The 42,500-nt window shown below is 40.7% G+C and carries 40 protein-coding genes, 1 tRNA gene and 1 other RNA gene (1 of these 42 running past the window's edge); 20 read left to right on the top strand and 22 right to left on the bottom strand.

The window, feature by feature from the left end:
* The 7 genes from CIT02_RS12040 to CIT02_RS12010 form a co-directional block, all read right to left on the bottom strand.
* On the bottom strand, window positions 1-20 hold the 5' portion of the coding sequence (locus CIT02_RS12040; protein WP_292612824.1) for a Zn-ribbon domain-containing protein. It extends 286 nt beyond the left edge of the window; 20 of the gene's 306 nt are visible here — the first part of the coding sequence; it begins with the start codon at window positions 18-20; the stop codon falls past the left edge of the window.
* Window positions 4-387 carry a DUF2073 domain-containing protein gene (locus tag CIT02_RS12035; protein ID WP_048084618.1) on the bottom strand — a complete coding sequence of 128 codons (384 nt, stop codon included), beginning with the start codon at window positions 385-387 and terminating at the stop codon, window positions 4-6. The genes CIT02_RS12040 and CIT02_RS12035 overlap by 17 nt, the downstream gene beginning before the upstream one ends.
* An 11-nt stretch (window positions 388-398) precedes the next feature.
* On the bottom strand, window positions 399-1,043 hold the full coding sequence (locus CIT02_RS12030; protein ID WP_048072042.1) for an Era-like GTP-binding protein: 645 nt from the start codon (window positions 1,041-1,043) through the stop codon (window positions 399-401).
* A 4-nt stretch (window positions 1,044-1,047) separates the two neighbouring features.
* Window positions 1,048-1,740 (bottom strand): metal-dependent hydrolase, encoded by a 693-nt coding sequence (locus CIT02_RS12025; RefSeq protein WP_292612821.1) that lies wholly within the window; start codon window positions 1,738-1,740, stop codon window positions 1,048-1,050.
* Complete coding sequence (locus CIT02_RS12020) at window positions 1,737-2,975, bottom strand: hypothetical protein (protein WP_292612819.1); 1,239 nt, start codon at window positions 2,973-2,975, stop codon at window positions 1,737-1,739. Before CIT02_RS12020 ends, CIT02_RS12025 begins: the two co-directional genes overlap by 4 nt.
* 198 nt (window positions 2,976-3,173) lie before the next feature.
* Window positions 3,174-4,319 carry a UDP-N-acetylglucosamine--N-acetylmuramyl-(pentapeptide) pyrophosphoryl-undecaprenol N-acetylglucosamine transferase gene (locus CIT02_RS12015; protein WP_292612817.1) on the bottom strand — a complete coding sequence of 382 codons (1,146 nt, stop codon included), beginning with the start codon at window positions 4,317-4,319 and terminating at the stop codon, window positions 3,174-3,176.
* A gap of 257 nt (window positions 4,320-4,576) precedes the next feature.
* Window positions 4,577-5,140 carry a hypothetical protein gene (locus CIT02_RS12010; protein WP_292612815.1) on the bottom strand — a complete coding sequence of 188 codons (564 nt, stop codon included), beginning with the start codon at window positions 5,138-5,140 and terminating at the stop codon, window positions 4,577-4,579.
* A gap of 211 nt (window positions 5,141-5,351) precedes the next feature.
* Here CIT02_RS12010 and CIT02_RS12005 point away from each other — a divergent pair, with 211 nt between their 5' ends.
* Both CIT02_RS12005 and CIT02_RS12000 read left to right on the top strand, forming a co-directional pair.
* On the top strand, window positions 5,352-5,528 hold the full coding sequence (locus tag CIT02_RS12005; RefSeq protein WP_277897486.1) for a class III signal peptide-containing protein: 177 nt from the start codon (window positions 5,352-5,354) through the stop codon (window positions 5,526-5,528).
* A gap of 308 nt (window positions 5,529-5,836) precedes the next feature.
* Window positions 5,837-6,019: a class III signal peptide-containing protein gene (locus tag CIT02_RS12000; protein WP_292612812.1), complete on the top strand. Its 183-nt coding sequence runs from the start codon at window positions 5,837-5,839 to the stop codon at window positions 6,017-6,019.
* Window positions 6,020-6,078: 59 nt separating this feature from the next.
* On the opposite strand, the gene CIT02_RS11995 is transcribed toward CIT02_RS12000, so the two are convergent.
* From CIT02_RS11995 to CIT02_RS11985, 3 genes are read right to left on the bottom strand one after another with little or no spacing between them, the layout of a single operon-like run.
* Window positions 6,079-8,328 carry an STT3 domain-containing protein gene (locus tag CIT02_RS11995; protein ID WP_292612810.1) on the bottom strand — a complete coding sequence of 750 codons (2,250 nt, stop codon included), beginning with the start codon at window positions 8,326-8,328 and terminating at the stop codon, window positions 6,079-6,081.
* Between the two features lie 2 nt (window positions 8,329-8,330).
* On the bottom strand, window positions 8,331-9,899 hold the full coding sequence (locus tag CIT02_RS11990; RefSeq protein WP_292612807.1) for a glycosyltransferase family 39 protein: 1,569 nt from the start codon (window positions 9,897-9,899) through the stop codon (window positions 8,331-8,333).
* Between the two features lie 12 nt (window positions 9,900-9,911).
* Entirely contained in the window at window positions 9,912-11,270 is a 1,359-nt protein-coding gene (locus CIT02_RS11985; protein ID WP_292612805.1) for a hypothetical protein, read from the bottom strand.
* A gap of 176 nt (window positions 11,271-11,446) precedes the next feature.
* Here CIT02_RS11985 and CIT02_RS11980 point away from each other — a divergent pair, with 176 nt between their 5' ends.
* The 7 genes from CIT02_RS11980 (at window position 11,447) to CIT02_RS11950 (ending at window position 19,245) form a co-directional block, all read left to right on the top strand.
* On the top strand, window positions 11,447-12,094 hold the full coding sequence (locus tag CIT02_RS11980) for an acyltransferase (protein ID WP_277897481.1): 648 nt from the start codon (window positions 11,447-11,449) through the stop codon (window positions 12,092-12,094).
* 128 nt (window positions 12,095-12,222) lie between these two features.
* The gene (locus tag CIT02_RS11975; RefSeq protein ID WP_292612801.1) at window positions 12,223-13,152 is read left to right on the top strand and encodes a glycosyltransferase family 2 protein; all 930 of its coding nucleotides are present in this window, start codon (window positions 12,223-12,225) and stop codon (window positions 13,150-13,152) included.
* A gap of 21 nt (window positions 13,153-13,173) precedes the next feature.
* The gene (locus CIT02_RS11970) at window positions 13,174-14,484 is read left to right on the top strand and encodes a hypothetical protein (protein WP_292612799.1); all 1,311 of its coding nucleotides are present in this window, start codon (window positions 13,174-13,176) and stop codon (window positions 14,482-14,484) included.
* An 8-nt stretch (window positions 14,485-14,492) separates the two neighbouring features.
* The gene (locus tag CIT02_RS11965; protein ID WP_292612797.1) at window positions 14,493-15,518 is read left to right on the top strand and encodes a glycosyltransferase family 2 protein; all 1,026 of its coding nucleotides are present in this window, start codon (window positions 14,493-14,495) and stop codon (window positions 15,516-15,518) included.
* Between the two features lie 344 nt (window positions 15,519-15,862).
* Window positions 15,863-17,125, top strand: a complete 1,263-nt coding sequence (locus CIT02_RS11960) for a glycosyltransferase (protein WP_292612795.1) — start codon at window positions 15,863-15,865, stop codon at window positions 17,123-17,125.
* A 3-nt stretch (window positions 17,126-17,128) separates the two neighbouring features.
* Window positions 17,129-17,935, top strand: a complete 807-nt coding sequence (locus CIT02_RS11955) for a bifunctional 2-polyprenyl-6-hydroxyphenol methylase/3-demethylubiquinol 3-O-methyltransferase UbiG (RefSeq protein WP_292612793.1) — start codon at window positions 17,129-17,131, stop codon at window positions 17,933-17,935.
* A 2-nt stretch (window positions 17,936-17,937) separates the two neighbouring features.
* Entirely contained in the window at window positions 17,938-19,245 is a 1,308-nt protein-coding gene (locus CIT02_RS11950) for a flippase (protein ID WP_292612791.1), read from the top strand.
* Between the two features lie 83 nt (window positions 19,246-19,328).
* Here the strand turns inward: CIT02_RS11950 and CIT02_RS11945 are convergent, their stop codons facing one another.
* Together CIT02_RS11945 and CIT02_RS11940 are read right to left on the bottom strand one after the other, a co-directional pair.
* Window positions 19,329-20,567 carry a glycosyltransferase gene (locus CIT02_RS11945; RefSeq protein ID WP_292612790.1) on the bottom strand — a complete coding sequence of 413 codons (1,239 nt, stop codon included), beginning with the start codon at window positions 20,565-20,567 and terminating at the stop codon, window positions 19,329-19,331.
* 71 nt (window positions 20,568-20,638) lie between these two features.
* Window positions 20,639-21,823, bottom strand: coding sequence for a glycosyltransferase family 4 protein (locus CIT02_RS11940; RefSeq protein WP_292612789.1), 1,185 nt, complete (start codon window positions 21,821-21,823; stop codon window positions 20,639-20,641).
* A gap of 104 nt (window positions 21,824-21,927) precedes the next feature.
* Here CIT02_RS11940 and CIT02_RS11935 point away from each other — a divergent pair, with 104 nt between their 5' ends.
* On the top strand, window positions 21,928-22,068 hold the full coding sequence (locus tag CIT02_RS11935) for a hypothetical protein (protein WP_292612787.1): 141 nt from the start codon (window positions 21,928-21,930) through the stop codon (window positions 22,066-22,068).
* Between the two features lie 9 nt (window positions 22,069-22,077).
* Here CIT02_RS11935 and CIT02_RS11930 read toward each other — a convergent pair whose 3' ends face one another.
* From CIT02_RS11930 to CIT02_RS11915, 4 genes are all read right to left on the bottom strand, one after another.
* Window positions 22,078-22,263: a hypothetical protein gene (locus CIT02_RS11930; RefSeq protein ID WP_292612785.1), complete on the bottom strand. Its 186-nt coding sequence runs from the start codon at window positions 22,261-22,263 to the stop codon at window positions 22,078-22,080.
* 120 nt (window positions 22,264-22,383) lie between these two features.
* Window positions 22,384-24,093 carry a glycosyltransferase family 39 protein gene (locus tag CIT02_RS11925; RefSeq protein WP_292612783.1) on the bottom strand — a complete coding sequence of 570 codons (1,710 nt, stop codon included), beginning with the start codon at window positions 24,091-24,093 and terminating at the stop codon, window positions 22,384-22,386.
* Between the two features lie 128 nt (window positions 24,094-24,221).
* Window positions 24,222-24,749, bottom strand: a complete 528-nt coding sequence (yjjX, locus tag CIT02_RS11920) for an inosine/xanthosine triphosphatase (protein ID WP_292612781.1) — start codon at window positions 24,747-24,749, stop codon at window positions 24,222-24,224.
* Window positions 24,750-25,217 carry a phosphopantetheine adenylyltransferase gene (locus CIT02_RS11915; protein ID WP_292612779.1) on the bottom strand — a complete coding sequence of 156 codons (468 nt, stop codon included), beginning with the start codon at window positions 25,215-25,217 and terminating at the stop codon, window positions 24,750-24,752. It abuts the gene before it with no gap.
* 133 nt (window positions 25,218-25,350) lie between these two features.
* Between CIT02_RS11915 and CIT02_RS11910 the strand changes: the two genes are divergently transcribed.
* Window positions 25,351-26,898: a radical SAM protein gene (locus tag CIT02_RS11910; protein WP_292612778.1), complete on the top strand. Its 1,548-nt coding sequence runs from the start codon at window positions 25,351-25,353 to the stop codon at window positions 26,896-26,898.
* Here the strand turns inward: CIT02_RS11910 and CIT02_RS11905 are convergent.
* The gene (locus CIT02_RS11905) at window positions 26,895-28,307 is read right to left on the bottom strand and encodes an amino acid permease (protein ID WP_287382172.1); all 1,413 of its coding nucleotides are present in this window, start codon (window positions 28,305-28,307) and stop codon (window positions 26,895-26,897) included. The two genes, CIT02_RS11910 and CIT02_RS11905, sit on opposite strands and share 4 nt — an antisense overlap.
* An 81-nt stretch (window positions 28,308-28,388) precedes the next feature.
* Between CIT02_RS11905 and gntC the strand changes: the two genes are divergently transcribed.
* The 6 genes from gntC to CIT02_RS11875 all read left to right on the top strand — a co-directional run bounded on the left by gntC (window position 28,389) and on the right by CIT02_RS11875 (window position 36,119).
* Complete coding sequence (gene gntC, locus CIT02_RS11900; protein WP_292612775.1) at window positions 28,389-29,501, top strand: guanitoxin biosynthesis PLP-dependent (S)-gamma-hydroxy-L-arginine cyclodehydratase GntC; 1,113 nt, start codon at window positions 28,389-28,391, stop codon at window positions 29,499-29,501.
* A 230-nt stretch (window positions 29,502-29,731) separates the two neighbouring features.
* Window positions 29,732-32,293, top strand: coding sequence for a cation-translocating P-type ATPase (locus CIT02_RS11895; RefSeq protein ID WP_292612772.1), 2,562 nt, complete (start codon window positions 29,732-29,734; stop codon window positions 32,291-32,293).
* 129 nt (window positions 32,294-32,422) lie between these two features.
* On the top strand, window positions 32,423-33,280 hold the full coding sequence (locus CIT02_RS11890; protein WP_292612770.1) for a 4Fe-4S dicluster domain-containing protein: 858 nt from the start codon (window positions 32,423-32,425) through the stop codon (window positions 33,278-33,280).
* Window positions 33,281-33,396: 116 nt separating this feature from the next.
* Window positions 33,397-34,575, top strand: a complete 1,179-nt coding sequence (locus CIT02_RS11885) for a PLP-dependent aminotransferase family protein (RefSeq protein WP_292612768.1) — start codon at window positions 33,397-33,399, stop codon at window positions 34,573-34,575.
* 129 nt (window positions 34,576-34,704) lie between these two features.
* Window positions 34,705-35,619 (top strand): DNA-3-methyladenine glycosylase, encoded by a 915-nt coding sequence (locus CIT02_RS11880; protein ID WP_292612766.1) that lies wholly within the window; start codon window positions 34,705-34,707, stop codon window positions 35,617-35,619.
* A gap of 20 nt (window positions 35,620-35,639) precedes the next feature.
* Window positions 35,640-36,119, top strand: a complete 480-nt coding sequence (locus CIT02_RS11875; RefSeq protein WP_292612764.1) for a VOC family protein — start codon at window positions 35,640-35,642, stop codon at window positions 36,117-36,119.
* Between the two features lie 119 nt (window positions 36,120-36,238).
* On the opposite strand, the gene CIT02_RS11870 is transcribed toward CIT02_RS11875, so the two are convergent.
* From CIT02_RS11870 to ffs, 3 genes are all read right to left on the bottom strand, one after another.
* On the bottom strand, window positions 36,239-37,063 hold the full coding sequence (locus tag CIT02_RS11870) for a prenyltransferase (protein ID WP_292612762.1): 825 nt from the start codon (window positions 37,061-37,063) through the stop codon (window positions 36,239-36,241).
* Window positions 37,064-37,375: 312 nt separating this feature from the next.
* Window positions 37,376-37,460 (bottom strand) — tRNA-Ser (locus CIT02_RS11865).
* Window positions 37,461-37,649: 189 nt separating this feature from the next.
* Window positions 37,650-37,965, bottom strand: an RNA gene (ffs, locus tag CIT02_RS11860) — signal recognition particle sRNA.
* Window positions 37,966-38,089: 124 nt separating this feature from the next.
* Between ffs and CIT02_RS11855 the strand changes: the two genes are divergently transcribed.
* The 3 genes from CIT02_RS11855 (at window position 38,090) to CIT02_RS11845 (ending at window position 41,008) form a co-directional block, all read left to right on the top strand.
* Entirely contained in the window at window positions 38,090-39,070 is a 981-nt protein-coding gene (locus CIT02_RS11855) for an inorganic phosphate transporter (RefSeq protein ID WP_292612760.1), read from the top strand.
* A 213-nt stretch (window positions 39,071-39,283) separates the two neighbouring features.
* Entirely contained in the window at window positions 39,284-40,507 is a 1,224-nt protein-coding gene (locus tag CIT02_RS11850) for an FprA family A-type flavoprotein (RefSeq protein WP_292612759.1), read from the top strand.
* A gap of 81 nt (window positions 40,508-40,588) precedes the next feature.
* On the top strand, window positions 40,589-41,008 hold the full coding sequence (locus tag CIT02_RS11845; protein ID WP_292612757.1) for a hypothetical protein: 420 nt from the start codon (window positions 40,589-40,591) through the stop codon (window positions 41,006-41,008).
* Window positions 41,009-41,150: 142 nt separating this feature from the next.
* Here CIT02_RS11845 and CIT02_RS11840 read toward each other — a convergent pair whose 3' ends face one another.
* Both CIT02_RS11840 and CIT02_RS11835 read right to left on the bottom strand, forming a co-directional pair.
* Entirely contained in the window at window positions 41,151-41,549 is a 399-nt protein-coding gene (locus CIT02_RS11840; RefSeq protein ID WP_292612755.1) for a CBS domain-containing protein, read from the bottom strand.
* The gene (locus CIT02_RS11835) at window positions 41,527-42,444 is read right to left on the bottom strand and encodes a 2-phosphoglycerate kinase (RefSeq protein WP_048072116.1); all 918 of its coding nucleotides are present in this window, start codon (window positions 42,442-42,444) and stop codon (window positions 41,527-41,529) included. Before CIT02_RS11835 ends, CIT02_RS11840 begins: the two co-directional genes overlap by 23 nt.
* Window positions 42,445-42,500 lie beyond the last annotated feature (56 nt).

The following is a 42,500-nucleotide window of genomic DNA, read 5'->3' as shown; positions in this document are numbered from 1 at the left end:
CATTTAATACAGCGATGCATCGCCACCACCGAGGCTTGCCACCATGGACAGGAAATTGGATTTCCGTTTCACTGTCTTCATTACGTTGGCCGGGCCAATAATGGTGATACCCACTGTTTTCTTCTTGGAGAGTCCGAAAAACGAGCTTTCATCCTTTTCCAGGGTGTAGATATCAATGCCCACAAAGTTTTCCACATCGATCTCGCGCATGGTGGTTTCAATGAGCTCTGCCTCTTCTTCGGGTTCCAGGCCGCCCTCAATTACGAGAAGTTCACCCTTTTTAACCTTTTCCACGATCATGGAGATTTTTTCGATGCTGCTCTGGTTTCTGAGAGCATCTGATGAGATGAAATCCATTTTGAGAGTGTTGGTATCAGCGTCATCCATTTATATCACCTTTAGTTGAACTTCTCCACCATGGCCTGGTACAGTTTATCGGTGTTTTCACCGTGCAGGGCGGAGATGGAAACCACTTTGTGCTGGGGGAACACCGAGGTTATTCTTTCTGGTTTGGACTCGGGTAGGTCCACCTTGTTGGCCACAATTACAAAGGGTATCTTACGGGCCTCCAGGTTACCGATTATGGTTATGTTGGCCTGGGTTAGGGGGTCCTTGGTGGAGTCCACCACCAGCAGCACACCAGTAACATCATCCAACCATTTTATGGCTTCTATTATGCCTTTAGTTGCTTCTTTAGCCCTTTCCTTAGCTTCCAGTTCAGATAGTCCGTACTGTAAGAAGTTTTTGTAATCAATTTTTGTGGCGATTCCCGGGGTGTCAATAATGTCAAAATCCAGTTCCACACCATCGTAATTGAGGGATACTCTTTCCTGTCGGTACACCCTCCGTGTTTCGTGTGGTATTTCTGAAACCAGACCCAATGGTTTTCCCAGCCAGTCTTTGGTCATTCTGTTGGCCAGTGTAGTTTTGCCGGAATTGGGATGTCCGTAAAATCCAATTTTGAGTTTTTTTTCCTTTCCAATTAGTTTGTTGAAGATGTCTGTGAAGAATTTTTTCCTGAATATGCGCATGATATCAACCATTAAATCACTCTTGGTATGTTTCACCGGGTTTAAGTACTGCTACTTTGGTTTCGGTGGATTTTTCTACTAGTTCCTGGAAGTGGTGGGCATCCTGTTCTATGGGTGGAAATGTGTTGTAGTGCATGGGTATTATGACTTCCGGTTCCAACCACTGGGCAGCAATGGAAGCCTCCCGTATTCCCATGGTGTAACGGTCACCTATGGGTATAAGGGCAATGTCTGGCTGGTAAATATCTTTTATAACTGTTTTCATATCCCCAAAAATACCGGTGTCTCCGGCGTGGTATATCTTCCGGCCGTTTTCCAGTTGCAGTATGTAGCCACAGGAACTTCCACCGGGCCGGGTATTATCTAAAAAGTCCATGTCTGCCGAGTGGATGGAGTTCACCATGGTGATCTTTATGCCTGCAGCTTCAATGGTTCCTCCCATGTTCATACCCGTGGTCTCCAGTCCCAGTTGGGTGAGGTAGAGGGAGTGTTCATGGTTACACACCACCAGGGCCTTGTTTTTTTGGGCCAGTTCAATGGTATCTCCAAAGTGATCGTTATGGCCGTGGGTAACGCATATCACATCGACTTCCAGGTCCTCTGGATCCAGGGGGCAGGAGGGATTATCACGCATGAAGGGATCAATTACCAGGTTGTGGTTATCAGTGGAAATGTAGAATGCGGAGTGGCCCAGCCACTGAATTTTCATTCTTTCAGCTCCAGATCGATGTCCTGGGAGATGCTCCAGGCATCTTCAAACATTCTTTCAATTTCGTTAATGGATTTTTTGTCTTTGTAGATAACTCCCACTTCGTAGCTTTCGTAGATGGGATCCGTGGATATGATAAGGCCGTTGGCATCATCAGCCACCACTGCTACAGTGTGCACGTGGGGCATGGTCCTTATCTGAACATCCTTTTCCTGGAGGAGTTTTATGAGCTCTACAGATGCATCGTCGTCCAGGCTTGCTTCCTGGATGATCATACGGCTTTCGGTGTCCATGAATTTCTTAAGGACACTCACATCGATGTTACGCACCCAGGGGTACATCATGAGGAGTTTGTTTTGGGCAGTAACTATGGTATCTTTCATGGCTTCCTGAACATCCTGGGCCTCGAAAGACCAGATTATGGATGGTTCTGTTGAATCTGTCTTTAATTTGTCGATGGTTCCCTTAAAAGAGTCAAGTCGTTCGTCGATGATGCTTTCAATATCCTTAGCATTCTGTATGTAGTTTTCCTTAAGTTTGTCCAGCCGGTTTTTAACAAACTGGTCATCCCTTCCAGTGCGGGATTGTAGTTCCTTGAGCCGGTCCTTGTCAGCAGTTTCCAGTACAGATTTAGGCGCATGTCGGGGTTTTTCCTCATCTTTTGCCGGTGCGGGTTTAGGAGGTGTAACTGTGCCATCCTTTTCAGCTGTTTTCTTCTTAACTGGAGCTATTTTCTTAGGGGCTGTTTTGGGTTGGGTGGCCAGATCTGGAGGCAAAGTAGTTGGTTTTTGGGTTTTTTCTGGTTCTTCCATCTTCTTTTTAGGTTTAATAGCTTTTCCCCTGGTTTCTGGTTCCTTTTTCAAGGGGATGGAAGATTCCGGTGCGGGTCCAAATCTAGGTTCATCTTTAGCACGGGGTTTAGGTTTAATAGCCCTTGGTCCTGAAGATGGAGCTGCTTTTGAAGGTTTTTTATCTTTAACAGGCATTTTTTTCGGTTTTGTTGGCGTCTTGCTTGGGGGTTTGGCTTTTTTAACCTTTTTTGGCCTTGGCATTGCTCCTTTGGAGAAATCTATCTTACTACCGAAGAATATCACTAAAATAAGTCCAAATACAGATGCAATTAACCCCAGAAAGAAAGCTATGGGGTTTGGTGGGACAGTAAAACCAAGATACATTAAATAAAAACCACCGCAAACCAAGAGAAGCCCAAAAACGCTGACAATTAAATTGATCATCCTAATACCTCCTAAACTTATTATGTTAGGGATTATTTATAAGTTATTAGTTTTATCACACACCAATCATTATCAATCTTTCAGTTTGGGTCTTAAAAAAATAAATCACCTAATTTAAATTGGGACTTTCCAATTATTAATATTTTCCGGAAATTCCCATAATATTACCGAGATTTATCATCCCAGTTGGAGGTTACTCTAGGACCGGGCCACACAATTCTGTATGATGTCCACCGCAGTGTCAGTTCCATTGTACCGGGAGAAAATATCCCTGGTTTTGCGAGCACTATTTTTTAAATCCTGATTCTCCAGGAGATAATTGATATTATCCGTTAGGCTATCAATACTCAATGTTCCCATCTTCTGCACCCGGGCCAACCCGTATTTCCTCATGTTCCGGGCATTCCTCTGTTGTTCGGGGTGATTTTCAATGGGAACCATTAGGCTGGGAATCCCCAGGGAAGCTATTTCCATGGAGGTAGTGTGTCCAGCCAGAGATACCAGGAAGTCAGATAACTTCATCCACTCCATTATATCCCCCAGGAATCTTTTGAATATTATGCCGGGTGAGGATTGGATATTCAGGTTAATGGTGGGCCCGGTTACCAGTATCATCTGGTCACAGTCCAGTTGGGGTGCTGCCCGGTATAACAGGTTTAACAGTTTGTTCCCAAATTCGGATCCCCCCACCGTGGCCATTACTATTTTATCATTCTTTTTAAACCCAAATCTCTGGCGGAGGTCCTCTTTACTCCCCATGGTTTGGGGATTCATTTTAAGGATGGGGCCGGTGAAGTGCACCCGGTCACGTATTGCGGAGGGAATTTCATAGGAATTTACCACATCCGGGACGATTATGGAAGTACACAGGCGGGATACATCCTTTATGAAACGTTGCAGTCCATTTTCCAGGTACTCCAGGGTGCGGTCTTTATGGGGATCTTCCTTGAGTTCTGGTGCCAGGTCATTGCTCACCATAACACAGGGAATGCCCAACACCTTGCAGGTAATGGGAACTGAATAATGAGAATCAGAGACCACCACATCCGGGTTGAAATCCTTGATTATACGGGATTCATGATAAATACTCTTTAAGAAAACGTAAGGTACATCTATGGACTTACGGGCAGTGTGTTTGAAGTCCAGTTCACCTGAACTCCCGTAGAACTTAATGGGAGGAAGTTCCATGACTTGGTAGTCACTGTACTCACTGAGCATCTGGTAACCTGAACCATAACTGGCGAAGAGAACTTCATCACCCATTTTTTCCAATTTCTGGGCTAAAGCCACTGAACGGGAAGTGTGTCCCATTCCAATGCCACACGGTATTAGGAGTACTCTCATTTTAATATCCTTGAAAAGTTTTTCACGGGGATTTTATAAAAAATTCAAACCTTAAGAAATAGTTAATTAATGGTCTTTTTAATATTTGCCTATTTCTATTAGGAATTTTTTCCTAGTGAATTGTTGACTGGAAAATAAATCATCACCAGAATAAAATTATCAGAAGGAGGATACATTGCAAGGAGTGATATTAATGAATCCACTGGTTGTGAATTCACGGGTAGAAAAAAAGAGTTTAATCTATTTTAATGGGTTAATTAATCCTGGGATTGTATAAAGGAAACAATGTTCTTAAAAAGTTCCAGGGAGTCTTTATTGTTGCTTAAACTCCAGGCTAATTTATTCCTAAGGGATCTTTTTGGTTCTTCACCCAGGGAGTTCATGTAGAAGATGGTGTGGTTGAATAGAGTGTCGGCACCGATCCTCAACTTAGTATCTCCCTCCTTTTGAACCTCATCGATTTTCCGGCGGAAAATTCTTTTAAGGCTTTTGGAAGCCCGGTAAACCTCTTCATGGTCATTGCTTTCCATCTGTTTGAGGATGGTTTCAATTTCCACGAAATCCGTGCGTGACACACCAAAAACGATACCTTCCGGCCTTATGGACTGTATCCTCTTCACTCCATTGTATATGGTGAAATCATAATCAGCGATGTAGATCTGCCCTTCGCGCAGGAGGGCCATTAATGATTCATTGAAGGTTTTGTCCGATGTTCCTATCCCATTTTTTGATCTAATAGTCTCTAAGATCTGCTTTTTGGATAGTTCATCCCCTTCTAATATGTCCAGGATTAAATTTCTCAGATTGTAATTTTTGGGCATGTTCACAAACCCTCTTTTTTATTGTGTGATAATATGCACAAAGAACTATATAAAAGATAATTATATGTGAATATTTAATATCATCATCAATCTATATAGTAATATAGATCGAAGATGAATATTGTTCCCTGCGAACAAAGAAAATATTTATATACAACTATCAACAGAGAAGAAGTATATAAATATGAAAACCCTTATTGGAGGTAAAAATATGAGCTTTTTAAAAGACGAAGGTGGACAAGGAGCAGCTGAATATATCTTACTGTTTGGTGGAGTTATCGTTATTGCAATCGCTGCATTACTGATCTACAGGGCATACTTCACTTCTAACTCCGGACTACAAGCATCTTCTGATGTTAACACCGTAAGAAACAGTATGAACCAGTAAAAATAGATTTTTTCTATTTTTTCTTTTCTTATTTTTTATAATATTCTGATGATTTTTTCTCTAAAATTACAATTTTATTTATAAATAAATATGTTGTCAATCCTACCCACTATTAACAGAAAAAGCTTTAGTAAGCGTTTATTACCTAATTAAAGTACATCTAATGTTTAAGGCCCACTGATTTTTAGAATAACTTGCAGTAAAAGATACAAGTGTAATGTTATATAATATAAGTAATATAATACATTACTAATTAGTTATAAATGATAGAAAATATTAGATTAAACATCTAAGTTAAGTGTGAGATCATGGACCCTAAAATTCTCGATAACGGAGGACAGATAAGCGCTGAAATGATCCTCCTCATAGGTGCTATACTGATAATAGTAATTCTTGCCGGAGGATACATTCTGGATATCTCCGGATCCATTGCCGGAAACATTACCAGTGTGGTTGACACTGCAAGAGACAACACCATAAACCGAATGTAAGATCCTCTTGCCCTAATACTACTTTTTAATCATATAATTATGTAATAATCTTCATTTAGTTAGACTGCCTGCCAAACTGTACTACTGTTATTTTTATATAGTGACCTGAAGGTGGGGGTATTCACACTCTCCAGCACCAGCTGGGTAAAAGTGGAATTTTCAAATCGCTTATCCATTGTCACCACTTCGGATTCATCAAATAATATTACCACACAGAGATTACTGTTGGGGTTAATGTAAGTCTTATTTACCACAGTACCATCAGATTGGATGAAGCAGTATGGTAACTCACCCTTATAAGTCACAGTTTTGTGGGTGGTATCAAATTGGAACCTGGTGTCACTGAACACGATGTTCCCCTCTTCATGATGGATATCGGCAAAAACATAGGTGAAATTTTCACCACCATTTTTATCAAAGTCCCAGCTACCAAAATTGAATACCCAGAAACCTTTGTTCACCATTTGGGTATAAGTCCATACCACATAAGGTCGGGGACTATTAGGATGAGTGTAGGAAATAATTGTTTCTGCCTGGGACAAACTAAGGTTATACTGGTTAACCAGTAAATCCAGGGCAACAGATTTATCGACACCCAGAATATTATTTAAGATTTCTGCAGTCCGGGTTGTATTATGAGTGTATTCATCAAGGGTTAAATAGCCCAAATCTCCACTGGTGGCTATCATTCTGAAGATACCTGCGGATAAATTTCCATCACTGGTGTAAAATGCCCGGTCAATCCAGTATTCCCTGGCAGTAGTAGGGGATTTAACTCCGTAGGCATAGGCACTATCCAGGTTGCGGTATTGAACTGTTTCAATGTAAGCCATTCTACCATCCAGGGCCACCGATCGATTGGCAATGGAGGTTATGATGTGTCCTGCGGGCCAGTTGGAAAATACCACAGTATCGTTAGAGGTATTGTGATTAATCCACTCCAGAGAATCCCACAGATTATCATCAGCTCCAGGGGGCATTTCCAGTGAGTCCATTACATTTGCCACCGCAGGGAATAACACCAGTAATATTACTAGCAAAGTAAAAAAGGAAGTTAAGTATTTTTTATCCCTGAACAGAGCAAGAACTCTATTAGAAGACTGATTTTGCCTGAGTAAACCCAGGTAATTCACACATAGGCCTACCATAATCCCGGTGCTAATGGTTAAGGGAGGTATCATGATCATGATAAACCTGGAACCTTTTATAAGGGCTAAAAATCCAGTTAATGCCCATAAAACCAGGAAAAGATAGATAAACCAGTCCATGTAGTTCAAATACTTTTTCTTGAGGTCTTCACTTAACAAAACCCTTAACACCCATACCAATCCAAAAATTCCACCGAATAATGCAATCCCCACACCGGAAACAACTCCGTCAAAGGTGGGATGGGATAATTCACTTACAGAAAGGTAGATGTCGGGCCAGGGGGACCACGGACTCTGGACTCCAGTTAATTTCAAAAATTCCAATGGCCCGTACATGAGTTTAAGGAGACTTAAAACCCCGGTAAATAATGTTAACAGGAGAAGGGTAACTGCTATAAATGTTAAAAATGTTGTTATGAATTGTTTCAGAGGTTTTTTCTGGAGATAACACCCTAAAATCCATAAAATGCTGAAAACAACCATTAAATAAAAATAATATTGCCAGCCATTCCAGGCAGTGGAAAAAAGGAACATGGAAAATCCGGCTAATGCCGAGAGAATTATGCTATTTCGAGGATTTTTATTGATGGAAGATTCCCAGAAGAGCCATACCACCAGTAGGGGGAATAAAATAATGAAAATATCTGTATCAAACCAGCCAGCCACGGTACGAAGGAAATAAAAAGGTGCTAAAACTGTTAAAACGCCGGCAACAAAGGCACCAGATTCATTGGTTAATCTGCGTGTGAAAAGATAGGCTACCACCCCTGCCAGTGGAGCCACAAATGCAGATATCCAGAAACAAACCACCAGCAAGGGGACACTGCTGAATAAATTAAGGAACTTGTAAACTAGGGCCGTGAGGTAAACAATCAAGGGAGGGTAGTCCAGGGGAACACCCGGAGAATAGGAATGAGTATCCCACTCGCGGCCATCAATTATAATATCACCTAAATATCCGTGATCCAGGTAGTTAATTGTTAAACGGTAATTGTAATATGAATCAAGTTCATACATGTAGGGTAAGTTGTTTTCATCCAGTGAAAATGATTTTTCATCAAAAGGAGTGCCGGTTACATAGGCAGATCCAATTCTAAAGAAAAATCCAATGGCGAATATCACCAAAATTGCGGTGATTAGTTTAATATATTTTTTTTCCATTTTTAACAACTTTTACCTTTTTGTAGTTGGGAATATATTCTTAAGTTATTTATTTTATTACCAGTTATCTCTTGGTAATGGTTAAAGGTTAACTCATCTCCCCCTCCCCAAACAAAGTAGTAATCAATGTTATTTAACTCTAGTTCCTGTTCTAAACTGGTTTGATTACTGTTTTTAGTAACTCCAAAATATCTAGATCCTAAATAATAGGATAAACTCATGGTATCTGCCCACTGGTCATTGGAAGCTATGTTTCCCTGTAAGTTATACTCATTTTTTAAGGTAACACCTACAGATAGAAGTTGGTCTCCGCTACCCACAAACGCACCTATCTCCATAATAGGCGTTATCATAAAGGAGACCATTACCAAGATCAGGAAAATATTTCTTATACTCAAATTTAAACTACCACGTTCATATAAATAATTCACCAAGTAGAATCCATTTATCAGTAGTAAAAATGAAATTGGCCATAAATAACGAGGTTCTACAAATATAAGAACATATCCCCCCATATAAATTAACATGGTCATCAAGATTTTAACCAGGTCAAATTTAACCCTTCTTGATTCACTTTTTACCATGAAATATATGCTTAAAATTATTATTACCATTGCTAAAGGAGAAAATCTTTCCAGGAAGGCAATTGTGCGAAGTACATTATTTTTAACGATCTCCATCTGTAAAACAAAATATTCACTTGACTCCAATGGATTCCATTCTTCTAATTGAATCTCAGCAGGATCTTCCCATATGCTAACGGCATCTTTATTGGACGGTTCAATGAGTCCTGAACTGTAGATGGGATGTTCAGGATAGGTCGGGCCAACCAGTGCATGATTATAATCCTTAGCCGTACCAATGGTCACTTCCCCCTGTTTTAAACTGATCATCCCCATCCACAAACCACTGATTATGAAAAAAATTACCAGCCCTAAAAAAAGGTTTTTTAAAATCTTTTTTCTCTTTTTTCCTTCAAAATAACATATCAAGTTAGATAAGATAAAATGAACCAAAAAAAATGGGAAAACAAAACTCTTTGCCAGGTATCCCAGTGCCCCTAAAAATCCAGACCAGAATCCATTAGACACGTCATCAGGGTATCTGGAATTGAATATCACTGCAAAATAAAATACCAGGATACAGCTAACCAACAAATCAGGAGTAGAATATCTTATTGCAAAAAATAAAACAAAAGGAATGCTCGATACCAGTATGGCAATTCTCACCATTCCCTCCAACTTGAAGGTTTTAGCCAGTTGGTTTAGACCAATGATAGCTAAAAATCCAATGATCAATGAAAGAGCCCGGGGTATGATTGCTGATTGGAAGGGATCAAAAACCCCTAAAAGGAATGGGGCTATCAACCATGAGTAAAGGGGACTCCAGTAAGCATTTATAGCCTCATTCCAATTTCCAGTGGAGTAATGGTGGGCAATGGAAATATAAGAAATTTCATCACCCATCAAGTTATAGTGAAAAAAGATAAGGAGAATAAATGCCAGACCAGAATATACCGCTAGAACAATACTTAAATCCCGGTGTTCAGATATAAATGCTTTTATATTCATAGCTTACCCTGTTTAATACGTTCCCAGTTTAATTTGGACAATAGTATTGTTATTTAAATCCCTGACGGTCACATAACCATCAGATTTGTAGATGTTAATGTTTTGATGCTGATCTACAAATCCTCTAGTACCCCCATAGGTATTATCGGGATAAAGTCCGTTGGATACGCTTCGACCAGTCATCCAGGCCACCTTTTCTGACAGTTCCCTCTCAGTCCAAACCACTTGATTAGCAGATGTGCTATTTTCAATGTAATCCTTTAAAGGAGCATATTCTCCTTCAAATGGTGTTTCAAGGGCATCCCATCCTTTACCATGCTGGTTTGGTAAATAGCTGAAAAATATCACCACCCCTATCATGGAAATGAAAACCATGAACAGGAGGAATAAAGATGATAAAAGTCGACTGCGGTTACTAGAAAGGTTCTTATATCCCCTTTCAACAGCGAAGCCTGCTAGAATGGCCATGGGGAGGGCTGCAAATTGAAACCCTCTTAAAAAATCTCCGTTAAATCCAAAGAAGCTGAAAAATATCACAATCACAATATACGTGGTGAACAGTTTGAACTGGCGGTAATTGGAATTATAAAGAAGGTAAAGGCCAATAATACCCAGGACAAATACAGCCAAAAAGATTAAAAATGCGTAGGAACCGGGGTGAGGAGGTACCAGTTTAAGGTGAGTTAAGGTGTAGAATATACCCCCCGTAACCAGCCTATCCTTAAAGTAAACCCAGTATCCAGCCCAGAAAAGCCATGAAGGTAGTAAAAGAGCTATTATTTTAAGGTTTGTTTTATCACGATAATTATCAACCAAATATAAAGGTATAAAACAGAACAAAGCAACCATATGCGTCCATAAACCCACCAGTGATGCTATACATGCCTTTTTTTTATCATGAGGAATGTAATAAATAGTTAAAACTGCCAGTATAGGAATGTAAGCAGCAGGGATGGCCGCGGTTAATGTGGATGGTGCAGGCATGGCCAGTGCAAAAAGCCCCGCAAAATATCCTGCAAAGATACCGTATTCGCGATTAGCAAACCACGATGCAACTCCCACGGTTAATAAGACCTGAAATACACATAAAAATGAATGGGCAAAGCGAACACCGGCTAAATACCATAACCCAGCGTAAACTGCATTGAATAATGGTTGATGCCACACTGGCCTACCCATAGGATAGTAGGTGATGTTGTCCCAGAATAATCCCCAGAATGGGTTTTGAAGTATTTCCTGTGCCCGGGCCAGGTGAAAATCTGTGTCACCACCCACTGGGAAAAGGAAGTAGGGGCGGAGGATCAGGACAATGAACACTGCTATTAGGGGGGTGAATGGTATTAGTAGTTGAATTTTATCCTTAACCTGCAATAAATCACCATAACACTTTTTTCACTATAATTAACCTTTTTATGATTTATGTTATTTAATGATATTTTATATACATGGGAAAGGGAGTAAAATAGATTAAGTACCAGTTCAATAATATATTGATCAGCATACGATCAATGGAGTGAAAATTGAACTAAGGAATTATCCGAGGTACTATGTCGTTATTTAAAAATCCCTGGGGATCTAATGAAAAGACCAATTTCAGAAACCTATTCTTCGGAGTGGATAATGAAAATGATCCAGACCGTCCCAAGGTCCATGAAAACGTCACTCTGGGAGTAAGTTACAAATTCCGATCTAAACCTCCCCAAATAGGTAAAAACGCATTACTGCGTTCTAATACCGTCATCTACAATGACGTGGAGATTGGTAACGATTTCCAGACTGGACACGGAGTACTGGTGAGGGAAAAAACCACCATCGGCGATAAAGTACTCATAGGGACCAACACGGTTATCGAGGGACATTGTGACATAGGTAGCAATATCAGTATTCAATCAAATGTATACATCCCCAAAAATACCATAATTGAGGATTATGTTTTCTTAGGACCCTGTTCCTGCTTCACCAATGATCGTTACCCCCTAAGATCTGATTATAAACTTGAAGGCCCCATCATACGTAAAGGGGCATCAGTTGGGGCTAATTCAACATTCTTATCCGGAATCGAAGTAGGTGAAGGGGCAATGGTGGCTGCTGGAGCCATTGTAACTAGGGATATACCGCCCTACTATCTGGCCATAGGTGCACCAGCCAAGCACAAACCTTTACCCAAACATTTCAAGAAATTAAACCAAATTTAAGTTTTCTTACTTTTTCTTCTGTTTTATATATGGCCCTATGAGTTGAAACTCTTTATTTCCTTGATGGTATCCATTTTTGGTAAAAACTTATATCGCTTTAACTCCCAACACTAACCATGGAAGTTTCTGTGATCATACCCATGTACAATGAGGAAGATAACGTCCTCATCACCCTTAATGAAGTTAAAAAGGTTTTAAAAACTTGTGGGAGCTACCAGATCATAGCGGTGGATGATGGTAGCAGCGACCAAACCCTACCTTTACTGGAGGAATACGCAAGAGAAAATCCAGAACTCTTGGTACTTAAGCATCCGGTGAACATGGGGATGGGAAAAGCACTCCGGACAGGTTTTGAAAAGGCAGAAGGGGATGTGATCGTCACCCTGGATGCAGATTTAAGTTATGAACCACAATACATCACCGAACTCATCAGGGAACTCCACCAACATCACCTGGATATTGTAATTGGATCCCAGTATATGGAAGGAGGGGAAACCGAAGATATTCCATTCATACGCCTCTTTGTAAGTAAGATGGCCAATAAAATTGTGGGATATGCCCTGGACCGAAATATAAGCACAGTAACCGGAATATTACGCGCCTATCGCAAGGAAGTCCTGGATTCCATAGAAATTGAATCCACCGGGACTGAGATCAACCCGGAAATACTTTCCAAAGCCATATCCATCGGATTTGAGGTTAAAGAAATTCCAGTGAAGTTGAAGGGCCGTAAGCTAGGGGAATCCAAGATTCAGTTCCGGTCCACCACTATTTCTCACCTTTTATTCACCTTCTACGAGAAACCAATGATGCTTTTTGGTGTTATCGGATTATTAATGTGCATTATAGGTATTATTAGCGCAGTATACCTTTTCTACCAATATTTGATGGGTACCCTGGACCCTAGCCGGCCGTTAATGCTGTTCATGGTTCTCATGATAATTGCCGGCATACAGATCCTGATATTCGGATTCGTGGCCACCCAGATAAGCCTCCTCAAACGTGAAATCTACATAGTCCAGAAGGAAAATAAGTTGTTGAGGAAGAAATTGAAGTAACTTTTTATGTAGGGGCGGGCCATGAATAGAAATTTTCTTCAAAAAATAATTCCCTTTATCCCTTTACTGGCAGTTTTACTATTGCTACTTATTAAACCATATTATATATTTCCCACCACCGGAGATACAGATTTCCATTTAATCCGCGCCCAAGAACTAATCCAAAGCCCTCTTCAGGGTCTTTTCTGGGATTATCTCCCCTATTCCCCTAACGGAAGAGCATTATGGCACCCCCCTCTCTTCCACAGTGTTCTTGCATTCCTATGGTATTTAGGTGGTTTAAGATTCGCACATTCATTCTTATGTGTTTTCCAGATAATTTTGACGGTTTTTGTCGCTTCTTGGGTTGCAAAAAAAGATTATGGAATCATAGCTGGTTTTTTTGCAGGTATTCTGACTTTAGCAACCAATAGGATCGATATTTTAACTGTTCCCCTACCTGCGACTTATATCCCCATTTTAAGTGTGTTAACCATACACTATTTACCTAAAAGTAAATTTAAAGCTTTTTTAGCGTCTTTATTGGGTGTTTGGACCCATATGATGGGTCTAGTTATATTTATTGCGTTGTTCATGGTTGATGGGATTCGTAACAAAAAGAATTTGAAAATGATTTTATTATTATTACCCTCAATTATATTCTGGATAGCGTACTGGATCATATTCCGTGATAAAACCGGGGCAACGAACCAGATAAACCCCCTTTTATACTTCCCACCAGGAAACAATTTATCCGGTCTTATTATCTTACTGGCATTTGGGTTTTTAGGACTCTACTGGTTGTATAATAAAGATAAGGAAAGGTTTAAACTATATTCTGCCTATATATTACTGGTAATTCTTATTGAATTTATCTTTGAAGATTTTGCTAGGGGTTTTTCCTATGCCTCATTACCTCTGGCTATTTTAGCCGGATTTTCGATGCAAAAAATATATAACCACTGCAAAATCAACTACAAAAGAACCTTTGCAAATCTAATAATCGTACTTTTAGTTTTTGTTTCCATAATCGGCGCTTCCCCCTTTTTCATATCAGTTTATTCCAACGAAGCAAGTTGGGACTATTTAAACATCCCCTTTGAGACGAATTACACTCAACTTAATTCATTCATATATGGGAATACTGATAAAACAGAAGTTATATGGGCAGAAAGTACTATTGCCGATAAAATAATTTGGATGACCGGCAGAAAAATTTCCAATGGAAAATATGGAAAACCAACAGACTTCCAAGAACAACATCAAAAAATCAATATTTATACATGCAACAACACTTTCATTATAAAAGATTATACCAATAACACTTTAAAACAAATTCCAAATACCATTTAGGTGTTTTAATGAACTATCCTCACGTTTCCATTATCATAATAAATTGGAATAGGTGGAAAGACACCACCGAATGTCTAGAGTCCTTATTCCAAATAAATTACCCTAACTTTGATGTTATTTTAGTGGACAATGCCTCAGAAGATGATTCTCTGGAGAAAATCAGGGAGTATTGTTCTGGCCACCAGCCAGTTGAATCCAGTTTTTTTAACTACAACCACCATAACAAACCGATTACAATCTATGAATACTATGAAACCTTTAAAAAGGATGAAAGAACTCTGAAAACTGAAAATTTAACTAACAATTATATTAACCTCATTAAAAATGTTGAAAATAGAGGTTTTCCCGGTGGAAACAACGTGGGGATCAAATTCGCCCTTGAATTCTTTGATCCGGATTATATTTTACTCCTAAACAATGATACCGTGGTTGATGAAAACTTTTTAGGGGAATTAATCAAAAATGGAGATTCCCGTGATGATGTGGGCATCCTGGGCCCTAAGATCTACTTTTATGATGAACCACAGACCATATGGAGTGCGGGATGTAAGATATCCTGGAAACTGAGTCGTGGCATTCAGATTGGAACCAATGAGGTTGATAAGGGACAATACGATGAGATAAAGGAAGTGGAGTATGTTAGTGGCTCTGCTTTTTTGATTAAAACCGAAGCCATAAAGAAAATAGGTTTAATGGACGAGGACTACTTTTTGTACTTTGAAGAGAGTGACTGGACCCTCAGGGCAAACCAAGAAGGATTTAAAAGTTTATACATCCCCACATCCCACATATGGCACAAAGTATCAAGATCAGGTGGGGGAATCTCCAAGCCCATTGGTTTATATTATGTTACAAGAAATCGATGGCTTTTCATGAAAAAATGGGCAAATAAGATTGATTTCTCGATTTTCTTAGTAATTCAAATTATTTGGGCTATTTTATTCCCTTTATTGCTAAGTTTCTACTATCGGGACAAAGAGTTGTTTTATACATATTATGCTGGTTTAAAAGCAGGAATGAGATCTAATCTATGAGTTTACACATATTTTGATTCTCGTATTCATATTTTATCTCATCTAATTATTTATTTATATAAAATGCTTGAAGTTATTGTCCAATGAACAAGATACCCAATTTTACCGAACCACCCCTAACGTTTTAAATTTTTTAGGAAAATAAAACATCGCATTTTAGTAGGTTTTAGTCACTAAGAACCAATTTTAATTGAATTAATTTATTATTAACCATTTTCAATAAACTTTAATAAATGGATAGTTTCCAATATCAATTAGGTTCTATTTTTTAAAAAAATGGGATGAATTGAAATCAGGAATAATTCATGATTATAGTAATTATGAAGAGTTGAAAGGGTATACTAATGTCAGTCCTTAATTTAAAAAAAAGAAAAAAAATAATGATTATACCCGCATGGTATCCCTCAGAAACAAATCCTGTACATGGAATATTTATTAAGGAACAAGCTAAAGCATCCTCATTGTATAACGAGGTTTTAATACTTTATGTGTATCCAAATCCAAATACTGATGTTAACAAACTGTATCAATCATCAGAGAGCATTGAAGATGGTATGAGAACAATACGGGTGAAGTATAGGAGTTCCACAAAATACTTTAAAAAAATCACATCTCAAATAAGCAAGGAAAATTATGAATCAAATAATAATGCCCCTAATACTAGAAATTTCAACATTATAAATAAAATTTGTAATTATTTAGATGTTTTAATATATTACTGGGGTAATTTCAAAGCATTCAGAAAATTATTAAAACAAGGTTGGAAACCCGATATTATAAATGCACACGTTTTCACGGCAGGTGTACCTGCAATAATCTTGGGAAAAATTTATAGAATTCCTGTTTTAATATCAGAGCATTATAGTGGATTTATTAAAAAAGATTTAAGAAATATAGATAAATGCAAGGCCAAATTTTCAATGAATAACGCATCTGCTATTTTACCAGTGAGCAAAGGATTAAAAGTATCCATACAAAATTATAAGATAAAAAATAAGTTCTACATAATTCCTAATACATACGACAAAAAAATATTTTATCCTACAAAAATTAGAATAAAAAAAGAAAAAATAAAAATGCTTTTAGTGGCAAACATCACCCCCATAAAAGGAATAGATTATCTATTAAAATCTATAAACTATTTAAAATTAAAAAGGAACGATTTTCAGCTAGATATAGTTGGAGATGGACCTAGTAAAGAAGAATATGAAACAATGGCAATGGATTTAGGGCTTGGAGAAATAGTGAATTTCCATGGTCAAAAAACCAATGCAGAAGTTGCCATTTACATGCGTAACTGTGATTTCTTTGTTCAACCGAGTCTATTCGAAACTTTTGGAGTAGTATATATTGAAGCAATGGGTTGTGGGAAGCCAATTATTGGGACAAAAACTGTAGGGCCATTAGAAATTATTAATGAAAATGTTGGAATTCTAATTCCTCCTAAAAATGTAAATTCACTTGTTGATGCTTTAAATTTTATGTTAGATAATTATGAAAATTATTCATCTGAGGACATTTCTAAATTTGCTTGTAAAAATTTTAGTTATGAACCCGTTGGAAAACAATTAAATGAGGTATACCTTGAATTTGTAAAAGAGTTGTAGAATATGGCAGTAAAACCTAGAAAAGAATGGAATTCTTACGAGCAATATATCGAATACTTAAGGCATTTATCTGCATATAATTTTACAGAAAGATATGTTTCCAATAAAAAAGTTCTTGAAATTGGTTGTGGCAACGGATATGGAACTTACAATATAGCAGAATATGCTAAAAATATAAAAGCTATTGATATGTCACCTGAAAATATTGCATATTGCAAAGACCAGTACCCCAAAGAAAATATTGACTATATTGTCGCTAATGGTAAAAAACTCCCTTTTAAAGAAAACTCTTTTGATTTAGTAATCTCATTTCAAGTAATAGAACACCTCAATACTCAAGATGTTAACCAATACCTTAAAGAGGTTAAAAGAGTTTTAAATAAAGAAGGTAAATTCATAGTTTCAACACCGAATAAGAAACTGCGTTTATTACCCTTTCAAAAACCTTGGAACCCCGAACATCTGATTGAATATGACAGAAAGGGATTTAAAAAATTACTTTCCAAATATTTTGACAATATACAAGTATGTGGATTGTGTACATCTAATGAAATATTCCAAATTGAATATAACCGTGTGAAACAGTCATTTCTAAATATATACTTAATCAAACCTACAATGAATCTTTTAAATTTTATTTTAGATATTTTTAATCTTAAAAATTCGGTTAAATTTAATAGACCTAACAAAGAGATTGAATCATTAAATATACCAAAAGAAGAATTAAAAAGATTTTCTGAAAAAGATTTCAAAGTCAATTATGAATGCCAAAATGAATTTTTGGATTTTATAGCAATATGTAGAGAATAAAAATGAAATTCGTGAAAGACACTCTTTTAACGTTTTCTACTCAAATAATAACTGTAATTTTGGGTGTAATTACTTCAGTTATTTTGGCAAGAGCCCTCGGGCCAATGAATTTGGGAGTTTATTCACTTATAATATTAACATTCACAATACTTGGAACATTTGGAAATCTTGGAATTGCTATTTCTAATACTTATTATGGGGTAAAGAAAGAATATGAATGGAATGAAATTGCTTCAAATTCTCTCATAGTAGCGTTTATTCTAGGAATAATCTTAATTATAGTTTTCATAGTTTTTTACTATTTACAACCATCATTTCTAAAAAATATTGATTTAAGTGCAATTCTAATTTCTACCATATCCCTTCCATTCATTCTTTTAATACCTTATTTCCAAAATATTTTATTAGGACAAGACAGAATAAATGCTTATAATTCTATAAATATTATTCAAAGTATTTTATATCTTTTATTGATAGTAATTGTTTTGTATTTTAATAGAAATTTATCGGGAGTGGTCATTTCATTAGCTATATCTTATATAATAACTGCAATAATGCCAATATTACTTGTTTACAGATTCACCCCATTTAAATTACAGTTTAATATAGTTCTTTTTAAAAAAAGCGTGAATTTTGGTTTGAAAGGATATTTAGGTAACTTAATACAGTTTTTTAATTACAGAATTGATATGTATTTAATTAGTTTTTTATTGTTAAACAATGCAAGTGTTGGCTATTATTCAATATCTGTTATGTTAGCTGAATCATTGTGGTATTTGCCCAACGCTATTGGTACTTTAGTATTTGCACGAACCCCTGGTTTAACAGATGCAGAAAAAAACAGAACAACACCACAAATCTGCAGAAACACCCTATTTATTACAACCGTACTAGCTATAATTCTATTCATCACCGGAAAATATATAATATTAATTTTATATGGTTCCAAATACCTACCAGCTCTAGAACCATTATGGGTACTTTTACCAGGAATAATTTCACTAAGTATTTGTAAGGTATTAAGTAATGAGATAATTGGACGAGGAAAACCAATGATCAATACTTATGCTGCAATTATTTCACTTGTAATAAATATACCACTAAATATAATTTTCATTCCTCAAATGGGTATTATTGGTTCTGCTTTAGCTTCTAGTATTTCTTATATCATTATTACATTAATAGTATTAACAAGTTTTATTAAACTTTCGAAAAATTCATTGAAGGAAACTTTAATACTAAAAAAAGAAGATGTAGAAATTTATAAAAAATTACTATCAAAAGTCTATAAAATAAATAATAAACTTTGATCTGTCTTTAAATTTTCTTAGAATTTGTCAAAAATTGAGTTGATTAAATTTATAATCAATCTTAATTTAAATATAGGCTAATATTAATTTTTTAAAACTCTGTTTAACACATCAACAAACTTCTTAGTCATTTCTTTATGATTATATTTCTCTATTTCCTCGTAAACTCCATTATAACTAACCATACCCGAACATTTAAATTCAGAGTAAGCTTTTAGTAGTTCTCTTTTAATCTCATTTACATTATTCAAACTAATACCTGTATGAGTTTGTTTAAGAAGGTCATCAACAACACCTCCAACATAACCTATTACTAATATTGGCCTTTTTGCAGCTAAATATTCAAAAATTTTCCCCGGAACTACTCCTTTTTCATCAGGGTTATCCCATAATAAAAGTAATAATAACTGTGATCCCCACTCTTTCTTAATAACTTCATCTCTTGGGATTAAACCCTGAAAATTGACGATTTCTTCTAAACCATAACCTTTTATAAAGTTTTGAATCCAATATCGATCCTCATCTGGCCCAAAGAAGTTTATTTCGAAATCATTAAGATCTATTTTATTCTCTAATTTTAACTGCTTAATTGCTTCAAAAAGAATTCTAGGATCTCTCCTACCACTCCACAACCCTCCCGCATATATTATGCTGAATTTTTTTGTTAAGGGATGTCCTTGGTTAACTATCTCCGGATCAAAACCATTGGGAATTATACGAATACTACTATCCTTATGTATTTTCCTTAATTTTTCGGCTAATGGTTCTGAAACTATGGTTAAATAATCTGCCTGAGATAGCGTATTCTTTTCTAATCTCCTCTCCCTATAAAGTCGTGGGGGAAATAATTTATAAACGTAATAACCATACTGAGTCCACAGATCTCTTAAATCTGCAATCCAGGGAATTCCATAATTTTCATGTATACTCTTAGCTATTAAATGAGGAGTTACAGGTGGGAAAGAGCTGATAACTGCATCAATATCCTCATTTTCAAGTAAATCTTCAACAACAGCTAAAGCCGGTTCATACCAGTATTTTTGTGCGTCAGGGTATAAGAAAAAAGCCATCCATGTGAATTTAATTATCTTAAGAAGGATATTGCTGTTATTTTTTATATTTCTAAGAAGTTTAGGCAATCTTTTAATATAATCATCATCATAAGGTACAGTTATCACTTTAAACTTATTTAATTCAGGTGAAGGTTTATTTGTTAATATAATTGGTTCCCATCCAAACTCAGGCAAATATTTAATTAATCCCCCCAATCTAAGAGTGCTTACAACAGCATCCTGTTTATAATAAATAACTAAAACTTTCATAAAATAGTATAAAATAGCCAGTTTCTTATAATTTTGCTATTTCGATAGAGTCATGAAACTCTGCAATTTATTCATAGGAGTACTCCTTTATAAAAGTCTAAATATTCTTTAGCAATTGTATCCCAGCTAAACTTCATTTTTACCTCATTAATTCCATTTGTGGCTATTTTTTCCATTTGAGGTTTATTTTCCAGGGCCAAATTAATTTTTTCTGCAATCATGGAACTATCTTTCTCAATGAATAATATACCGGTCTCTCCATCACGAATTATATCCGGAATACCGCCCACATTGGATCCCATAACTGGAAGCCCACAAGCCATAGCTTCCAGTAAAACAACACCCAATCCTTCAGTGTTCCCCTGGGAGTCCACAATGGAGGGGAGCACAAAGAGATCAGCAGAATTGTATACCATCAAAAGTTCATCATCAGATATATTCTTCACAATTTCCACTTCATCCCCCAGTTCCAGTTCATAGATGAGTTCCTTTAATTCAGATTCTAGTGGTCCGGATCCAACTATCTTCAACCTAGCATTTGCATGTTCCTCTAAAACCTGAGGCATTGCCCTTATAAGATACTCGAATCCCTTTCTTTCAATCAAATAACCCACTGAAAGAATTTGAAAGATATTCTCATCCTTGTATACTTCCAGGGGCCGGAAAAAGTCAGTGTCCACTCCAAAGGGTATCACCTCAATTTTATCCCCATCCAGACCTGCTTCCAGGCAGAATTTCCTGGTGGCAGTGCTGTTGGTTATAGTCTTTGAGGAGTTATTCACCAGCCAACGGAGGGCAAAGAGCAAATGGTACCGTTTGGAAAGGTGAACTTCTTCACCATGAATGGTGTTAATGTAAGGGATCCCGTAAATCTTTTTCAAAAAAATCCCGCCTAAACCATTAGGAATGGGCCATTGTACATGGATAACATCCATTTTCCTTAGCTTTAGTAATGAATGAACAACGTTGAAGAAAAGGAAAGTTAAAACCTGAATTTTGACTAAAAAGCCCTCTTTAACATTGTCGATCATCCCCGCTCTTCCGGAAAGTTTTTCAAACCTCCGGGGGTAGAAGTAGTGAAATCTTTGCACCAGCACCCCCTGCAAGGTGTATTCTGTTTCACCACCAGTGTAAGGAGCAAGAACATGGACCTCGTGTCCCTTCTTCACTATCTCTCTCATTAATCTATGGACAAATATTCCATGGGGGTCGTCTTCAAAATCAGGGTAGGCAGAGCTGATAATTCCAATTTTCATCAATACTTATTTAACTCCTCATATAATATAAAGTCGCCAACCTTCTTTACCAACCTATAGTTGGTTAAATTCAAGGCCCCCGCCCTGGAAAAGTAGTAATCCGCATGATTATTATCCAACACCTGATTATAATCTTGCATATCCTGTTCTGTGAAATTATAATCCTTGGCACCAGTGTAGATGGTTTGATTGACCGGAATACGGGCATTTTACCCACGTCCATCCGGAGGTGCCAGGCAGTGTAGGGTCAGTAATCAGAGCAGATCACCTTGTTTATAATCAGGGTCATGCTGTTCCAGCCAGAAACATATTACTGCTAAATGCTCATTCATTTCCTTTAAATGGACATTGGTTGCAGATATAACTGACATATAGGCCAGGGCAGAAGTAATGGTTAGATTATAGGGATTGAACTGAATAATATGAGGGGCCAGGTTCATACAATCAAGATGCAATTTAATATGAGGGTGCAAAAATACTTATAAATATTTTTTGCTATTACTCGAGTAAATACAAAAACTAAGATGTAAGAAAAGAAGCAAAATAGAAATCGTCAATAACTACTCTCTTTTGTAGAGCGTTACTGAGCCAAACTGTTTAATAGGTTTGTAATTGGTGAAATTCAGTCCTTTTCTCATTGAAAAGTAATATTCTGCATTATGAGATTCCAATTCATTGTTGTAACCAAGTATATCCTGTTGTGTGAAGTTATAGTCCTTGGCCCCACAGTAGAGCACTTCACCATCCCTGAATATGGGCATTTTACTAATATTCATGTGCAGATACCATCCAGAATAGGGCCAGAAATCAGAGTAGATCACCTTGTTTTTATATTCCGGATCATATTGAACAAACCAATCACTGGCAGTAATAATATCTCCATTCAGGGTTTGCAACTCGATGTTGGCTTCGTGTATCCCTGAAAACGAAGACAAAGTTGAAAATAAAACCAGGATTATTAAGAATGATGCCATGGCCAGCTGAGTGATATTATGACCTTTAAACTTAAACCCAAACTGGGAAACTGCCCAACAGAATCCCCTCATTAAGAAATAGATGGTGGAAGGGGCCATACCCACAAAATATCGGTAATCTTTAATTATATAGATACTGTGGAATAGGAAGAATGTCATTCCCCAGGATAAGAATAGGAAATCAAGATCTAAGTCTTTAGATCCTAAAACCTTTATCCAGTCATAGAATAAATAACACAATATGAAAAATAATGTCTCTGATATGAGGTAATGGATTTTTTGGATGGTTAAAACAAATATAACCAAAACTACCATGAGAGCTATGATTTTTCCTTTATTCTCCATTAATTTGTGAATTTTATCATTATTAACCCCATTTGAATTGGTTTTATTTCGGAATCTGTTAAAAATATACAGGATCATTCCCAACAAAAAGATAAAAAGGACTCCTATTGACTCTGGACCTATTAAATAGGGTAATAACTTGACAAAGTAGAAGAAATCAGTGTTATAGGCAAAGTGCATTCCACCGGCTGCTGATGCTCCGGAGCTGGACCCGAAAAAGTCCAGAAATGGATAAATAGGACTTCCAAAGTTGGCATAGAACATGAAAACTGGAATTAATAGTGCAAAGGAGATTATTATTCCAATTAGAATATCCCTTACGTATTTTAGGCCCTTGATCTTTTCCCAATTAATAACTAGATACAAGAAAATCGGGAAGATTAATAATGCCATTGAAAAGCGGGTTAAAAATGATATCATTGCCAGGGGGAATGATAAATAGAATAATCTTGAGTCTTTCTTAACTGCCAGTACTGTGAATAGCATGGCCCAGATCGCTATACACACACTGGGATTGTCTGTGAATCCCGCTCCCACGTAGGTTAGGATTATGGGTAACGTGGCAAAGATTAAAGAACCTAGAAAACTGGTCAAATCATCAAAACGGAGTTTCAACAATAAGTATAATCCTATAACTCCCAGAACGAATATCACACAGTCAATGGCGGCAATGGGCCACAGGGTCAGACCATCAACACTGTAGTAAATTGCAGTCAGGAAGGACAGGAAAGGGGGGCGTAACAGGTCAAAGTAACCAACTCCCTTACCGGCCATTAGGGCGGCGTTGGCCATGAAATCATAGGTATCCCACACTGGACCGATGGATAGTTGTATCTGGAAACAGTTGTAGGTTATGAAGCTTATAATTAAGTTTAAAGCCAGTAAAAAGATAACAGTTGAGGAATGGCCTTTTATCTTATCAAAGAAATTATCAGAAATTCCAGTCATCATATCATGTTTAATATTCCCTTTATATAACTTTGAGTCCTTTCTATATTTACCAGTAAAATCAGTGCAGCCTGACATTAAATATATTTCTTTAAATATATCCCAAAAAAAACGGTTTCTAAAAAAATAGTTCATTCAAAATACAAATTATCATTCATCCGGGGCACCATGGCCATCAACACACACTGTTCCGTGTTTCCCGTGCGGTCCAGCATTCCCTGGGTGAGGTGGCTCACTGCACCTGTTTTCTGTCCTAACTTATCCACACCCGTAACTTGGTCCATTACATCCCCCACTTCCTTACCACCCAAAACCTGTTCTATGACCATGGGCGGATATTCAAAACCAGCACTCACTCCCAGGGTGATTTTTTCTCCATCGTAGATGGCACACCACTGCAGGTCCAGGTAACCGGTTATACTGTTGGGTACTTCCAGTAGACCTGATTCTATGCCCACGGAAAGGTCGAAATCTGGAGAAAACGCATTTTTTGCCCGGTTGATGGCACCCTGAACTGTGACCTCCAGTCCTATGGGCTGGTCTGGCACACCAGAATCCACGTCCCGGTCCTCTACTTCCACTGCAGGGTAGATCTTCTCCAGGATATTCTGGGTGGCCTTTAACTTCACTGGATTTTTAGAAGCAACCACAATCTTCATTTATTCACCCTTTTTAATCACTGTTCCCCGGGGATCTATTTCTCCCCGGCGTATGCGGGTGGAAGATATGGGTTTACCATCCTCAGCCAGTACCATGCTTATGGTGATTATGTCCAGGGGTTTCATACCTTTCTCCCGGCGTATTTCATTGATCTGGAAGGCGGTGGGTTCGGTTTCCGGACTTACCACTATGGCTTCAACAGTTTCATCATGTACCGTTACTCCGTAGGGGTCGTCCAGTCGGGATATAGTGTAACCGGAACGTCCTTTGAGCAGGGAGTTGAGGTTGGACATGCGCACGTTGCAGGGTTCTATTTCCCCCTTCATTCCCCCGAACTTATCGGAGGTCACTCCTATCAGGACTTCTTTTCCCACCTGGAATGCCTTGTTTATGAGTAAGCGGTGGCCCTGGTGGAATTTATCAAAGGTTCCTCCCACTGCCACCCGGTTATATTGGGTTGAGGTCATGCTTCTTATCCTTAATTATTATGGTGAAATTACTATGAACAGGAAATTTTTTAAAAGATGTAAATGACTCCCCATCAGTTCAGGGACTCAAAATGTAGATATCTTGATTATATGGTAAACATGATAATAAACTATGCTCTTGGAACACAACGTGGTGGTGAAGGATCCCCTCCGAATAGGGCTTCGCTTCGCTTCGTGCTATCCCAACCTTTACCGTAGTGCCATGTCCTCACTGGGTTTCCATATTATCTACGACTTCCTGAACCACCAGGAGGATGTTTACTGTGAGAGAGTGGTCTACCCCTATGGTAAGAGTCTGGAGACTGGTTCCCCCCTGAAGGATTTTGATGTAGTGGGCTTCTCCCTCCAGTACGAACAGGATTATCCTCATGTACTGGAAATGCTACGTAAAGGTGGTTTGAAGGTCCGAAAGGAAGATCGATCACCCCAGGACCCCCTGGTCATTGCCGGTGGTCCCTGTGCCAGTTCCAATCCCCTGCCCATGTCCCAGTTCGTGGACCTGTTCCTGGTGGGTGATGGTGAAGTAATTCTACCACAACTTCTGGAGAAAATAGCCCAGTTGGACAACCCCCGCCAGGATATAGATGCTTTACTGGATGTGGAGGGGGTTTATATCCCGGGTAATAAGGTGAAACTGGTTCAGGTGGAGGATATGCGTGATGCCTGGCGCCCGGTGAAACAGGTTTACCCGGAAACAGATAATCCGGACCTGATCCCGGCCTTTGGAAGGTCATTCCTCCTGGAGGTTTCCCGGGGCTGTGCCCGGGGTTGTCGTTTCTGCATGGCGGGTTGCATGTACCGGCCCCGCAGGGAAGTGGATCTTAAAACTCTTTTAAAGACAGCTGAAGAAGGGAGAAAATCCACTGGCCTGAATAAGATTGCCCTCATTGGTGGTGCTGTTTCTGATTACTCCCGGATCGAGGAACTGTGCCGTGAACTCCTCCAGAGAGAATTCCAGGTAACCACCCCCTCCCTGCGTATTGAATCCATCTCCACAGAACTTCTAGAGAGTTTAAAGGAAAGTGGACTCAGGACCATTACCATTGCACCGGAATCCGCCTGGAGACTCCGTAAACTGGTGAACAAACCCATCACCGATGAGGATATCCAGAGGACCATGGAAACTGCCTTCCAAATGAAGTTGAATGTTAAGCTCTATTTCCTGGTAGGACTCCCCACGGAAACACATGAGGATCTGGAAGACCTGGTGAATCTAGTAGGGGATCTGAAAGCTATGGCACCACACCCTGATTCTCTCCGCATAAGTGTCAACCCATTCATACCAAAGCCCCACACACCCTTCCAGTGGGCAGAGTTCAATCTTAAGGAAACCAAAGGCAAGGTGAAATTCCTTAAAAAACACCTGAAAAACAAACACTTTAAGGTGGAAAGCCCTAACAAATCCCTGGTACAGTACATACTATCCCTGGGGGGTACGGAACTGGCGGATATAATTGAAGAATCTTCCCATGGAAGGGTTTCCCTCTCAAAATGGAAACAACTAACACCCCACATCACTCATACCGAACTCCCCTGGAAAGACATAGATGTGGGGGTCAGTGATGAATTCCTGGAAAAAGAATATAATAAAGCCCTGAAAGGTGATTTAACACCTTGGTGTGAGACTTTTGGCTGTTACCACTGTGGATCCTGTCCTTAACTGACCCATAACCTGATTTTCCGGATTAAAACCGCCAGTCTCCTTAAAAAGTGTACCAGAAATCTGTCCGGTGCCCGTATCCACCGGGCGAAAATTCCCCTTCCCAGTTCAATTTCCCTTTTAACTGATTTTATCTCTTCTCCCGGGGAGTATTTCACATAAATTGGAATTCCCAAGACTATAATCAGAACTCCAGTTAATATTTCGTTGAATTTACATTGGGTCATCATGTAAAGTGATATAACCACGCCCAACACCGGAATCAACCAGGGCAGATTGATACCGCCATCGTACTTCTTTTTGAGAGGGAACACCGCCAAACTGGTTATAAGGTAACAGAATAGAAGGGTGAAAACCGATAATATGATAAGCTGGCTGATACTCCCCAAGATGGAAGCAACCCCGGTAAAAATACCCTGTAATGCCAGGGCAACGTAGGGGGTCCCGTACTCGGGATGCACTCTGGCAAAAAATCCGGGTAAAAGCCCATCTCCTGCCATGGCATAGGGTATGCGGGCAGATGATAATATTCCTGCTTCATCTGAGCCTGAAATTGAAAATAATGCCCCTACTGTCAACAATATCGCACCAAATCCTCCTAAAAGTGCACTCCCCGCCAGAGATAGGGGTGCACTGCTAGTACTGAGCTCCATCCAGGGCACGGCCCCCAGAATAACCAGATTGGTGACCAGGTAGAATATAATGATCACTCCCATCCCCAGGATTATGGCCTTAGGAATGGTCTTTTTAGCATCTTTAATTTCATCAGAGGGCACAGTAACCAGTTCAAAACCCACATAGGCCCAGAATATCAGTACTAGAGCACTTCCCATCCCTCCCCAGCCCAGTGGTACCAGGGGCGTGAAGTTAGATAGAAACAATCCCGGGTTGAACAGGAAGTACACTATCCCAAAGAGGGTGAAAAGGAGGATAGGGGCCAGTTTGAGAATGGTCAAAACATCATTTAACCTACCAGCCTCTTTAACCCCATAATAATTTATCAAGGTCAAAATCAGGATAAAAAGGATTTTTACTATTACCTGCAACCACTGAGGCATGGTTGGATAAAAATATAAAAGATACGAAACGAAAGCCAGGGGAAAAACTGCTATGGCACTCCAGGATGCTATTAACAGCGCCCAACCAGCCATGAAACCGACAAAATCTCCGAATGCTTCCTTAGCATAGGCATAAGGACCACCAACCCGCGGTAAAAGTGAAGAACACTCGGCAAAACACAGAGCAATGGTAATGGCCATTAAACCAGCAAGTAACCAAGCGAATATGGAGGAGGGTCCCAGGTAACCGGCACCGAAGGCAGCGGCAATGTAGATATCAGCCCCCACAATGGTTCCAATTACCAGGTTGACCACATCAAAAAGTCCGAGTTCCCTTTTCAGATAAGCCATAATTTCATTTATATTATCAGATAAATAAAAAAACTACTCAATAAAATAAAAATCGGCAGAGATTTTCAAACGGTAATTAACATGAAACCTGTAAAAAGAGTTCAATCCATTGATCTATCTGGAATCCGTAAAATGTTCGATATGGTGGGGGAAAATTCCATCAACCTGGCACTGGGTGAGCCAGACTTTGACACTCCCCAGTACATCCGTGACGCAGTAAAAGATGCCCTGGATGAGGGTTTCACCCACTACACGGGTAACACCGGAATACCGGAACTCCGGGAAGCCATCACTCATAAGTTACAAAGGGAAAACCACATTGAAACCTCCCCGGAACAGGTCATAGTAACGGTGGGGGCCAGCGGGGCACTTTACTCCAGTATCAACGCTCTGGTGGAAGAGAAGGATGAAGTCATAATCCCGGATCCGGGTTTTGTGGCCTACGATGCCTGTGTGAAACTCAGTGGAGGCCGATCCATACCGGCACCCCTCAAGGATGAAAATGAGTTCCAGATAAAGGCAGAAGATGTGCTGGAACTGGTAACCCCCCACACAAAGGCCATTATAATAAATTCTCCCGGCAACCCCACCGGGGCAGTGATGGAAAAGGAAGATGTGAAGGGACTGGCTGATATTGCCCATGATCATGACCTTATGATTATCTCTGACGAGATCTACGACCAGATCATCTATGAAAAGAAGCATTACAGTCCGGCACGTTACTGTGATAAGGTTATAACCATTAATGGATTTTCCAAGACCTATGCCATGACTGGTTTCCGTATTGGATACCTGGCAGCACCCCCAGAAGTTATGGAAGATATTTTAAAAATACACCAGTACAGTGTTACCTGTGCCACTTCCATCTCACAAAAAGCAGCACTGGCTGCACTGCAGGGACCCCAGGACAGTGTGAAAGAAATGCGTGATGAATTTAAAAGGCGCAGAGATCTGGTGGTTGGCCGGCTGCGCAGTATGGGAATAGACTGCCATCAACCCCACGGAGCCTTTTACGTGTTCCCCTCAGTGGAAAACCCGGAAAAACTGGTGGAAGAGGCCCTGAAGAAGGACGTGGTTCTGGTTCCTGGTTCTTCCTTTGGTAAATACGGGGAGGGGCACTTCCGAATATCTTACGCTGCCTCCTATCAGGACCTGGAAAAATCCATGGACCAACTGGAGTCCTTGCACTGGTAAAGATAATTATAAACAGCCCGATTCTCCCCTCCAATTTTTTCTTATTTAAAATAAAATCAATAATCCTTTTTTTAATTTTACTAAAAGTTAGGCCAGCCTATCACAAATTAGATAAACCTAACAATTTATTTGAGGCAATTAGGCATTCCTAACACGTTAATTTAGGGAAAAAGATATATATGCCTGTTTTCATATTCTATAAACCCAGAGTAATGAAGGAGGTATTAATTTTGGTAAATGAAATGGATCTGGAGAACATCAAGGGCCTGGAAGAAGGGGAAGTATCACAGAAAATAAAAGAGGAAGGATATAATGAACTCCCATCCTCAGAAAAGAGGTCTTTTTTTACCATAGTCCTAGAAGTAATCCGGGAACCCATGTTTCTCCTCCTGATTGGCTGTGGAACCATTTACCTAATCCTAGGAGACCTCCAGGAAGCATTAATGCTTCTGGCATTCGTTTTTGTGATAATGGGCATAACTTTTTACCAGGAAAGGAAAACTGAACGCACCCTGGAAGCACTGCGGGATCTTTCCAGTCCCCGTGCCCTGGTTATACGAGAGGGTAAAGAAAAACGGATACCGGGAAGGGAAGTGGTCACCGGTGACATCATAATGCTCAAAGAGGGTGACCGGGTACCGGCAGATGCCGTGGTCCTGGACTGCAGTAACCTCCTCGTAAACGAGTCCCTGCTCACCGGTGAGTCTGTGCCCGTAAGGAAAGTGCAGTGCGGTGGGGTGATGGATATGCATCCCCCGGGTGGAGACGGATTACCCTCAGTCTACTCCGGAACCCTGGTGGTGCAGGGTCAAGGTGTGGCCCAGGTGGTGTCCACTGGCCTTAACACCGAAATGGGACGCATTGGAAAACGCTTGCAGACCCTGGAGACTGAGGATACCAGTTTGCAGAAGGAAACCCGGACCCTGGTACGTAACATGGCCCTAGTTGGTGTGGCCCTGTGTGCCGCAGTGGTGGTAATCTATGGAATCACCAGAATGGACTGGCTCAACGGATTTTTGGCCGGTATAACCCTGGCCATGGCCATACTCCCCGAAGAATTCCCGGTGGTTCTCACCATCTTCCTGGCCCTGGGTGCCTGGAGAATAAGCAGGAAAAACGTGCTCACCCGACGCTCCCATGCTATCCAGGCCCTGGGATCAACCACCGTACTCTGTGTGGATAAAACCGGTACACTCACCCTTAACCAGATGTCAGTGGATATGATCATGAATGGTGATGATTTTTATCAGGTTACCCGTGGCACAGACCACTTACCCGAGTCCTTCCACGAACTGGTGGAATTCAGCATACTGGCCAGTCAACGGGACCCCTTTGATCCCATGGAGAAATCCCTTAAGGAATTTGGTAACGACACACTACAGGAAACTGAACACCTCCATGAGGACTGGAAACTCATCCGCGAATACCCCCTGTCCCAGGAATTACTGGCCATGTCCCATGTGTGGCAATCCCCAGATGGTGAAGATTACATCATTGCTGCTAAAGGAGCACCGGAAGCTGTAGCTGATCTCTGCCACATGGAATCAGCAGAACTGGAACAGTTATCCCGTAACATATCCCAGATGGCCAGTGAAGGGTTGAGGATAATAGGGGTGGCCCGTGCACGGTTTAAAAAGACAGATCTACCGGGTAAACAGCACGACTTTAACTTCCAGTTCCTGGGACTGGTGGGATTCCTGGACCCAGTTCGTGAGGAAGTGCCCCAGGCAGTAGAGGAGTGTTACCAGGCCGGTATCCGGGTGGTCATGATCACCGGAGACTATCCTGGCACCGCCCGCAACATAGCCCAGAAAATAGGCCTTAAAGACCCGGAAAAGGTTATAACGGGTGATCAATTGAATGATATGGATGATGAAACCCTTAAAGAACAGGTGAAGGATGTTAACATCTTCGCCCGTATGGTGCCGGAGATGAAACTGCGCCTGGTAGAGGCCTTTAAATCCAATGGGGAAACTGTGGCCATGACTGGAGATGGTGTCAATGATGCCCCGGCCCTTAAATCTGCCCAGATCGGTATCAGTATGGGTGGACGTGGGACGGATGTGGCCCGTGAGGCATCATCCCTGGTTCTACTGCAGGATGACTTTTCATCCATTGTATCCAGTGTAAAAATGGGACGCCGTATCTATGACAACCTGAAAAAGGCCACAGCCTACATCTTCGCTGTGCATGTTCCCATTATTGGAATGTCCTTCCTACCCGTACTTTTCCAGTGGCCCCTGGTACTTTTCCCGGTTCAGATCGTGTTCCTGGAGCTGATCATTGACCCTGCCTGTTCAGTAGTCTTTGAAGCGGAAAAAGCAGAAGCAAACGCCATGAAACGTCCTCCACGCAGTCCATCGGAAACCCTTTTCAACCGGCAGAACATTGGTATGAGCATTCTCCAGGGGATCGTGGTTTTAGTTGTTGTTCTGGCCGTTTACCTGATGGGTCTTAACCTGCAGGGGGAGTCCAGTGCCCGGACATTGAGTTACATCACCTTGATCTTCGCCAACCTGGCCCTGATACTAACCAACCGTTCCTGGTCCCGTACCATGATCCAAACTCTCCGCACCCCTAACACTGCCCTGTGGTGGGTTTTAGGAGGTGCAGTGTTGTTTTTAGCAGCAGTTCTGTACTTCCCCCCACTGCAGCAGCTATTCAAATTCTGCCCCCTCAGCCTATGGGAAATTCTGGGCTGCTTCCTGGCCGGTATGTTGAGTGTGATATGGTTTGAGGGATTGAAATGGTTCAAAAACAGGCAAAGGGATAATCTGGAACCATCCGGATAATCCTTAAACACAGATAAAAATTTCCCCATTCTCCTTTTTTATTTTTCAGTGGTATCCACAATTTTTATTTTCTACTCCCTACCAATATAGTACTAGCCCAAAAAAGTTCTCCTCCAATTGGTGTTATTAATGAAACCGGTAGATTCATCCCTTTTAAAAAAGGAAATATGTGAAGAATGCTCCCGCCTGAGAATACCCCTGGTTGGCTTTGCACCGGTGGAAAGATGGGAACATCCCCCGGAAGAACTTCCCCATGACTTCTCCACCTGGATACCCCCAGAATTCTGGCCTCAGTCCATCTACCCGGAAACCCGGACCGTGGTGGTGATTGGGCAATCTGTACCACTGCCCATTCTGGAGACTGCACCCTCCATCTATTATCATGAACTCTACAACACGGTAAACACCATCCTGGATATTAAGGCCTATGAATTATCAACCTTCCTGACTATGAAGGGGCACCCTTCCGTCTTCATCCCCCGGGATGGTTACGGTGATATTGAAGTTCTCCTGGAAAAACCCCTGACTTTTTTCTCCCATAAACACGCCGCCTACCTGGCTGGTCTGGGATCATTTGGATTGAACAACGTCCTTTTAACTCCTGATTGGGGGCCCAGGGTCCGCTTCACCAGCATATTCACCACCCTGGAACTGGAAGGAGATCCCATTCCCGGTGATGACCTGTGCACCCACTGCCTCTCTTGCGCCCGGAACTGTCCAGTAGATGCCCTCGAGATGGAGGAAAAGGCAGATTTCCCACCACCTATGGATAAAGTAAGCTGTGCCACACGCAGCCGTAGACTGCGAAAAGAATACCGGTCCCCCTGCGGTATCTGTATTAAGGTCTGCCCGGTGGGCCAGGACCGGGAAACATTCAAAAGAGGGAAAACATCCATGTACACCACCCGGACTGGTTTTGAGAAGTACCACCAGGCCTGGGAGCATGTGCGCCGCTACGGAAGTAAAAAACATATTCACTACAAATGATACAGCAGCAAAAAGTAAACCTTCCAGAGGATAAAAGAATACCTCCCTAAAGATAAAAGAATAGATGGAAGGACCAAATATTTATTTCAATTTAGAATTAATTTAGAGGATTTTTCATGAATTACAGATTTGCTAATCGTATGAACAAGATACCAAGGTCTTTTATGAGGGAGATCCTGAAGGTTACCGATGACGAGGATATGATTTCCTTTGCCGGGGGATTGCCCAATCCCCAGTCATTCCCAGTTGAAGCCATAAAAGATGCCACTTCTAAGGTTTTAACTCAAGATGGGGACAAAGTTTTACAGTACAGTACCACCGAAGGATACCATCCGCTAAGGGAATACATAGCCGAAAGATATCAGGGCCAAGGACTGGAGGTGGGGCTGGATGATATCCTCATAACCAATGGTTCCCAGCAGTGCCTGGATCTGGTGGGTAAGGTCTTCCTGGACCGTAATGATGGAGTGATCATGGAGCGACCCACCTACCTGGCAGCAATACAGGCCTTTGGATTGTATGAACCAGAATTCCACCCCGTACCACTCTTAGATGATGGGGTGGACCTCCATGCCCTGGAGACCACACTGAAGGAAGAAGATGTTAAAATCTTCTACACTGTCAGCAGCTTCCAGAACCCCACGGGGATCACCTATTCTGCCAGTAAAAGGAAAAAGGTGGCGGAATTAATGGGAAAATACGACACCATACTGGTTGAGGATAATCCCTACGGTGAGATAAGGTTCATGGGGGAAGACATAGCTCCTATTAAATCGTATTCGCCTGATTCAATCCTTTTCGGGACTTTCTCCAAGATCGTCTCTCCAGGAATGAGGATGGGCTGGATTGTGGCCCCTCCAGAGATCATGGAAAAGCTCATCACTGCCAAACAGGCCTCGGATCTCCACTCCAACTACTTCACCCAGAGGGTGGTCTACCAGTATCTGCAGGATAACGATGTGGATCGCCATATACAAAGCATAAGAAAACTTTACAAGTTGCAGAGGGATCAGATGGTTCAGTCCATCAGGAAGTACCTCCCTGAGGGTGTTAAACACACCTCACCGGAGGGCGGGATGTTCCTCTGGGTCACTCTACCCGAGGGTGTGTCAGCCATGGAACTTTTCCAGCTGGCCATTGAAGAAAATGTAGCCTTTGTACCGGGAGAAACATTCTACACTGAAGATCCGGAAATAAATACCATGAGGCTGAATTTTTCCAATTCAAATGTAGAAGAAATTGAGGAAGGAATTAAAAGGTTGGGAAAGGCCATTGAAAAATTACAGGCCAATTAAATAAATACTAGCCGTAGGGATTGTGGGTATTAGGGGATTTTATGCTAGCTCAATCACGAAAATCATCGGAAGTTCCAGTTTAGACCTACTTAGAACAGGAAACACTATAAAGAAAGGAAAATGATTAAGATGTATCAGTCAACTTTCAATATTAAGGCTCAGGCACCTTTTGATTTTGATCTTAGTTGCAGGATTTTTTCCGAGGGGGATAGAAGTATAAAAAAATATGCCAATAATCATTTCTGGCAGGCAGTTACCGTTGATGAGGTTACGCTGCTTCTATATATTGAATCTGCGGGGTCGGTGGATGATCCGGAACTGGCAGTGAGTGTGGAATCCGAGGAGGAACTGTCTCCGGATATTCTTAAATCAATTCCTACCACTGTTCACCGGATTTTTAATCTGGGATTGGACCTGAAACCATTTTATGAACAGGCCAAATCCGATGATATTTTATCCCCCATTACAAACCGACTTTACGGTCTTAAAAATCCTTCCACTCCCACGCTCTTTGAGGCTCTGGTAGATTCCATTCTGGAACAGCAGATATCCTTAATTGCAGCCCACAGTATAGGGAACCGTTTCATAAAACAGTTTGGATCGTCAGTTCATCTTTATGGCCAGGATTATTATTCCTATCCCTCTCCAGAAGATTTAACTCATTTGGATCTAGAAGAACTCCGTAAATGCGGTATGAGTTCTAGAAAGGCAGAGTATATACGTGATCTCTCATTGGAAACAGTCAATGGAGATTTAGATTTAGATTCTATAAGGAGAATGAGTAGTACCACCAAAATGATAGAATCACTAACCTCTATTAGGGGTGTTGGGCTATGGACAGCTGAAATGTCCCTTTTACGTGGTTTAGGAAGATTGGATGCTATTCCTGCAGATGACGTGGGATTGCAACGGATTATAGGCCATTATTATCACAGGAATAAGGTATCCTCACAGGATGCCCGTGATATTGCCAGTTCATGGGGAAAATGGAAGGGATTGGCCAGTTATTATTTAATTGTGGCTGAATTAATGAAGATCAGTTAAAGATATGGAAGGATGATAAAATGGAGTTAAAATATATCTGTCCCCTGATCACCGTGGAGGACATTGAAAAATCCCGAAAATTCTATGAAGAAATCCTGAATCAGGAAGTGGAAATGGATCACGGGGCTAACGTGGCCTTTAAGGGTGGTTTTGCCATCCATGATCGGGAACATTATCAGGGGCTTTTAGGAGAATCTCCAATAGTAAACACCACTACCCCTAAACTGTTTATGGAATTATACTTTGAATCTGAGGATCTGGATGAGATATGCCAAAAATTAGAGTCAGTTAATGTTAAATTCGCCCACAATATCCAGGAACAGCCCTGGGGGCAGAAGGTTATGCGTTTTTATGACCCGGATGGTTACATCATTGAGGTGGGCGAACCCCTGGAATTGGTGGTGCGCAGATTTGCCAGTCAGGGCCTTTCCACCGAAGAGATATCTGAACGTTCTTCGGTGCCCGTGGAATTTGTTAAAATGGTTCTAGATCAAAAATAAAGCCCCCTAATGATAAAAATAACTCCAGAACAAAAATAAAAAACAATATGGGTGAAAATAACCTTAAACCACCAAAGGGGAACTTTTAATTGTTAATAGCCCTTAATCAATGATAATACTCAAAATATGATTCCCGAAAGGAAATAGAGATTAAAAAGAGTGATGAAAACCACCAGAATCGGGATGTTTATATTTACAAGTTGAATTGCCTTTTCCTTTTTAGAGGTACGCCGGAGGAAAAGGTATAAACCTACCAGTGTGGGGAACATTGACAGCAAAGCCAGTAACTGGAAGTTGATCTGGGGGAAGAGACCAGAAAGGGATAGTAACAGGAGGGATAGGGTGCCCATAACTCCAACCAGGCCTATCATCATAAAACCCTTTTTTCTCCCGTTTTTCACTATAAACGTGTTTTTACGGCCTTTTCCATCACCTTCCATGTCCGGTATTTCCACGCTTAGAATAAAGCTAGTCATGAAAATAACAAAGGGTATAGTGAACAGAACTATTTTTAAATCTAAATATCCACAAATAGCCACGTAACCCGCTGCCGGAAGGATAAATCCACTTAACGCCGTTGCCACTTCACCTAAACCCCGGTAAGATAGTTTTAATGGTGGGGCGGAGTAGTACCAGGCCAGTAAATTTCCTAAAAGAGCAATTAAAAAGAATGTCACCGAGGAATAAATAAAAGAAAAAACTACAGCCAGAGATAAGGACAAAAAGATTAAAATTATTCCAAAGTTTTTGGCAAATGGCCGAAGCTCCGGATTTTGAATTAATACACCGCTTCCCCCGGCAAAAAGAGTGGGCTGGTTGTAGTGGTCTACCTCAAAATCCCAGTAATCATTGGTGTAGGAAACAGATAGATGGGCCAATAATAAAACTGCGTATCCCCCTAGGAACCTATCCACAGAAAAGGGTATGGCTAAAATAACTGCCAACAGGGCTCCAGTGCTAAAACAGAGAAAACCAAATAAAAGGAAGGGCAAACGCCCAAGTTTAAGGATTAAACCTATTTTTCTTAACCAAATCGCCCTTACCCCCTATTCCCCAAAAAATATGGTAAACTTAATTATATTTATTAATTGTATCAGAATGTTCTTATTATTTTCTCTATTTAACCACTGAAAATAAAGGACATAAAACCATTGTGAATTAAATAATAACTGTTAACGCTGAAATTCTAAGAATCTGATTTTAATAATGAAAATAAAAAAACTTACATATATGATATAAATGTGAAATGATTAAAGCGCAGGGGACGGGATTTGAACCCGCGAGATCCAAAGGATCATGGGATTAGCAGTCCCACGCCGTACCAGGCTGGGCCACCCCTGCATTGATTTAAGTATTTAAAAAAGTGGGTAATCAAAACATTGTCTAATCTAGTATTTAAAGGTTTAAGCTAAGTATTTAAAGGCAGACTTTCATCCTCAATTTTTAACTAACTTGGAATATCCAGTTAAATACTGGAATATTCAGGCGGAATACCCATTAAACTGTTGTATGAGAACCATCTATAAGTTTAAATGGGCGTGTTCAAGGGTGGACAGCCCTCGTGAATGCTGGTGATCCAGAATTCCAACTCCGCCCCGTTGCTCCACAAGCATCAGCTGTCTAAGGTAGAGCTGCTTCTTTCCAGACCTGACCCGTTCCCTTAGTTAAGACAGTTTATCCTGGCCCTCCAGCCAGAACTCTGCCACCACTAATCCTGCGGGACGAGGTTTCTACGTTGAGATCCTGGGCCAACACCCAGTTAAACTGCCGCCCCTTGAACTTCGACTGCACCGTATAGGGGATGTGCGCTTACAGAGGACCCCTGACCCTCCAGTCTAGCCCAGTTAATGTTGGTGATGATGGTATTTTAACCTTACGATCAAATCATCTGGGTATTTTATAAGGTAACCCCTTTTATATCCCCCGAATTTCTCATCACCTATTTCAACCATCCACATCATAATTATATCATGGACTGGCTCCTCATTATCGGCGTGGTTATAAGCGTTTATATGGCTTTTAATATCGCAGCCAATGATATAGGAAACTCAGTGGGAACTGCCGTAGGCAGTGGATCCCTTACCATGAGGAAAGCCCTTATTCTGGGTGCGGTGTTTGAATTTATAGGTGCCCTTTACCTGGGAAATAACGTGATAAAGACCGTGGGCAGCGGCATAATCAGTGCCGATGTTCTGGGTTCTGCCGGGGCATTTATCATTACTCTGGCCGCAGCACTGTGGATAACCATCACCATCATTAAAAAAATACCAATATCCGGTTCTGACGCCATTATCAGTGCTGTTTTTGGCTACGGCTTGGTGAGCGTGGGGCTAAGTAGTATGAATCTTAATGTACTGGGCCTTGTACTTATCAGCTGGGTTTTGTCACCGTTGATAGGTATGGTGATGGGATTCGGAATTTATTATCTCCTTAAAAATGCATTTATCCGTAAAGTCCGGGATATTGGAGCGCGGGGTCGTCTGGAAAAGGTTTTCTCCTATCTGCAGATTGGTAGTTCTGCCTTTGCTGCACTCAATGTAGGGGCTATAGACATCGCCGTAGCTACTGGAGTACTCTTTTACGCCTTTGGAGGGAGTGCAGGGTTTGACCTTAAACTCATTGGGGCCCTGGGAATTGTCATGGGGATATTGGTGGCCGGGGGCAGGATCACCGATACCGTGGGCCGGAGAATAACTGATTTAATCCCTTCAAGGGGTTTTTCAGCACAGATATCAGCTGCTTCGGTTGTGTTCCTGTTTGCCACCATGGGAATGCCAGTTTCACCCACTCAAACCCTGGTAGGAACAGTTATAGGGGTGGGTCTGGCCCGGGGCACTAAAACTGTAAAACTGGATGTGATCAAAAACATTGCCACCACTTGGATCAGTACTATTCCTGCCTGTATTGCTCTTTCCATCTTCCTGTACCTTTTAGTAAACCTGCTGGTGTGAAAATTAATGATTTCAGGGATGGAAGGTAATCCAGAATTTTTAAAAGGGATTGACCGTTATCTGGGATATTTTAAATTTTTAGTCCCTATGGTTTACCAACCCCGTTGATAAAAAACCCGTTGATAAAAATATATGGTACAAATTCCAAATATTTATTAATAAATTTTTGATGATGCTAGGATTTTGTGATAATTCAGTTAGGAGGAGAGGTCTATGAAAGCAGATACTGTGAAAATTGCTGAGGGTGTGTACTGGATCGGAGTGCTGGACTGGGATATCCGTGACTATCATGGTTACACCCTGAATGGAACAACATACAACGCTTTTTTAGTATTTGGTGAGAATGAAGTTGCCTTGATAGATAACACCTATCCTGGTTCTTCGGCTCAGCTATGGGGTAGAATAGAGGATGCCTTTAATCAGGAAAACAGGGAAGTGAAGGTGGATGTGATTATCCAGAACCATATTGAAAAGGACCACAGTGGGGCCTTAACCGAGATCCATAAACGATTCCCAGAATCTCCCATTTACTGCAGCCAGGTGGCCATAAACGGTCTGAAACAGCATTATCCTGGACTGGAAGGTGCTGATTTTCGTCCAGTTAAAACCGGGGACACCCTGGAAGTGGGTGGTCGGACACTGGCCTTCTTGGATGCCAAGATGCTTCACTGGCCAGATAGTATGTTCACCCTCCTCCTGGATGAAGGTATACTGTTCTCCAATGATGCCTTTGGCCAGCACCTCTGCTTTAGACAGAGATTCGACCATGAAATACCTGAATACGTGTTGATGAATGCTGCCCAGAAATTCTACGCCAACCTGGTGACACCGGCCTCCATGCTGGTGGTACGTAAACTGGAAGAGGTTCAGGAACTGGGGCTGCTGGATAAGATCAAAATGATCGCACCTTCCCACGGCCAGATCTGGACCGACCCGGGTAAAATTCTCACTGCCTACACCAACTGGGCCACTGGCCAGTGTAAAGATAAAGCTACCATTATCTACGATACCATGCATTACTCCACCCGTACAATGGCCCATGCCCTGGCCGAGGGACTGATGAGTGAAGGTGTGGATGTGGCCCTGTACTTCATGCACACCGATGAGCGTAGTGAAATGGTTAACGACATTCTGGACAGTAAAGCCTTGCTTTTAGGGATTCCCACTATTTTCAACGGACCCTACCCCTCAGCGGGGGACCTGCTTTACTACCTGGAGGGGCTGAGTTTCCAGCGCACCGGACTTAAACGACTGGCAGTTACCTTCGGATCCAAAGGATGGAGTGGTAAAGCCGTGGAAAAGGTAGCGGGTACACTGGAAAAATGTGGCTTTGAAATAATGGACAAATACGAGATAAACTACGTGCCCACCAGTGATGAACTGGATAAATGTTACCAGATAGGTCAGGAGCTGGCCCAGAAGATCAAGGGGATGTAAACTTACTCCCTATATTATTTTTTACCTAAAGATTGAATAAAGGACTAACCGTAACATGGCAATACTTGGAGGGGGATTGGGATGAAGTCACTGGAATTTGAAAGTGGAATGGATAATGAGAAGAAAGTCATGGTAACCCTATTCTGGACCAACCGTAAGGCTGCCCGGACGGAAGGGTGCGCTCCTTTCCGAATAAAAAGGATAGAAACTGAAAATGAAACTTACACTCCCCAGGGTGATAAGTTACTTAAGATCAGTAAGGCCATCATGGCCGACATGGTCCAAACACTGGATGAGGGTAAATCAATCCCCATGGAGTTTAATATCGGAGAAGAACAAATAAAGGTAAACCTTAGCTCTGATTCTTTTACAGTTTCTGTTGAGAAGAGTCCGGAGATTGAAGAGGAGATCATTGAAAAACTGGAAACAGAATATGTTAAGAAGTTCCCCAGTTTGTGTGATTCCTTCAAACCAAGGGTTACTCCCCAGAATGAAAGTTAACACTGACTTTAAGGTCTTATCCTTTTCTTTTTTTACCTTTTTTAATTTTTGATAGAATACCCCTGAAAAAATAGTCTCAGATAAAAAGAATAGGTTTAAATGGAAAAGAATAGGTTTAAATGGAAAAGAATAAATTTCCAATTTATACTTCAAGGGAGCTGATGATATCTCCGTCAGAGACAATTCCCACCAGTTCATGGTTATCCAGAACCAGTAACTGGTTAATAATCCCATCATCTGACCCGTATTCATGCATTTTGCGCACTGCGGTGACTAAATTATCTTCAGGAGATACATATATCACCTGTTGAACCATAACTTCTCCCACCGTGGTTCCCAGCTCATATTTGTCCAGTATCAGGTTATGACCGAGATCCGTGGCAGTGACAATTCCCACCAGTTTCTCATCGTCATTTACCACTGGCAGTGAACTTATCTTATGTTTCATCAGCTTTTCAAAGGCAAATACAACGTCTTCTGTAGGGGGAACAGTTACAACTTCATGACTCATTACATCCTTAACCTTCAGTTTCTTTAACATGGTCTTCACTTCCATAGGTTTTGGTAATGTCTTCAATAATCGATTCAATGGTAGTAGTGATGTCAATGTTTTCTATGACTGGAATATGGTACTTGTTGGCCTGACTCTCAAAGTATTTGTGAGTTCTCCTGATTGCACCAAAGTAGTTCATGTATCTTTCCAGTGGTCTTCTAGCCCACTGTTGCCTGCATCTTGAGTAAAATCTGCCTTTATGAACTTCTTCGTCTTCCAGGGTTAGAATAAACATGTGCACATTATCCCGGGAAACCAGGTCTTCTCTGATGAATCCCGGCACTATGTGAACTCCTTCAATTACAATACTAATACCCTCGGTTATGGATCGTTCTATAACTGCTTCCACACCCACGCTAACTGTGTCTACATGGTCCCTGAAACCTATTAACACCTCATCCAGTTCTGGTGGTGGGGGTATGCGCAGGGATCGGTAGGCAGTGTAGCTGGATTCATAGATGGTGGGTAAGAGTTCTTTAGATGCGATTTTTCGCATTACTTCTCGTATCATGTCGGTACTGATCATGTTACGGATTCCCAGTCGGTTGGCCACTTCGAATGCTATGGAGGAAGTTCCCACTCCTGATGAACCCCCGATGAGAATAACCAGGGGGTCCTGACATTTTCTTATCCTTTTCCATAGGCCATACTGGACTGCCACTTCGCTGTCCTCTTCTTTAAGCCTTTGACGGACGACGTTAACCAGATCATCCAGTTTTATTAATTTAACACCCTCTTTTTTGAGCTGGGCTTCAATCTGGGAAGAGAAAGTGTAGGCCTTGTTGGGGTCCATCTCTGCACGGGTTAGGGACCTGGCTAGAACTCCTTTAGAAAAGGGTTCCCGGTATTTTTTGCCACTTACTTCTCCTTCAACCATTATCATAGTTACCTACCTCAAATTATGGGGGATTGTAGAAATATTAAAAAATCAACATATTA

This window comes from Methanobacterium sp. BAmetb5, from assembly GCF_003491305.1.
GTDB lineage: Archaea > Methanobacteriota > Methanobacteria > Methanobacteriales > Methanobacteriaceae > Methanobacterium.
This window is presented reverse-complemented; position numbering and strand designations above follow the sequence as displayed.

Excerpts from the sequence above, each read along its gene's own strand:
- CIT02_RS11885 (WP_292612768.1), top strand. The coding sequence starts at position 33,397 with ATGAATTACAGATTTGCTAATCGTATGAACAAGATACCAAGGTCTTTT.
- CIT02_RS11945 (WP_292612790.1), bottom strand. The coding sequence starts at position 20,567 with ATGAAAGTTTTAGTTATTTATTATAAACAGGATGCTGTTGTAAGCACT.
- CIT02_RS11880 (WP_292612766.1), top strand. The coding sequence starts at position 34,705 with ATGTATCAGTCAACTTTCAATATTAAGGCTCAGGCACCTTTTGATTTT.
- CIT02_RS12035 (WP_048084618.1), bottom strand. The coding sequence starts at position 387 with ATGGATGACGCTGATACCAACACTCTCAAAATGGATTTCATCTCATCA.
- CIT02_RS12005 (WP_277897486.1), top strand. The coding sequence starts at position 5,352 with ATGAGCTTTTTAAAAGACGAAGGTGGACAAGGAGCAGCTGAATATATC.
- CIT02_RS11915 (WP_292612779.1), bottom strand. The coding sequence starts at position 25,217 with ATGACCTCAACCCAATATAACCGGGTGGCAGTGGGAGGAACCTTTGAT.
- CIT02_RS11995 (WP_292612810.1), bottom strand. The coding sequence starts at position 8,328 with ATGGAAAAAAAATATATTAAACTAATCACCGCAATTTTGGTGATATTC.
- CIT02_RS11980 (WP_277897481.1), top strand. The coding sequence starts at position 11,447 with ATGTCGTTATTTAAAAATCCCTGGGGATCTAATGAAAAGACCAATTTC.
- CIT02_RS12000 (WP_292612812.1), top strand. The coding sequence starts at position 5,837 with ATGGACCCTAAAATTCTCGATAACGGAGGACAGATAAGCGCTGAAATG.
- CIT02_RS12020 (WP_292612819.1), bottom strand. The coding sequence starts at position 2,975 with ATGATCAATTTAATTGTCAGCGTTTTTGGGCTTCTCTTGGTTTGCGGT.
- CIT02_RS11910 (WP_292612778.1), top strand. The coding sequence starts at position 25,351 with ATGCTCTTGGAACACAACGTGGTGGTGAAGGATCCCCTCCGAATAGGG.
- CIT02_RS12025 (WP_292612821.1), bottom strand. The coding sequence starts at position 1,740 with ATGAAAATTCAGTGGCTGGGCCACTCCGCATTCTACATTTCCACTGAT.
- CIT02_RS12010 (WP_292612815.1), bottom strand. The coding sequence starts at position 5,140 with ATGCCCAAAAATTACAATCTGAGAAATTTAATCCTGGACATATTAGAA.
- CIT02_RS11935 (WP_292612787.1), top strand. The coding sequence starts at position 21,928 with ATGATTATTATCCAACACCTGATTATAATCTTGCATATCCTGTTCTGT.
- CIT02_RS11855 (WP_292612760.1), top strand. The coding sequence starts at position 38,090 with ATGGACTGGCTCCTCATTATCGGCGTGGTTATAAGCGTTTATATGGCT.
- CIT02_RS11905 (WP_287382172.1), bottom strand. The coding sequence starts at position 28,307 with ATGGCTTATCTGAAAAGGGAACTCGGACTTTTTGATGTGGTCAACCTG.
- CIT02_RS11950 (WP_292612791.1), top strand. The coding sequence starts at position 17,938 with ATGAAATTCGTGAAAGACACTCTTTTAACGTTTTCTACTCAAATAATA.
- CIT02_RS11960 (WP_292612795.1), top strand. The coding sequence starts at position 15,863 with ATGTCAGTCCTTAATTTAAAAAAAAGAAAAAAAATAATGATTATACCC.
- CIT02_RS11835 (WP_048072116.1), bottom strand. The coding sequence starts at position 42,444 with ATGATAATGGTTGAAGGAGAAGTAAGTGGCAAAAAATACCGGGAACCC.
- CIT02_RS11940 (WP_292612789.1), bottom strand. The coding sequence starts at position 21,823 with ATGAAAATTGGAATTATCAGCTCTGCCTACCCTGATTTTGAAGACGAC.
- gntC (WP_292612775.1), top strand. The coding sequence starts at position 28,389 with ATGAAACCTGTAAAAAGAGTTCAATCCATTGATCTATCTGGAATCCGT.
- CIT02_RS11965 (WP_292612797.1), top strand. The coding sequence starts at position 14,493 with ATGAACTATCCTCACGTTTCCATTATCATAATAAATTGGAATAGGTGG.
- CIT02_RS11875 (WP_292612764.1), top strand. The coding sequence starts at position 35,640 with ATGGAGTTAAAATATATCTGTCCCCTGATCACCGTGGAGGACATTGAA.
- CIT02_RS11890 (WP_292612770.1), top strand. The coding sequence starts at position 32,423 with ATGAAACCGGTAGATTCATCCCTTTTAAAAAAGGAAATATGTGAAGAA.
- yjjX (WP_292612781.1), bottom strand. The coding sequence starts at position 24,749 with ATGAAGATTGTGGTTGCTTCTAAAAATCCAGTGAAGTTAAAGGCCACC.
- CIT02_RS11930 (WP_292612785.1), bottom strand. The coding sequence starts at position 22,263 with ATGAACCTGGCCCCTCATATTATTCAGTTCAATCCCTATAATCTAACC.
- CIT02_RS11850 (WP_292612759.1), top strand. The coding sequence starts at position 39,284 with ATGAAAGCAGATACTGTGAAAATTGCTGAGGGTGTGTACTGGATCGGA.
- CIT02_RS12030 (WP_048072042.1), bottom strand. The coding sequence starts at position 1,043 with ATGGTTGATATCATGCGCATATTCAGGAAAAAATTCTTCACAGACATC.
- CIT02_RS11955 (WP_292612793.1), top strand. The coding sequence starts at position 17,129 with ATGGCAGTAAAACCTAGAAAAGAATGGAATTCTTACGAGCAATATATC.
- CIT02_RS11840 (WP_292612755.1), bottom strand. The coding sequence starts at position 41,549 with ATGTTAAAGAAACTGAAGGTTAAGGATGTAATGAGTCATGAAGTTGTA.
- CIT02_RS11990 (WP_292612807.1), bottom strand. The coding sequence starts at position 9,899 with ATGAATATAAAAGCATTTATATCTGAACACCGGGATTTAAGTATTGTT.
- CIT02_RS11925 (WP_292612783.1), bottom strand. The coding sequence starts at position 24,093 with ATGATGACTGGAATTTCTGATAATTTCTTTGATAAGATAAAAGGCCAT.
- CIT02_RS11970 (WP_292612799.1), top strand. The coding sequence starts at position 13,174 with ATGAATAGAAATTTTCTTCAAAAAATAATTCCCTTTATCCCTTTACTG.
- CIT02_RS11845 (WP_292612757.1), top strand. The coding sequence starts at position 40,589 with ATGAAGTCACTGGAATTTGAAAGTGGAATGGATAATGAGAAGAAAGTC.
- CIT02_RS12015 (WP_292612817.1), bottom strand. The coding sequence starts at position 4,319 with ATGAGAGTACTCCTAATACCGTGTGGCATTGGAATGGGACACACTTCC.